The organism is Streptomyces sp. GB4-14, assembly GCF_022696125.1.
Taxonomy (GTDB): Bacteria; Actinomycetota; Actinomycetes; order Streptomycetales; family Streptomycetaceae; genus Streptomyces; species Streptomyces werraensis.
In genome coordinates this window covers 1886732-1942047 of record NZ_RZHO01000002.1, presented here as the reverse complement: position 1 = coordinate 1942047, position 55316 = coordinate 1886732, and the positions used below count along the sequence as shown (strand labels likewise).

Sequence of the window (55316 nt, the reverse complement as noted above, 5' to 3'; positions counted from 1 at the left end):
TCGTGAAGACGGGCGACCGGGTGGAGATCATCCCCGCCGAGCTGGGCGAACTGCCCGTGCTCCGCGACTACGAGGACGAGGAGGTGCTCGCCGAGCTGGCCTCCCGGTGCCGGCAGCGGGAGATCGAGGCCGGCCAGGTCGTCGCCTCCTTCGGCAGCCCGGCCGACGAGGTGTACCTGCTGGCGCACGGCCGCGTGGAGCGCGTCGGCACCGGCCCCTACGGGCAGGACGAGTCCCTCGGGGTGCTCGCCGACGGCGCGTACTTCGGCGAGCAGGCCCTCCAGGACGACGACGCCATCTGGGAGTACACGGCCCGCACCCTCACCGCGTGCACGGTCCTGGTGCTGCCCCGCGACGCGGTCGACCAGGTCGCCGAGCGGTCCGAGACCCTGCGCGAGCACCTGCGCCGGCGGGCCGACATCCCGCAGCAGCGCACCAACAAGTACGGCGAGAAGGAGATCGACCTCGCGGCCGGCCACAGCGGCGAGCCGGACATCCCGCACACCTTCGTCGACTACGAGGCCCGGCCCCGCGAGTACGAACTGAGCGTCGCCCAGACCGTGCTGCGCATCCACACACGCGTGGCCGACCTCTACAACCAGCCGATGAACCAGACGGAGCAGCAGCTGCGGCTGACCGTGGAGGCGCTGAAGGAGCGCCAGGAGCACGAGCTGATCAACAACCGCGACTTCGGCCTGCTCCACAACTGCGAGTACGACCAGCGGATCCAGCCGCACGACGGGGTGCCCGGCCCCGACGACATGGACGAGCTGCTCAGCAGGCGCCGCGGCACCCGGCTGCTGCTCGCCCACCCGCGAGCCATCGCCGCGTTCGGCCGCGAGCTCAACAAGCGGGGACTGGTCCCGGAGACCATCGATGTCGGCGGCAACCGCATCCCCACCTGGCGGGGCGTGCCCATCTACCCGTGCAACAAGATTCCGGTGACCGAGGCACGCACCACCTCCATCATCGCCCTGCGCACCGGCGAGGAGGACCAGGGCGTCATCGGCCTCCGCGCGGCCGGCATCCCCGACGAGATCGAGCCGAGCCTGTCGGTGCGGTTCATGGGCATCAACGAACAGGCCATCATCAAGTACCTGGTCACGGCCTACTACTCGGCAGCGGTGCTGGTCCCGGACGCGCTGGGCGTCCTGGAGAACGTCGAGATCGGCCGGTGGCGGTGACCGTCCGCGGGCTCCCGCCGCGCGTGCCGTGTCCCCGCACGCCCGGGCGGGTACACCTGAGGGGAACGTGCTCGACGGGTGCGGAAGCACCGTCCCTCCGTGCCTCCACCGAGTCGGTTCCAGGGGGAAGTCGATGACGGAGTCCATGGCCCGGCCGACCACGGGCCGCCCGGAGCAGCGCACGGCACGCACCGCGCCCGACAGCCGGTCCGGGCCGGAGCCGCACCCCGCGGACGGGCACGAGGCGGCCGCCCTGCTGGAGCGGACCCGCACCGCCGTCGACCCGGTGCTGCGCACGGCCCTCGGGTCCCTGCCCGCGCCGCTGCGCCGCGTCGCGCTCTACCACTTCGGCTGGCAGAACGCGGACGGCACCCCCGCCGCCGGCGGTTCGGGGAAGGCGCTCCGGCCCGCCCTGGTGCTCGCGGCGGCCTCCGCCCTGGGAGGCTCCTCGGCACGGACGGCGGCCGTGCGGGCGGCGGCCGCGGTGGAGCTGGTGCACAACTTCACGCTCGTCCACGACGACGTGATGGACCGGGACACCACCCGCCGCCACCGCCCCACGGTGTGGACGGTGTTCGGGGACGCCGACGCGATCCTCGTGGGGGACGCCCTCCAGGCGCTCGCCCTGCGGCTGCTCGCCGAGGACCCCCACCCGGCCGCCCCGGCCGCCGCCGCCCGGCTCGCCCAGTGCGTGGTCGAGCTGTGCGCCGGGCAGCACGCGGACACGGCCATGGAGCGCCGCCCACCCGACGAGGTCACCCTGGCGGAGACCCTCGCCATGGCGGAGGCGAAGACCGGGGCCCTGCTCGGCTGCGCCTGCGCCCTCGGTGCGCTGTACGCGGACGCGGGGGACGCGGAGGTGGCGGCGATGGACGCCTTCGGCCGGGAGGCCGGGCTGGCGTTCCAGCTCATCGACGACGTCATCGGCACCTGGGGCGACCCACGCCGCACCGGCAAACCGGCCGGGGCGGACCTCGCCGCCCGCAAGAAATCGCTGCCGGTCGTCGCCGCGCTCACCTCCGGCACCCCGGAGGCCGCGGACCTCGCCGCCGCGTACGCCGCCCCGCACCGCAAGGAGGAGGTGGAGGAGCTCACCCGTCTCGTGGAGCGGGCCGGCGGCCGCGACTGGGCGCAGGCCCAGGCGGCGGACCGGATGGCCCGCGCGATGCAGGAGGTGGCCCGCGCGGTGCCGGACCCGGAGGCGGCGGGAGGGCTGCTGGCGCTCGCCGAGTTCGTCACCCGGCGCACCACCTGACGGGACGGAGCCGGCCGTTCCCCGACCCCGGGGCCACGTGCCGCCGTGCGGACCCTGACCCGTACGGCTTCCGTGGCCTCGGACCGGCGGGTCCCGCACTTCCCCACGGTGTGCGGGGCCCGCCCCCTGTTTCCCCGGCCGACCCGGATAGTCTCAACCCCCGTACCGACAGCGACGGTTGAGGCGAAGGGGCGGACATGGGCGTGGCGATCCGGACGGCCGGCGAGGACGACCGGGAGCTGGTGGTCCGGCTGCTGGACGAGGCGTTCCAGGACGATCCGGTCAGCAGCTGGGTGTTCCCCGGCGCGGCGTACCGGCGTGCGACCCACCACCGGCTCATGGCCGCCTTCACCGACGCCACCCTCGCCGACGGCCGCGTCGACCTCGTCGAGGACGGCTCGGCGTGCGCCCTGTGGATGTCCGTCCCGGCGGAGGACCCCGGCCACGGCGGAGCGGCCGGGGGCGAGGACGAGTTCGCCGAACTGCGCCGCGCCGTCGACCCGGACAACGAGAGGGTGGAGATGATCGGCCGGCTCACCGCGGGCATCCACCCCCAGGGCCGCGCCCACGAGTACCTGTGGATGATCGGCGTGGCACCCGGCCGGCAGGGCGAGGGGCTCGGCACCGCGCTGATCGGCTCCGTCCTCGACCGCTGCGACCGCGAGGGCCGCGCCGCGTACCTGGAGGCGAGCAGCGAGCGCAGCGCCCGGCTGTACCGCCGCCTCGGTTTCGAGCTCACCGGCGAGCCCCTGCGCCTCCCCGACGGCCCGCTCATGCACCCGATGTGGCGGGAACCCCGCGCGGCCGGCGCGCGGGGCTGACCCGACGCCCCTCACCCCGCGGGGTGCCGCCGGCTTCTCGATCGCGCCGTTCACGCCGCGGTCCCACCGTGCCTTCGGCAACGGAACGCCGGTGCGGACGTACCGCAGGCAGCGCTGAACGGGCCGGCGCCCGGCGGGGGTTCAGTCAGCAGGGCGTTCCAGGAAGCGCACCATGTTCCCCGCCGGGTCGCGGAACGCGCAGTCCCGCATCCCGTACGGCTGGTCCACCGGCTCCTGGAGCACGTCGACGCCCGCGGCGCGCACCCGCTCGAAGAGGGCGTCGCAGTCGGTGGTGGTGAAGTTGACCCCGCGCAGCACGCCCTTGGCGAGCAGCTCGGCCATCGTCTGCTTGTCGGCGGGGGAGATGTCCGGGCTCGCGGCCGGCGGCTCCAGGACGATCTCGACGTCCTGCTCGGGGGAGGCGACGGTCACCCAGCGCATCCCCTCGTACCCCACGTCGTTGCGCACCTCGAAGCCCAGTACGTCGCAGTAGAAGGCCAGTGCCTTGTCGTGGTCGTCGACCGCGATGAAGCACTGGGCGAGCCGCACGTCCGTCGCCCTGTCCATACCGTTCCCGTTCCCGCCGTCCACGCCAGAGGCTCCGCTCCCGCTAGAAGTTCCCGCTCGGGTCGACCCGCCGCCGGACCCGGACCGGCCGGGCGTACGTCCGCACGACACACGGCGGGATGACCGCGCTCGCCTCGTGCGAACGGGCGCGATAGGCGCTCGGCGTCTCCCCGACCAGTTCGGTGAAGCGCGAACTGAACGACCCGAGCGAGGTGCAGCCGACCGCAAGGCACACCTCGGTCACCGAGAGGTCTCCCTTGCGCAGCAGCGCCTTGGCGCGCTCGATCCGCCGCGTCATCAGATACGCGTACGGCGTCTGCCCGTACGCGGCCCGGAAGCTGCGCTGGAAGTGGCCGGGCGACATCAGCGCCGTCCGCGCCAGCTCCGCGACGTCGAGCGGCTCGGCGTACTCCCGGTCCATCCGGTCCCGGGCCCGCCGCAGCCGGACCAGATCCTCCAGCTCCATACGCCCAGCATCCCACGGGCCCCGCGGGCGGCGCCGGGAAACACCGGAGGGGACCCGCCGCGTGAAGCGACGGGCCCCCTCCGGGAAGAGCTCCAGGACCTGCGATGGTGCACCGATCGCCGGCCGCGAGGAGCGGCGAGGCCGGGTCAGGCCTTCTTGGTCTCCCAGAAGATCTTGTCGATCTGGGCGATGTAGTCCAGCGCCTTCTGGCCGGTGGCCGGGTCGGTCGACGCCTTGGCGGCCGAGAGGGCCTTCAGGGTGTCGTTGACCAGCTGGTGCAGCTCCGGGTACTTCTCGAAGTGCGGCGGCTTGAAGTAGTCGCTCCACAGCACGGAGACGTGGTGCTTCGCCAGCTCGGCGCGCTGCTCCTTGATGACCGTGGCGCGGGCCTGGAAGTGCGGGTCGTCGTTGCCGGCCATCTTCTCCTGGACAGCCTTGACCGACTCCGCCTCGATGCGGGCCTGGGCCGGGTCGTACACACCGCAGGGCAGGTCGCAGTGGGCGCTGACCTTGACCCTGGGGGCAAACAGGCGGGAAAGCATGAAGCGTTTCCTTCCTCGTGATCGTCTTCTCACAGGGGACATTACTCCGTGACGGACGGGTTTTCGCGAGTGCCCCCGTGGGCTTAGGACAAAAGTCCGGGGTCAGACTGAGACTGGTGGAGGAAGAGCCGGGGAGGTGCCGGGAGATGCCGGAGCTGTCGCAGGACGCCGAGCGGGTGAGGGCGCCGCTGCCCTTCGGGGTGGCCGAGGTGACCGGGCCGTCGATGGTGCCCACGCTGCACCACGGTGACCGGCTCCTGGTCCACTACGGGACGCGGATCAAACGCGGCGACGTGATCGTGCTGCGCCATCCGTTCCAGCAGGACCTGCTGGTCGTCAAGCGGGCGGCCGAGCGGCGCGACGGCGGCTGGTGGGTGCTCGGGGACAACGCGTACGCGGGCGGCGACAGCACCGACTACGGCGTCGTCCCCGACGAGCTGGTGCTGGGCCGGGTGCGCTTCCGCTACCGGCCGCGCTCCGCGGCCCGGCGGTCGCCGCTGGCGCTGCTGGGCTGGCTGCTGACGTCGGCCCGTCCTGTGCTCTCCGACCGGTCCGCCTCCAGGCGCTTGCGGGCGCGGTAGGCGGCGACGTTCGCACGGGTGGCGCAGCGGTCCGAGCAGTAGCGCCGGGAGCGGTTGGTCGAGGTGTCCAGGTAGGCGTTGCGGCAGGGGGCCGCCTCGCACAGGCCTAGGCGGTCGACGCCGTACTCGGTGAGGTGGAAGGCCAGGCCCATCGCGGCGGTCGCGGCGTACCCGGCGGTCGCGTTGGACGGGTGGTCGGCCAGGTGCATGTGCCACAGCGGGCGGCCGTCGTCGTCGCGGAAGTCGTGGCCGGAGATCTGCGGGCTCACCGGGAACTCCAGCAGCAGGGAGTTCAGCAGGTCGACGGCGAGGGTCTCGTCGCCCTCGTCCGCCGCCTCGAAGACCGACCGCAGCCTGGCCCGGACCGAGCGGAACCGCGTCACGTCCGCCTCGGTGGCCCGCCGGGCGGCCGACCGGTTGCCGCCGAACAGGTCGCGCACCGCCTCGACCGAGGTGAGTGTGTCCGTGCCCCGGACCGGCTCCTCGGTGTTCACAAGACGTACGGCGTAATCCGAGTAATAGGCCAGTTCCACTTGTAGTCCTTACGCAGGGGCTCTATGGTCGTGCGTGCGGTCGGGTAACAGACGATCGTGCGTCCAGGGTATTACGGAGTGCACCGCGAGGGAGGGGCCATGACGGACTCGCAGACCACCACGGCCGGCACCGACTGGCAGGCCTGGCAGGAGAGCTGGGACCGGCAGCAGGAGTGGTACATGCCCGACCGGGAGGAACGCTTCCGGGTCATGCTCGACATGGTGGAGGCCCTCGTCGGCACTGCCCCGCGCGTCCTCGACCTGGCCTGCGGCACCGGCACCATCACCGCCCGGCTGCTCGACCGCTTCCCCGAAGCCACCAGCACCGGTGTCGACCTGGACCCGGCGCTGCTCGCCATCGCCGAGGGCACCTTCGCGGGCGACGAGCGGGTCACCTTCGTCACCGCCGACCTGAAGGACCCCGGCTGGGCCACGCAGCTCCCGCACGACTCCTACGACGCCGTGCTCACCGCGACGGCCCTGCACTGGCTGCACCGGGAACCCCTCGCGGACCTCTACGGGCACCTCGCGGGCCTGGTCCGCGACGGCGGCGTCTTCATGAACGCCGACCACATGATCGACGAGACCACCCCCCGGATCAACGCGGCCGAGCGCGCCCAGCGTCACGCCCGCATGGAGCGGGCCAAGGAGCAGGGCGCCCTCGACTGGGCCCAGTGGTGGCAGCTCGCCGCGAAGGACCCCGTCCTCGCCGGCCCCACCGCCCGCCGCTTCGAGATCTACGGCGAGCACGCCGACGGCGACACGCCGTCCCCTGCGTGGCACGCGCGCGTCCTGCGCGAGGCGGGCTTCACGGAGGCCCGCCCGGTGTGGTGCTCGCCGTCGGACACCCTGCTGCTGGCGCTGAAGTAGCGGGCCCGGAGCAGACGGAAGGGGCGGTACGGAGGAATCCGTACCGCCCCTTCGCCGTGCCGGCGCCGAGGTCAGAGGACCTTGGACAGGAACGACTTGGTGCGCTCGTGCTGCGGGTCGGTCAGCACGTCCCTGGGGTGGCCGGACTCGACCACCACACCGCCGTCCATGAACACCAGGCTGTCGCCCACCTCGCGGGCGAAGCCCATCTCGTGGGTGACGACGATCATCGTCATGCCCGACTCGGCCAGGTCGCGCATGACGTCGAGGACGTCACCGACCAGCTCCGGGTCGAGCGCCGAGGTCGGCTCGTCGAACAGCATCAGCTTGGGGTCCATGGCGAGCGCACGGGCGATCGCCACCCGCTGCTGCTGGCCGCCGGAGAGCTGGGAGGGGTAGTTCCCGGCCTTGTCGCCGAGGCCCACCCGGTCCAGCAGCTCCAGTGCCCGCTGCCGGGCCGCGGACCGGCTGACGCCCTTGACCTGGACCGGCGCCTCCATGACGTTCTCGACGGCCGTCATGTGCGGGAACAGGTTGAAGCGCTGGAAGACCATGCCGATGTCCCGGCGCTGCTGGGCGACCTCGCTGTCCTTCAGCTCGTAGAGCTTGTCGCCCTTCTGGCGGTAGCCCACCAGCTCGCCGTCGACGTAGAGCCGGCCGGCGTTGATCTTCTCCAGGTGGTTGATGCACCGCAGGAAGGTCGACTTGCCCGAGCCGGAGGGGCCGATGAGGCAGAACACCTCACCCTTCTTGACCTCCAGGTCGATGCCCTTGAGGACCTGCACACCGCCGAAGGACTTGTGGACGCCCTCGGCCTTCACCATGGCGGTCATACCGTGCTGCTCCTCTCGCGGCTGAAGGCCATCATGTTGGCCTTGATCTTCTGCCACGGGGTCGCGGGCAGGTTCCGGGACGAGCCGCGCGCGAAACGGCGCTCCAGGTAGTACTGGCCGACGCTGAACACGCTGGTGATGACCAGGTACCAGATGCACGCCACGAACAGCATCTCCATCACGGCGTACGACGTGGAGCCGATCGTGGAGGTGGCGCGCAGCAGTTCGTTGTAGGTCACCGCGTACACCAGCGACGAGGTCTTCAGCATGTTGAGGAACTCGTTGCCGGTCGGCGGCACGATCACCCGCATCGCCTGCGGGATCACGATGCGCCGCAGCGTCTTGCCGTGGCTCATGCCGAGCGCGTGCGCCGCCTCGGTCTGGCCGTCGTCGACGGACTGGAGGCCGGCACGGCAGATCTCCGCCATGTACGCCGCCTCGTTCAGGCCGAGACCCAGCAGGGCCGCCATGAACGGCGTCATGACGTCGACCATCTCGTCCTTGTACAGCGGGCCGAGGTTCAGCATCGGGAAGATCAGCGCCAGGTTGAACCACAGCAGCAGCTGCACATAGACCGGGGTGCCGCGGAAGAACCAGATGTACACCCAGGCGACCCAGCTGGTCACCGGGTTCTTCGACAGCCGCATCACGGCGAGGATCACGCCGAGGACCACGCCCATGACCATGGCCAGGACGCTGATCAGCAGGGTGCGGCCGGCGCCGGCCAGCACGGTGCTGTCGAAGACGTAGTCGCCGACGGCCTGCCACTGGATCTTCTCAGCGGTGGCGAAGGCGTTGATCAGCAGGCCCACCAGGGCCAGCACGACGACGGCGCTGACCCAGCGGCCGTAGTGACGGACCGGGATGGCCTTGATCACCGCGGGCGCCACGGGGGCGGGTCCGTCGTCCTTGGAGACGGTGGCCGCCGGTCGGGCGTCGTCCGTCCCCTTGTCGAGTTTGTCGGTCACTGTGACTGCCCTTCAGTCGTGCCCGGGACCGTCACTTGCCGCCGTTGACCACGGCCTTGTCGATGGCGCCGGTCTCGGCGCCCCACTTCGCGAGGATCTTCTGGTACGTACCGTCCTCGATGATGGCGTTGACGGCGGCCTCCAGGGCCTCCGTGAGCTGCTTGTTGTCCTTGTTGACGGCGATGCCGAACGGACCGGCGTCCACCTGCTCGCCGACGATCTCGAAGGCGTTGCCGTTGTCGGCCTTGCGGACCAGGTCGACCGCGACCGGGTAGTCGTTGACACCGGCCACCGCGCCGCCGGACTTCACACGGGTCTGGGCCTCGGTGTCGTTCTCGAACGACTGGATCTTGACGGCCTTCTTGCCGGCGGCCGTGCACTTCTTGGACTGGTCCTGCAGCGCCTTCTCGTAGGTGGTGCCGCGCTGCACGGCGGCCGGCTGGCCGCAGAGGTCCTCGATGGAGTTGATCCCCTTCGGGTTGCCCTTCTGGACGTACACGGCGGTGCCGGCCACGAAGTAGTCGACGAAGTCGACGCCCGGACCGAGCTTCTTGCCCTTGTCGTCCAGGCCCTCCTGACGCTGCTTGTTGTCCGTGATGGACGACATCGCGATGTCGTAGCGGCCCGAGTTCAGCGCGGTGATCAGACCGTCGAAGTTGCCGGAGGTGAATTCGACCTTGACACCCAGCTTCTCGCCCAGCGCGGCGGCGATGTCGGGGTCGACACCGACGATCTTGCCGCCCTCCTGGAACTCCATCGGGGCGTACTCGGCGTTGGTGCCCGCCTTCAGGACGCCGGCGTCCTGGATTTCCTTGGGCAGCTTGTCGAAGAGCGGGGCGGAGTTGGACTTGCCCGAGCCGGAGCCCGAGTCCGAGCCGCCGCCGCTCTCGGTCTGGTCACCGCAGCCGGTGAGAAGCAGTGCGCCTGCGACCGCGATCGCGCCGACCGCTGCAATCCGTGAGCGCGCGGCGGTGGTACGACGGGTGGTGCTTGCGGTCATGGTGGGTTCCTCCGGCGGATGGGTGGAGTTGCCGATGGGGCCGGCGACTGCCTGTCGGCATCGCCGCGGGGTCGACGGGAGCACACACCTTCGAGTGCCGCGACCTCGTGTGATTACCGCATCTTGCCATTCGGATTGGACCGTTCAGGGGGCTCACGATGTCAAAATCGGATAACGGCGGGTCCTCGAACCCGGCCACTTGGGTACAACGCGACCGCAGACTCTTCGGGAATCCATCATTCCGGCCGCAAGATCTTCACCGAGATGCCTGTTGCGCGGGCGACCCGCCGAGCCGGCGGGGTACTTGCGGGCTTGCTGGGACTTCGTCCAGGTCTTGTCCTGATATCGGACGATGCTTCATGGCGTCGGCATGTGACCTTCGCGTTATGGACTCGTCGCCGACCGCGTCCGTCCGGTAAGAAGGTTCTTTACACCCCTCATCCGGGGCTCAGGGCGCGTGTGCGGCGCGCCCGTCGTGTTCGGCCCGTACGCATCAACCCCTCCGGGCCTGGCGCGGTCCCGCCCACCCCTCACCAGGAGTGGCAACCCTCAAACAATGAACACTTAAGGGGTAAAACCAAGTGGCAGCGGAGATTGTCAATCCTCGCAGCGACAGCGAGAACCGGGACGCTTCCGAGCGGGACGGCGGGGCAGAGCCCCTGGAGTCCTTCGACCCGGCGTTCGCGCTGCACCGCGGCGGCAAGATGGCCGTGCAGGCCACCGTGCCGGTCCGTGACAAGGACGACCTGTCCCTGGCGTACACGCCCGGCGTCGCGAAGGTGTGCAGCGCGATCGCCGAGCAGCCGGAGCTGGTCCACGACTACACGTGGAAGTCCTCGGTCGTCGCCGTCGTGACCGACGGCACGGCCGTGCTGGGGCTCGGTGACATCGGCCCCGAGGCCTCCCTCCCGGTGATGGAGGGCAAGGCCATCCTCTTCAAGCAGTTCGGCGGCGTGGACGCGGTCCCCCTCGCCCTGGGCTGCACCGACGTCGACGAGATCGTCGAGACCGTGGTCCGGCTCGCCCCCTCCTTCGGCGGGGTGAACCTCGAGGACATCTCGGCGCCGCGGTGCTTCGAGATCGAGCGGCGGCTCCAGGAGCGCCTGGACATCCCGGTCTTCCACGACGACCAGCACGGCACTGCGGTCGTGACGCTGGCGGCGCTGCGGAACGCGGCGCGGCTCAGCGGGCGTCCCCTGGGCGAGCTGCGGGCGGTGATCTCCGGTGCGGGCGCGGCGGGTGTCGCGATCGCCAAGATGCTGGTCGAGGCCGGCATCGGGGACGTCGCGGTGGCCGACCGCAAGGGCGTGGTCTCGCGCGATCGCGAGGACCTCACGCCGATCAAGGCGGAGCTGGCGTCGTTCACCAACAAGGCCGGGATCTCCGGCACGCTGGAGTCCGCGCTGGCGGGCGCCGACGTCTTCATCGGCGTCTCCGGCGGCACGGTCCCCGAGCCCGCGGTGGCGTCGATGGCGGAGGGCGCGTTCGTCTTCGCCATGGCCAACCCGACCCCGGAGGTGCACCCGGAGGTCGCGCACAAGTACGCGGCCGTCGTGGCCACCGGCCGGTCGGACTTCCCGAACCAGATCAACAACGTGCTGGCGTTCCCCGGCATCTTCGCGGGCGCGCTGCAGGTGCGGGCCTCGCGGATCACCGAGGGCATGAAGCTGGCCGCCGCCGAGGCGCTGGCCGCCGTCGTCGGCGACGACCTCGCCGCTGACTACGTCATCCCGTCCCCGTTCGACGAGCGGGTCGCCCCCGCGGTGACGGCCGCCGTGGCCGCCGCCGCCCGGGCGGAGGGCGTCGCCCGGCGCTGAGCGCACAGGTGTGAGGGCCCCGTCCGCGCCGTGGACGGGGCTCACGCATGTCCGGGGCCGCACGGTCCTGTCCGAGGGCCCGCCCGGCCCGGCGCAAGAGGGCGTGTGTCACAGGGGGACACGGTTCCTTCGGCGGGGCGCGGAACCTATCGTCAAGGTCATGTTCGCTGTCTACGCCGCCCGAATCGACCGCGACCAGCCGCTCACGGGACTGGAGTCGGGAGAGCGACCCGCTCCCGAGTCCCGGCCGGGCTGGAGCACCGTCACGGTCAAGGCCGCCTCCCTCAACCACCACGACCTCTGGTCCCTGCGCGGCGTCGGCCTCGCGGAGGACAAGCTGCCGATGATCCTCGGCTGTGACGCAGCGGGGATCGACGAGGACGGCAACGAGGTCGTCCTCCACTCGGTGATCGGCCAGACCGGTCACGGCGTGGGGCCCCGGGAGCCCCGCTCCATCCTGACCGAGCGCTACCAGGGCACCTTCGCCGAGCAGGTCTCCGTGCCCACCTGGAACATCCTGCCCAAGCCGAAGGAGCTGTCCTTCGAGGAGGCGGCCTGTCTGCCCACGGCCTGGCTGACCGCCTACCGGATGCTGTTCACCAACGCCGGCGTGCGCCCGGGTGACTCGGTGCTGGTGCAGGGCGCCGGCGGCGGGGTCGCGACCGCCGCGATCGTCCTCGGCAAGGCGGCGGGGCTGCGGGTCTTCGCCACCAGCCGGGACGAGGCCAAGCGCAAGCGGGCGCTGGAACTGGGCGCCGTGGAGGCCGTGGAGCCCGGCGCGCGGCTGCCGCAGCGGGTCGACGCGGTGATCGAGACCGTGGGCGCGGCCACCTGGTCCCACTCGGTGAAGTCGCTGCGCCCCGGCGGCACACTGGTGATCTCCGGCGCCACCAGCGGCGACCGGCCCTCGCACGCCGAGCTGACCCGCATCTTCTTCCTGGAGCTGAAGGTCGTGGGCTCGACGATGGGCACCAAGGACGAGCTGGAGGACCTGCTGTCCTTCTGTGCGGCGACCGGGGTGCGCCCCGTCATCGACGAGGTGCTGCCCCTGGACCGGGCCCGTGAGGGCTTCGAGCGGATGGCGTCCGGCGAGCTGTTCGGGAAGATCGTGCTCACCAACCCCTGACGCGCGTCTCCCCGTCTCCGCGGCCGGTCCGGTGCTCCGGGCCGGCCGCAGTCCTGTCAACTGTGGTTGACAGCAGGGTCTTGTCAACGTAAGTTGACATCATGACTGAGGCAACGGATCTCGCCGAGCGGGCGGGCGACCGCGATCCGCGGGTCGGCCTGCGGGCCGTCGCCGCGCTGCGCAAGCTGCTCGAACAGCTGGAGGCCGTGCAGGTGCGCAACGCGCGCAACCACGGCTGGTCGTGGCAGGAGATCGCCACCGAGCTCGGGGTCAGCAGGCAGGCCGTGCACAAGAAGTACGGGAGGCATTGATGTTCGAGCGGTTCACCAAGGACGCCCGGGACGTGGTCAAGGAGGCCGTCGCCCACGGCGAACGGACGGGAGCGGCCCGCGTCGGCCCGGAGCATCTGCTCCTCGCCCTGCTCGACCGGGAGGGCAGCCGCGCCTCCTTCGCCCTGACCGCCCTCGGGCTCGACGACCGCCGCGAGCCCGTACGGGAGGCCTTGGAACGGGCCCGGCGGCGGGGCGGCCTCACCCAGGCCGAGACCGACGCCCTCGCCGGACTGGGCATTCACGTCCCGGAGATCGTCGCCCGGGTGGAGGAGACGCACGGCCCCGGCGCCCTGTCCGTGGAGCCGGCCCGCGGCCGGTGGCGGGGGCACCGCCCCTTCGACCGGTCGGCCAAGGAGGTCCTGACCGGCGCGCTGCGCGCCGCCATGGCCCGTGGCCACCGCCACATCGGCGACGAGCACCTGCTGCTCGCGCTCACCGCCCGCCCCGGCCTGCCCGCCGAGGTCCTCGCCGACCACGGGGTCACCCACGCGTCGGTCACCCGCGTGCTCTACGGTGACGGCCAGGCCAAGGCGGGCTGACAGGCCTCAGGCCTCCGCCGTCGGGGCTCCGGCGTCAGGCCTTCGACGCCGGAGTGCTCCCGCGTCAGGGCTTCGGCGCCCGCAGCAGCGCCCCTATGCGGGCGGCGGCCTCCGACAGATGCCGGCGGGCGTCACGCAACTGCTCCTCGGTGACCCCGTGGTCCCGCGCGGCGTCCCGGACGTCGTCCCGGAAGCGGTCCAGCAGCCGCTCCAGGTCGCGCGCCGGGTCGCCCGTGGACTCCGCGGCGCTCTCGTGGCCCCAGGAGGGCGCGTAGTCCGCCGGGAAGTCCTCGGGGGTCATGGAGTACGACGGCCGGTATTCCGGGCCCTTCGCGGAACCCGTACGGCCGAGTCCGAAGTCCATCCCGAACTCGCCCATCTCCTTGAGCAGTTCACCCAGGCCTTCGCGCAGTCCGGACGGCCAGTCGCCGCGGGCGATGTGCCCCTGCACCTGCTCCTGGACCTGCCGGGCGATGCGCTGCACCTGCTCCTGCGCCCGGTCCTGGGCCTCCTTGGCCTGGCGGCGGGCGCGCTGGGCCTCCTCGCGGGAGCGCCGGCTCTCGTCCTTGGCGCGCCGGGCCTGCTCCTTCCACTCCTGCTTGGCGCGGCGCATCTCCTCCTTGGCGGCGCGCCAGGCCTCCTTGTCGCCGAACATCGAGAAGTCGCCGAAACCGAAGTCGCCGAAGGGGGCGTCCTTGCCGCCGGACGCGGAGCCGCCACGCGGCCGGCCGGCCCGCCCGGCCGCGGCGCGCATCTCGCGGCGCAGGTCGCCCGCAGCGCCGCTGACGTCGGCCCGGATCTCGGCGGCCAGCTCGGCGACGGACTCGCGGATCTCCAGCTCCAGATCGGCCAGCTCGCCGCTGCGCTCGGCCAGTTCGGCGCGGCCGGCGTCGGTGATCGAGTAGACCTTGCGTCCGCCCTCGGTGGTGTGGGTGACCAGCCCTTCCGCCTCCAGCTTGGCCAGCCGGGGGTAGACCGTGCCCGCGGACGGTGCGTACAGCCCCTGGAAGCGCTCCTCGAGGAGGCGGATCACCTCGTAGCCGTGCCGGGGGGCCTCGTCGAGCAGCTTCAGCAGATAGAGGCGGAGGCGTCCGTGGGCGAAGACGGGGGGCATGTCAGAGCACCTTCTTGTCGGTCGTACCGGCATTGTCTCCCGGGCCGCCCCGCAGGTCGGGCTCGTCCTCACGGGGCGGGCGGCGCAGCAGGGCGATGGAGCCGGAGACGGTGGTGGCCCGCAGCTTGCCGCTGCCCGCGCCGAGGCGGCCGGTGAGCTTGTGGGCGCCCCACATCCCCTGCACCCGCAGGCTGTCGAAGGCGTTGGATATGGCGCCGCTCGCCGTGTTGGCCTCCACCTCGGCGTCCGCCGGGTCGGGCAGCCGGACGGCGATCTCGCCCGAGACGCTGGTCAGCCGGACGTCGGCGGGGCCCTCGGGGTCGAGGTCCACGATCATCGAGCCGCTGACCGTGTCCGCCCGGACGGAGGCGCCGGAGCCTTCGACGACCGTGAGGTCGCCGGAGACCGAGGCGAAGTGGAGGTCGCCGGTCACGGACTGGGCCTCCACGCTGCCGGAGACGGTGTCCGCGCGGACGGGGCCCGACAGGGCGACGAGGGTGGTGTCGCCCGCGACGCCCTTCACCGCGGCGGGGCCCCGGATGCCGGAGACGACCGCGCCGGCGCCGACGACGCCGACCTCCACGCGGGTCTGTGCGGGGACGGCGAGGGAGACCACCGCGCTGCGGCGCCAGCCCTTGCGGTCGAGCCACTTGAGGAAGCCCTTCCAGGGGAGGTCGTCGTAGGCGACGGTCAGGACGCCGTCCGTGTGGGTCACGAGGAGGGGCGGGCCCTCCACGTCCGAGACCTGGAGGTGGGCGTTCGGTTCGTCCGTGCCCACGACGTTCACCGTGCCGTTGACGATGCGGACGTTGAGGCGGGTCAGGGGGGCGTCGAAGGTGAGGTTCGTTTCGTCCTGGACGGACCACTCGGGCATGGACGGCCTCCTGATCGCGGGATGCCCCCTGGTGTGGGCGCGAGTTGCGTCATATCGTGTATTACTCGATTCACGATATATCGCGGCAGGTAAAAGTCAAGGCACGCGTTCGGGTGAACGGTGCCTTGGGTTCGCGATATGGGGAGGTGTGTGGTGCTGGGCCGGGGGTCCAGCGGCACGACTGTCCGCGACTGCGGTGGACCTACTCGTCGTCCTCGTCGTCCAGGCGGGCCAGCCAGGTCGCCAGGCGTTCCACCGGGACCTCGAAGTCGGGGTTGAGGTCGACGAAGGTGCGGAGCTGTTCCGCGAGCCACTCGAAGGTGATCTCCTCCTCGCCGCGCCGCTTCTCCAGTTCCTCGATGCCACGGTCCGTGAAGTACATGAGGTCAAGGATATGTGCCGGAAAACGGGGCGGGCCGCACCCCCGGGAAGGGAGTGCGGCCCGCTCACGTACCGCGTACCGGTGCCGGTCAGGCCTCGAAGACCTCGCGCACCAGCTGCTCCTGCTCGGCCTGGTGGCGCTTGGCGGAGCCGACCGCCGGGGACGAGCTGTGCGGCCGCGAGATGCGGCGCAGACGCTCGTCGTGCGGCAGGTCGGCGCCGACCGCCAGGTCCAGGTGGTCGATCAGGTTGAGCGCGATGAACGGCCAGGCACCCTGGTTCGCCGGCTCCTCCTGCGCCCACAGGTACTTCTCGGCGTTCGGGTACTTCTTGATCTCCGCCTGGAGCTCGGCACCCGGCAGCGGGTACAGGCGCTCGATGCGGATGATCGCCGTGTCGTCCGCGCCGCGCTTCTTCCGCTCGGCGACCAGGTCGTAGTAGACCTTGCCGGCGCAGAAGACGACCTTCTTCACGGCGGCCGGGTCGACCGTGTCGCCGATGACCGGACGGAACTGGCCCGTCGTGAACTCGTCCGCCTTCGACGCGGCGGCCTTGAGCCGCAGCATCGACTTCGGGGTGAAGACCACCAGCGGCTTGTGGTGCGGGTTGTGCACCTGCCACCGCAGGAGGTGGAAGTAGTTCGACGGCGAGGTCGGCATGGCGACCGTCATGTTGTTCTGGGCGCAGAGCTGCAGGAAGCGCTCCGGGCGGGCCGAGGAGTGGTCCGGGCCCTGGCCCTCGTAGCCGTGCGGCAGGAGCAGGACCACACCGGAGGTCTGGTTCCACTTCTGCTCGGCCGACGAGATGAACTCGTCCACGACCGTCTGCGCGCCGTTGACGAAGTCGCCGAACTGCGCCTCCCAGAGCACGAGCGCGTCCGGGCGGGCCAGCGAGTAGCCGTACTCGAAGCCCATGGCCGCGTACTCGGACAGCAGGGAGTTGTAGACGTTCAGCCGCGCCTGGTCCTCGGAGAGGTACTGCAGCGGCGTGTACTCCTCGCCCGTCTCACGGTCGATGATGACCGCGTGACGCTGGCCGAAGGTGCCGCGCTGCGAGTCCTGGCCGGCGAGCCGGACCGGGACGCCCTCCAGGAGCAGCGAGCCGAAGGCGAGGGTCTCGCCCATGCCCCAGTCGATCGTGCCGTCCTCGACCATCGACGCCCGGCGCTGCAGCTGCGGCAGCAGACGCGGGTGAACGGTGATGTGGTCGGGGATGTTCACCTGCGACTCGGCGATCCGCTTCACGACCTCCGAGCTCACCGCGGTGTTCACGGCGACAGGGAACTCGGCCTGCGGGTCGGACGGGGCGGCCGCGGCCGGCTGCGAGGTGGCCTCGCGGACCTCCGTGAAGACCTTCTCCAGCTGGCCCTGGTAGTCCTGCAGCGCCTGCTCGGCCTCTTCCAGGGTGATGTCGCCGCGACCGATGAGGGACTCGGTGTACAGCTTGCGCACCGAGCGCTTCTTGTCGATCAGGTCGTACATCAGCGGCTGGGTGAAGGCCGGGTTGTCCGACTCGTTGTGACCGCGGCGGCGGTAGCAGATGAGGTCGATCACCACGTCCTTGTTGAACGCCTGGCGGAACTCGAAGGCCAGGCGCGCGACGCGCACGACAGCCTCCGGGTCGTCGCCGTTCACGTGGAAGATCGGGGCCTCGATCATGCGGGCCACGTCCGTCGCGTACATGGACGAGCGCGAGGACTCGGGGGCCGCGGTGAAGCCGACCTGGTTGTTGATGACGACGTGCACGGTGCCGCCGGTGCGGTAGCCGCGCAGCTGCGACATGTTCAGGGTCTCGGCCACCACGCCCTGGCCCGCGAAGGCCGCGTCGCCGTGGATCGCCACCGGCAGGACGGTGAAGTCCGTGCCGCCCTTGTTGATGATGTCCTGCTTGGCGCGGGCGACGCCCTCCAGGACCGGGTCGACCGCCTCCAGGTGCGAGGGGTTGGCGACCAGCGAGACCTTGATCTGCTCGCCGTCCAGGCCGGTGAAGGTGCCCTCGGCGCCCAGGTGGTACTTCACGTCGCCGGAGCCGTGCATCGACTTCGGGTCGAGGTTGCCCTCGAACTCGCGGAAGATCTGCGCGTACGACTTGCCGACGATGTTGGCGAGGACGTTGAGGCGGCCGCGGTGGGCCATGCCGATGACGACCTCGTCCAGGCGGGACTCGGCGGCCGAGTCCAGCACCGCGTCGAGCAGCGGGATGACGGACTCGCCGCCCTCCAGCGAGAAGCGCTTCTGGCCGACGTACTTGGTCTGCAGGAAGGTCTCGAAGGCCTCCGCCGCGTTCAGCCGGCGCAGGATGCGCAGCTGCTCCTCGCGCTCCGGCTTGGTGTGGCCGCGCTCCACGCGGTCCTGGATCCACTTGCGCTGCTTGGGGTCCTGGATGTGCATGAACTCGATGCCGGTGGTGCGGCAGTACGAGTCGCGGAGCACGCCGAGGATGTCGCGCAGCTTCATCATCGACTTGCCGGCGAAGCCGCCGACGGCGAACTCGCGCTCCAGGTCCCACAGGGTGAGACCGTGCTCGACGATGTCCAGGTCGGGGTGCTTGCGGACCTTGTACTCGAGCGGGTCGGTGTCGGCCATGACGTGGCCGCGGACCCGGTAGGAGTGGATCAGGTCGAAGACCCGGGCGGCCTTGGTGACGTCGTCGTCGTGGCTGGCGTCGATGTCCTTGAGCCAGCGGACCGGCTCGTAGGGGATGCGCAGGGCCTCGAAGATCTCGTCGTAGAAGTTGTTCTCGCCGAGCAGGAGGTTCGCGACCTGGCGCAGGAACTCGCCGGAGGCGGCGCCCTGGATCACCCGGTGGTCGTAGGTCGACGTGAGCGTCATGACCTTCGAGATGCCGAGCTTGTTCAGGGTGTCCTGGGAGGTGCCCTGGAACTCCGCCGGGTAGTCCATGGAGCCGACGCCCATGATCACGGACTGGCCGGGCATGAGGCGCGGCACGGAGTGGACCGTGCCGAGGCCGCCGGGGTTGGTCAGGGAGACCGTGACCCCGGTGAAGTCGTCCATCGTCAGCTTGTTGTCGCGGGCGCGACGGACGATGTCCTCGTAGGCCTGCCAGAACTCGAAGAAGTTGAGCGTCTCGGCCTTCTTGATCGCCGCGACGACGAGCTGGCGGTCGCCGTTGGGCTTGACCAGGTCGATGGCGAGACCGAGGTTGATGTGCTCCGGCTTCACCAGGGTGGGCTTGCCGTCCACCTTGGCGTACGAGTAGTTCATCGACGGCATGGCCTTGATGGCCTGGACCATGGCGTAGCCGATGAGGTGCGTGAAGGAGATCTTCCCGCCCCGCGCGCGCTTCAGGTGGTTGTTGATGACGATGCGGTTGTCGAACAGCAGCTTCACCGGGACCGCGCGCACGGACGTGGCCGTGGGCAGCTCCAGCGAGGCGTCCATGTTCTTGGCCACCGCGGCGGACGGACCGCGCAGGGTGACCTGCTCGGGACCGCCCTTGGCCTCGTCCGCGGGCTCGGCCTTCTTGGCCGGCGCAGGCTTGGCGGCGGGTGCGGCCTGCTTCGCCGGCTGGGCCGGGGCCTTCGCCGGGGCCGGGGCCTTGGCCGCCGGGGCGGGTGCGGCGGGCTGCGCCGGCGCCTGGGCCTTCGCGGGCGCGGCCGGCTGGGACGGAGCGGTGGGGGTCACCGCGGCCCCCGCGGCCGCGTCACCCGCCGGAGCCGAGGTCGCGGGAGCGCCCGGCTTGTAGTCGGCGAAGAAGTCCCACCAGGCTCGGTCCACCGAGTTCGGGTCCTGGAGGTACTGCTGGTAGATCTCGTCGACGAGCCATTCGTTGGCACCGAAGGCCGCAGCGGGGTTCTTGCCCGCTTGGTCGGTGTCGGTCGAGATGCTCGAGTTACTGGGGGACTGTGGCGACACGGCGTCAACCGCCCTCTTCCGCTTCGCAAGATGATGGACAGCGGAAATAAAGGCTACGCCTCCCCGCGCGAGAAGGTCAGGCCGGGCCCGTGCAACGTCGTGCACATCACATCTCAGCGGGTGTTTCGGCGCTGGAATTGGCGGGAAACAAGCGAGGTTCCGCTTCTTCCGACGGTATCAGGCATCACTTGATCAGGGCCCGTCGCGTCCCGCGCGCGGCCCTGCGCCTGATCACACGTGTCCGCCAGGGCGAACGCAGATGGATCTTGAGGCTCCGGTTCGAACTTTACGTCAACTTGGCAGAGAAGAGGGCCCCGGAAGAGTGATCAGAATCCGGCAACCGCGCTCGGATTCCGCCACCCCGATCCGTCCGCCGTGCAGATCCACGGCCCAGCGGGCGATCGCGAGGCCCAGTCCCGTGCCGCCGTCGCTGCCGGGGCCGTGCGGCCGGTTGACGCTGCCGCGGTTGAACCGTTCGAAGACCCGGTGCCACTCCGTGCGCGGGATGCCCGGACCCTCGTCCAGCACCTCCAGCTCCAGCGACTCCGGCTCGGAACCCTCCCGGGCCCGCACGGTCACCCTGCCGTGCGGCGGGCTGTGCTTGACCGCGTTGTCGATCAGGTTGGCGACCACCTGGTGGATCCGCTCCGGGTCGGCGTGCGCCACCAGCTCGGGCGGCGAGACGTCCAGATGCAGATGGACGTCCGTACGGGTGTGGCTGCCGGAGCCGGAAGCCATGTTCGCGCGGGCGGAGGCCACCATGTTGGCCTCCTTCAGCACGCCCGAAAGGTACGGCCACACCTCGAAACGGCGCTTCTTCAGCGGGATCACGCCGTTGTCCAGGCGCGAGAGGTCCAGCAGCGTCTCCACCAGGCGGCCGAGCCGCTCGGTCTGCTTCAGGGCCGTGCGCATCGTCTCGGGGTCGGCCCGGGTGACCCCGTCGACGATGTTCTCCAGCACGGCGCGCAGTCCCGCGATAGGGGTGCGCAGCTCGTGCGAGACGTTGGCGACCAGCTCCTTGCGCTGGCTGTCCTGCGCCTCCAGCTCGTCGGCCATGACGTTGATCGTCTGGGCCAGGTCGCCCAGCTCGTCACGGCGGCTCTCGCGCACCCGGCGGGTGTAGTCGCCGTGCGAGATGGACCGCGCGACGGCGTTCATGTCGTCCAGCGGGGCGGTGAGGGAGTGCGCCACGAACTGGGTGATCAGCAGCGTGGCGATCATCGAGAAGACCGTGATGAAGCGCAGCTCGGTCTTCGTGTGCACGGCGATCACCGACAGTCCGGTGGTGATCAGGACCGAGACGACGACCAGCGCGCCCAGCTTGGTCTTGATCGAGAACGGCCGCACACCGCCCCAGGGCTGCCTGCTCCCCTGTCCGCGTCCCGCCGGACCCCCGCTCATGGCGTCGGCGTCTCCAGGGCGTAGCCCACGCCGTGCACCGTGCGGATGCGCTCGGCGCCGATCTTCCGGCGCAGCGCCTTGATGTGGCTGTCGACGGTCCGGGTGCCGGAGGCGTCGGCCCAGTCCCACACCTCGGCCAGCAGCTGCTCACGGGAGAGCACCGCGCGCGGGGTGTTGGCCAGGCAGACCAGCAGGTCGAACTCGGTGGGCGTCAGGTGGACGTCCTCGCTGCGCACCCGCACCCGGCGCTGGGCGTGGTCGATCTCCAGTTCGCCCAGGCGCAGGATGCCGCTGCGCGGGGTGGTGGCCGCGAGGGCGGCGCGCTCCATGCGGCGCAGCAGCACGTGCACGCGCGCGGCCAGTTCGCGCATGGAGAACGGCTTGGTCATGTAGTCGTCGGCGCCGACGCCGAGACCCACCAGCATGTCGGTCTCGTCGTCGCGCGCGGTGAGCATCAGCACCGGCACCGGCCGCTGGGCCTGCACCCGCCGGCAGACCTCCAGGCCGTCGAAGCCCGGCAGCATGATGTCGAGGATCAGCAGGTCGGGCTGCCAGGCCTCCGCCGTGTCCACCGCGGACGGGCCGTCGCCCGCCGTTTGCACCAGGAATCCCTCGGCGCGCAGGCGGGTCGCGATGGCGTCCACGATCGTCGCGTCGTCCTCGACCACCAGGACCCTGCGCTGCGCGCCGGGGGTGGTCGTCGCCGTGCCGTTGTGGGAGGTCTGTGTCTGCTCCATCGCCCGCCCCTGAGGTGTGCTTATCCGGAATCCGTGGGGTGATCCGTCGTCTGCGCATCACTGCGATTGACGCTTGAATGATCCGCGTCAGGGCAGCAGCGTACGGGGATCCACCTCGGGTTTGCTATCCAGGGCGGACGCCGATGTGCACGACGTCCGGAACGCCCCGGGCAACGGGGATCTCTTCGGTACGCACCTGACGGAACCCGGCATTCCGCAAGGTTCCCTCGAATTCCGGTGAAGGCTTCGCGGACCATACCGCGAGGACCCCGCGCGGCTTCAACACCCTTGCGCACGCGGCCAGTCCGTCCGGAGAGTAGAGCCCCTCGTTGCCCTCGTCCACGGTCCAGCCGGGCCCGTTGTCGATGTCGAGACACAGTGCGTCGAATGTGTCGGACGTCTCATTGACGTAAGCGATCAGGTCCTGCTCGACGATCTCCGTCCGCGGGTCGGCGAGCGCCGCGCCGGAGAGCTCGGCCAGCGGACCCGAGCGGTGCCACCCGATGACCGCGGGCTCCCGCTCCACGACCGTGATCCGGCCCCAGCGCTCCTGTCCGGCCGCGTGCGCCAGGGAGAAGCCGACGCCCAGCCCGCCGATCAGCACCGACGGGTCCCTGGCCTCCGGGTCCAGGGCCGCCAGGGCCGCGTCCACGAGCAGCCGCTCGGAACGCCCGTCGGAGGTGTCCATCAGGAAGCAGCCGTTGGCGATGATCTGCAGCAGACCGCCGTGCCTGCGCAGCACGACCTCGCCGTACGGGCCCTCGCGACGGTCCAGGACTTCGGGAGCTTCGGGAATGTCGTAGGGGGTGGACATGCGTTCATCCTGGCAGGTCCCCGGTGGCGGGGACCCGGGCCCGCGGAGCCCGGTCCGGTGATCGCTGAGAGCGAACGCGGCCCTGGGAACATTCGGCCGCTCCCCTGCATTGAGTCGACATAGCTCAACTTGACTGCCGAAGGGGAGATCATGGCTGCTGAGTCCACACCGCTCGCCCTGCCCGTGCTGCCGCTCGACGACGAGGTCGTGCTGCCCGGAATGGTGGTTCCGCTGGACCTGAGCGATTCCGAGGTGCGCGCGGCGGTGGAGGCCGCCCAGGCCGCCGCCCGCGACGAACCGGGCAAGCCGAAGGTGCTCCTCGTGCCGCGCGTCGACGGCACCTACGCCGGGACCGGCGTGCTGGGCACCGTCGAGCAGGTCGGCCGGCTGGCCGACGGCGACCCGGGCGCCCTGATCCGCGGCCGGGGCCGGGTGCGCATCGGCGCCGGCACCACCGGGCCGGGCGCGGCGCTGTGGGTGGAGGGCACCCGCATCGACGAGAGCGTGCCCGAGCCGCTGCCCGGCCATGTGACCGAACTGGTGAAGGAGTACAAGGCACTCGCCACCGCCTGGCTGCGCAAGCGCAGCGCCTGGCAGGTCGTGGACCGCGTCCAGGCCATCGACGACGTCTCCGCCCTCGCCGACAACTCCGGCTACTCGCCGTTCCTCACCACCGACCAGAAGGTCGCCCTGCTGGAGACCACCGACCCGGTGGCCCGGCTCAAGCTCGCCACCCAGCAACTGCGCGACCACCTCGCCGAGCAGGACGTCGCCGAGACCATCGCCAAGGACGTCCAGGAAGGCGTCGACAAGCAGCAGCGGGAGTTCCTGCTCCGCCGCCAGCTGGAGGCGGTCCGCAAGGAACTGCGCGAGCTGAACGGCGACCAGGAGGGCGAGGAGTCCGACGACTACCGCGCCCGCGTCGAGGCCGCCGACCTGCCGGAGAAGGTGCGCGAGGCCGCCCTCAAGGAGGTCGACAAGCTGGAGCGCTCCTCCGACCAGTCGCCGGAGGGATCCTGGATCCGCACCTGGCTGGACACGGTCCTGGAGATGCCGTGGAACGAGCGCACCGAGGACTCCTACGACATCCGCGGCGCCCAGCAGGTGCTGGACGCCGAGCACGCGGGCCTGCAGGACGTGAAGGAGCGCATCACCGAGTACCTGGCCGTGCGCAAGCGGCGCAGCGACCGGGGCCTGGGCGTCGTCGGCGGGCGGCGCGGCGGCGCGGTGCTGGCCCTGGTGGGTCCGCCCGGCGTCGGCAAGACCTCGCTCGGCGAGTCCGTCGCGCACGCCATGGGCCGCAAGTTCGTCCGGGTCGCCCTCGGCGGCGTCCGCGACGAGGCGGAGATCCGCGGCCACCGCCGCACCTACGTCGGCGCGCTGCCCGGCCGGATCGTCCGGGCGATCAAGGAGGCCGGCTCGATGAACCCGGTCGTCCTGCTCGACGAGATCGACAAGGTCGGCTCCGACTTCCGCGGCGACCCGGCCGCGGCCCTGCTGGAGGTCCTGGACCCGGCGCAGAACCACACCTTCCGCGACCACTACCTGGAGGTCGAGCTCGACCTGTCCGACGTGGTGTTCCTCGCCACCGCCAACGTCCTGGAGGCCATCCCGGAGGCCCTGCTCGACCGCATGGAGCTGGTCCGCCTCGACGGCTACACCGAGGACGAGAAGATCGTCATCGCCCGCGACCACCTGCTCCCGCGCCAGCTGGAGCGCGCCGGTCTGCAGCCGGACGAGGTGACGATCGAGGAGGGCGCGCTGCGCAAGCTCGCCGGCGAGTACACGCGTGAGGCGGGCGTGCGCAACCTGGAGCGGTCCGTCGCGCGGCTGCTGCGCAAGGTCGCGGCCCAGCACGAACTGGGGGAGCGGGAGCTGCCGTTCACCGTGTCCGAGGGCGACCTGCGGGGCCTGATCGGCCGGCCGCACCACGTGCCGGAGTCGGCCCAGGAGCCCGCCGAGCGGCGTACCGCGGTGCCCGGCGTCGCCACCGGACTCGCCGTGACCGGCGCAGGCGGTGACGTCCTCTATGTCGAGGCTTCCCTGGCCGACCCGGAGACGGGCGCGGCGGGACTGACCCTGACCGGCCAGCTGGGCGACGTGATGAAGGAGTCGGCGCAGATCGCGCTGAGCTTCCTGCGCAGCCACGGCGCCGAGCTGGAGCTCCCGGTCGGCGACCTGAAGGACCGGGGTGTGCACATCCACTTCCCGGCGGGCGCGGTCCCCAAGGACGGCCCGAGCGCGGGCATCACGATGACCACGGCCCTGGCCTCGCTGCTCTCCGGACGCCTGGTCCGCACGGACGTGGCGATGACCGGCGAGGTGTCGCTGACCGGTCGGGTGCTGCCGATCGGCGGGGTGAAGCAGAAGCTGCTCGCCGCGCACCGGGCGGGCATCACCACCGTGATCATCCCCAAGCGCAACGAGCCCGACCTGGACGACGTCCCGGCTCAGGTGCTGGAGAAGCTCGACGTGCACGCCGTCACCGACGTCCGCCAGGTCCTGGAGCTGGCGCTGTCCCCGGCGACGAACGGGGCCGCGCCCGAGGTTCCGGTGGCCGCGTGACGGGGGCCGCCGGATGAGGGGAGGCCCGGGCTCCGTGAGGGAGGCCCGGGCCTTTCCCGTGCCGCCGCCCCGGGTCAGCTCCCGGCGGCGAAGGTCCGCACCCCGTCGAGGGTGCCGTTGAAGCGGTCGTGGTCTCCGACGGTCGGACCGGTCGAGGTGTACTGCCACATCGTGTACGTGTTCCAGCCGGCGGGCAGTTCGCCGACGGTGGAGGCGTACCGGGCGATCCACAGCGGGGTGGTGGAGGCGAAGCCGGCGTAGTTGCCGGTGCACTGCTTCCACCAGCTGGTCGCGGTGTAGATGACGGCGTCGCGGCCGGTGCGGGCGCGGTAGCGGTCGAGGAAGTCCCGGATCCAGCTCACCATCGAGCTCGCCGACTTGCCGTAGCAGTCGTCGCCGTACGGGTTCCACTCGATGTCCAGGACACCCGGCAGAGTGCGTCCGTCGGCGGACCAGGCGCCGCCGCGGTCCACGAAGTAGTCCGCCTGGGCGGCGCCGCCCGTGGTGTCGGGAGTGGCGAAGTGGTAGGCGCCGCGGACCATGCCGACGTCGTAGGAGCCGTTGTACTGCTGGGCGTGGTACGGGTTGGTGTAGTACGTGCCCTCCGTCGCCTTGGCGTAGGCCCAGCGCACCCCGCTGTTCCACAGGGTGGTCCAGGCGACGTCGCCCTGGTGGCTGGAGACGTCCACGCCCTCCGTCTGGGTGGAGCGGGAGGTGGGCAGGCCGGCCTGGCCGTCGTGGGCGAGGACGCCCATGCCCATGTGGGCGGAGCCGCGCGGCGGGACGGAGGGGGAGGCGCCGTCGGCGACGGCGGAAGTCTGCGGGAGGGCGAGCAGCGCGAGCAGGACGGCGCCGGCGGTGCCGAGCGCGCGTATGCGGACGAGTCGGGATCTGTGCACAGGCATGACGCATCTCCGAACGGTCATGGGACGAACCCGGAATGTGACCCACATCGCATGTAGTGGGCATGCCACGTAATGGCCTGGTAGAGAAACTGCGGGCGCCGACCGCGGCGGCGGGCGGGTTCGCCGCGCACTGCCGTTGGTCTACGCCTGCGAAATACTTATGGAGCTGGGGCGACGCCGCCACTCGGCCAGAACTTTCAGAACGGGAAACCGAGGCAGGGGCCAACGTGCACGAAGACGGAAACGGCGGCGAGGAGCACGCCGGCTCGCCGGAGCCCGCGTCCGGCGTGGAACTACCCGCGTTCCTGGCGCTGGAACGGGAGTTGACGGTCCTGCTGCGGCGCGCCCGGGCCAGCCAGGGGGAGATGGCGCGCGAGGTCCACCCCGACCTCGAGCCGTCCGCGTACGGGCTGCTGGTCCGTCTGGAGGAGTGCGGGCGGCAGCGGGCCACCGAGCTCGCCTCCTACATCGGCGTCGGCAAGGCGACCATGTCCCGCCAGCTGCGCGCCCTGGAGGAGCTCGGACTCGTGGGCCGCGAGCCCGACCCCGCCGACGGGCGCGCCTGGCTCGTCACCCTCACGGACGAGGGCCGCCGCCGCGTGAGCCGCGTCCGCGAGGCCCGCCGCGCCCGCTACGCCGGCCGCCTCGCCGACTGGGACCCGGCGGAGGTCGACGAACTGGCGCGGCTGCTGCGCCGGCTGAACCGGGGGATGGAGAAGTAAGGGGCCCCGCGCGGCGGGCGCATCCACACGGGGCTCGGGGCTGCCTACCGCTCCCGGCACGGTTCACTCTCCCGCCACGGTGCCGGCAACCCCCTCAGGGGCGCGGGGAACTGCGCGACCAGCCCTCACCGGGCCGCGGGTCTGGCACTGCCACCGGCCGCGCGGTTCACTCTGCCGCCACGGTGCCGGCAACCCCCTCAGGGGCGGGAACTGCGCGACCAGCCCTCACCGGGCCGCGGGGAACTGCGCGACCAGCCCCCGCCGGGCCGCAGGCGAAGCGGCGGTGTCCGTCCCGGCAGGTCCGCCGTCAGGGTGATGAGCCGCCGGCCCCGTCAAAGGTGAGGCGCCGTCACCCGTCGGCCATGCGGGTGATGTCCTCAGGCGGGCGGCAGCTCGACGTGGACGACCGTCGCATCGTCATGCCTCTTGCCCCCGAGCGGACGTTCCCGCTCCAGCGCCCGGACGCGCCGCACCAGCCCCCGCGCCCCCTCCTCGCGGATCACGGCGACGCAGTCCGCCCAGTCGCCCTCCCCGAACCGGTCCACCCAGCGCGTCGCACCGTCCGTCAGCGCCGTCAGGGCGCGCACCCGCTCCCGGGGCAAGGAGACGGTCACGGCGCGTGACGACACGGACGGATCGGCCGCGGCGGTGAAGAAGCCGCCTTCCTTGTTGCGCAGCGTCGTGTCCACGACCGTGTGGCTGGACAGGGCCGAACGGGGCAACCGGTCCAGCCGGTCGTCCCGGACCGCCGTGACCGTGCCGTCCGGCGACTCGACCAGCAGGACCGAGTCCGACAGCACCAGACACTCCACCGAGGCGGGTGACCAGCGCGCCAGCACGACCGTCGCCTGAGGCGTTCGGGGGTGAGAAAGGTCACAGGTCGAGGCATGGCTCCCGGCCGTGCGCGCGATGCCCCGGGACAGCAGCCCGGCGGGCGGAACATCCGGGAGGGAAACGGTCAGTTCGGTCAGCGCGCCGCCCAGCCGGGCGGTGAACCAGGGCACCGAATGCAGACAGCCGCCCCCGTCCGACGGCGGCGTCACACCGTCCAGGACCACGAGCGCGCCGCCCTGTCCGGAGGCCGGGAGCGCGACGCTCGCGAAGTCCTCGTTGGGACGTACTGGATCACCAGGCTCCGAAACGAGTTCCGTGCGCATCCGGCCAGTCTGCACGAGCTTTCCACAACGACCGCCGGAGCCCGGCAATCGACGCCCGCTCTTCACAGGCGCGCAGGTCAAGCGCCTGATTTGGGAGGGAATGAAGGCCTCCGGGAAGGCGTGGCGGCGAATATTGCCACCGCCCGCCGCAGACGTCCAACCGGCGTACCACGCAGGTCCGCTGCGGCGCACAACGGAACTTGCCCCTCAACTCACCTCCGATGTTCACTCCTTCGAGTGGCGGGTCAGGTGATGCGCATCCACTGTCCACGGGCACTGGGAGGGTCGGGGAGCGTTGGGGGCGCCTCACGGTCCGAGCGCGGCCAGCGGCTCGGGGAGAGCGCCCGCGCCCATTGACGGAGCGTCACCCGGGCCCACGGGTACACGAGTCAGGAATGCGAGCACCGGTGCAGAAGACGCGGCCTCGTCGCAAGGACAAGCAGGCGGCCCTCACGGGGGACGCGCAGCAGACGCCCACCGTCGGCAAGGGCCGCCCCACCCACGTACGCAACCGTCTCGTCGTCGCCGTCGCCGTGGTGGCCGCGGCGATCGCCGGGGCGGGGGCGCCGTCCGTGCTGGCGGCGTCCCAGCAGCTGCACGACTCCCAGGAACTGGTGACGCTCGCCGAGCGGACGCAGGACGCGCTCGTCCTAGCCCACTCCCTGGCCGACGAGCGTGACGAGGTCGTCCCCTACATCGCGGCGGGCCGCCCCAAGTCCAAGGCGCCCTCCGAGGAGCACAGCGCCCGGGTCGACCGGCAGGTCGAGGAACTGCGCGCCGACGAGGACACCTCGCAGGCGCTGCGCGACGAGCTCGACGCCGTCGCCGCCGTGCGCCGCGCCGCCCTCACCGGCAAGTCCGGCCCGCTGGAGGCCCACCAGGCGTACTCCGACGCCATCTCCCAGCTGCACAGGCTCGCCGCGCGGCTGGCCGACGCCACCCCGCCCCGCGCCGGCACCGGCGCCCACGCGCTCACCGAGCTGGACACCGCCGTCCAGCAGGCCGCCGCCACCCGCGGACTGCTGCTCGCCGCGCTGAACGTGCCGAGCTCCACCGAGACCGTGATCGACCCGGTCACCGGACTGCCCGTCACCGCCGACGGCGCCTCCGAGGAGGACGAGGAGCGGCGCGACGCGCTGTCCGCCGCCGCGCTCCAGGCCCGCGTCCGCTCCGACGCGGCCCTCGCCGACTTCCGCGACGCCGCCCCGAAGGCCGCCCGCGCCTCCTACGACTCCACGGTCACCGGCCCCGAGGTCGACACCGCCGACAAGTACCTCGAGAAGCTCACCGACAAGCCGACGCTCTCCGACGGCGAGACCGAGACCAGCACCAAGAAGCTCGCGGCGGCGCTCACCGCGCGGATCGACATGATGCGCGGCGTCGAGGCCTCGCTGTTCGACCAGCGCACCAAGGATCTCGCCGAGCTCCGCGACGAGGACGTCACCGAGCTGGAGATCCGGATCGCGGTCCTCGGCGCCCTGCTGCTGCTCGCGGTCGGCGTCGCCACCGCGATGGCCCGCACCCTCACCCGGCCCCTGTCGGTGCTGCGCCGCGGCTCCGCCCGGCTCGCCGAGGCGGAGGACCCGGCCGCGGAGGAGCCCGTCACCTTCACCGGCCGCAACGACGAGTTCGCCCAGGTCGTCCGCTCCGTCAACGCCCTGCACGCGCATGCCGCCGGGCTCGCCCAGCGGATCGCCACGCTGGAGGCCGACCGCAAGCACCTCGTGGGGCAGCGGCAGAAGATGGCCGACGCCCGCGAGGAGCTGCGCGGCGAACTCGCCGAGGCCACCGCCCACATGGAGCGGATGCGGCACAGCATCGGCTCCACCTTCGTCAACCTCGCCCTGCGCACCCTCGGCCTGGTCGAGCGGCAGCTCGGTGTCATCGAGGGCCTCGAGGAGCGGGAGGACGACCCGGACCGCCTGGCCACGCTGTTCAAGCTCGACCACTTCGCCACGGTCATGCGCCGGCACAGCGAGAACCTGCTGGTCCTCGCCGGCACCGAGCACGGCCGGCACACGGCCGGTCCGGTCCCGCTGGTCGACGTCGTACGCGCCGCGGTCAGCGAGATCGAACGGTACGAGCGGGTGCGGATCGCGGCGTTGCCGCCGCACGCGCACATCGCCGGGTTCGCCGCGGACGACCTGTCCCACCTGCTCGCCGAACTCATGGAGAACGCCACCGCGTTCTCCCCGCCCGACATGCCCGTCGAGGTCTCCGCCTGGCTGCTGGAGAACGGTGAGGTGATGCTCTCCGTCCAGGACGAGGGCATCGGCATGGCCGAGGACCGGCTGGAGCGGCTCAACACGCGGCTCTCCGAGTTCGACCCGGAGGCGGGGTACGACGCGGAAGCCGAGTCCGGCGACGGTCTCGGCCTCGGCCTGTACGTCGTCGCCCGGCTCGCCCACCGGCACGGGGTGCGGGTGCAGCTGCGCAAGCAGAAGCAGGGCGGGATCGCCGCGGTGGTCGTCCTGCCGGACCCTCTTCTGGCGCCGGCCGCGCCGACGGCCGTCCCCGCGTCCGTCCCGGGCGCCGCCCACACGGTGACCCTGCCGGGCGCCGACGCGGAGGCCAACTCCAACGTCCTGCGCGGGCGCAGCAAGTCGGGGGACCTCCTGGTCGACCTGGCGGAACGCTCCATCGAGGCCCGGGCGGCAGCGGAGGCGTCGACGCCTGAGGCGCCTGCGGCCCCGCGGGCGCAGAGCGCGAACGACACCCCGGCGGCTCCGGACGCCGGCCACGCCACCGCCCACTCCGCCGAACGCACGGACGCTGCCGCGTCGGCCTCGCACGGGGTTGCTCCCGCCGCCTCGGAGCCGGCTCCGGATGATGCCGCGCCTGTCGCTCCGGCGCAGCCGCAGGCGGGCGCGCCCGCGCAAGCGGACGCGGCGCCTGCGGCGGACCCCGCGGGGGCCTCGGGCTCCGCCCTCGCCGCGGACCGGGCGGACGCCGCCGTGGCGACCGGCTCGGGCGAGGCTGCTCCGGCGGCCGGTGCCGACGCGGAGCCGGCTCCGGGCGTGGCCGCACCTTTCGCTCCGGAGGAGTCGCAGCCGCAGGCCGACGCCCCGGCGCGGTCGGATGTGACGCCTGCCGGGGACCGGGGGGACGCTGCCGCGGCGGCTCACCCGGACGAGGCCGCTCCGGCCGCCGGCGCCGCCTCGCGGACCGAACCGGGCCAGGGCGCCCCCGCAGCTCCCGAGACGCCCGGTGCCGACGCGCCCGCGGGCGCCGGAGCCCGTGGCGCCGACGAGGCCCGGTCGCACACTGTGCCCCCGGCCCGTTCGAGCGAGCCGGACGCCCCCGCCGAGCGGCCCGCCGAGACCACCATGGAGCTGTTCATCCCGGCACAGCCGGATGGCCGTGCCCCGGCGGCCGAAGGGCACGGCGCCGGTTCCGACGCGCCCGCCGACGAGGGCGTACGCCCGGGTGCCGGGCACGCGCCGGCGTCCCCGTCCGCACCCGAGCCCGAAGCGGTGCCGGCGCCTGGGGGCCCCGCCCCCGACACCTCCGTCGGAGACGCCGCCGGCAGGCCCGAGCACACGCGGGTCGCCGACGGGTCCGTCGACGAGGAGCCCGTCACCGCCAAGGGACTGCCCAAGCGGACGCCGAAGATCACCGCGCCGGTCGCTCCCCCGCGGCCGCGGTCCGGTTCGGTGGACGCCGAGGCCCTGCGCAGGCGGCTCGGCGGCTTCCGCCGGGGCGCGGACGCCGGGCGGCGGGACGTCGAGGCGGAGCTTGCCGCCGAGCGGTCCCGCGGTGACGTCACAACCGAAGAAGCCACGGGGGGCACTGTCGAGGAGGCAAGCAGTTGACCGCGCCCAGTACCTTCGGACTGAGCAGTGAGGCCCGCAACCTGCACTGGCTGCTGACGAACCTCGTCGAGGAGGTGCCCGGCATCCTGTCCGTCGCCGTGGTCTCCTCCGACGGCCTGCTGCTCCTCTCCTCCGACGAGACGCTCGCCCGCGCCCGCAGCGGCCCGGGCTCGCAGGGGCGGGGCCCGCGCGGCTCCTCCGCCGACCTGGCCACCGTCGTGTCCGGGATCGGCAGCCTCACCGTCGGCGCCTCGAAGCTGATGGACTACGGACCCGTCAAGCACACCATGGTCGCCATGGACGAGGGCAGTCTCTTCGTGATGTCCATCAGCGACGGCTCGCTGCTCGGCGTGCACGGCTCGGCGGACTGCGACATGAGCGTCGTGGCGTACCACATGGCCCTGTTCGTCGGCCGCGCCGGCCACGTCCTGACCCCCGAACTCCGCAGCGAGCTCCGCCGGAACCTGGAGACCTCGAAAGACGCGGAGCACGAGTCCGCCGGGAGCCCTCGATGACCAGCGCCCCGAAGCATCACCTCCCCGTCCGCGGCGGGGACCGTAAACCCGCCCGGGTGCGCCCCTATTCGCTCACCGGGGGCCGCACCCGCTTCGGCCACGTGCTGCTGGTCGAGACGTTCGTCGGCGCGACGGCCGGCACGGCCGCGCTGGAGGCCGCCGAGGACCGCAAGGAACTCACCTCCGGCGGTCTCGCCCGGGTCATGCCGGAGGTGCGCGCCATCGTCGAACTGTGCCGCCGCATGCGGACGGTGGCCGAGATCGCCGCGCTGCTGCACATGCCGCTCGGCGTGGTCCGCGTCCTGCTGAGCGACCTCGCGGACCAGGGAAAGATCCGTGTCTACGGAACGGGCACCGGCCACGGCACGGGCCGCCCGGACCGCGCGCTGCTGGAAAGGGTGCTGAGTGGACTCCGCCGTCTCTGACGCCGCACCCGGCGTCACTCCGCTCGTCCAGGAGGACGAGCCCCTGCTGCCCTGGCAGACGGACCCCACCCGGGCCCCGATCGCCACGAAGATAGTCGTGGCCGGCGGCTTCGGCGTCGGCAAGACCACTCTCGTCGGCTCCGTCTCCGAGATCACGCCTCTGCAGACCGAGGCGCTGATGACCGAGGCGAGCGAGGGCACCGACGACCTCACCGCCACGCCGGGCAAGTCGACCACCACCGTGGCCATGGACTTCGGGCGCATCACGCTCGACGACGACCTGGTGCTGTACCTGTTCGGCACGCCCGGCCAGCAGCGGTTCTGGTTCATGTGGGACGACCTGGTGCGCGGCGCGATAGGCGCCGTGGTGCTGGCCGACACCCGCAGGCTGAAGGACTGCTGGCCCGCGCTGGACTACTTCGAGAGCTGCGGAATGCCGTACGTCGTGGCCGTGAACCACTTCGACGGCACCGAGCGGTACGAACCGGAGGACGTGCGGGAGGCCCTCACGATCCCCGCGCACATACCTGTCATGATCATGGATGCGCGCCGCCGGATCTCGGTCATCGAGACCCTCTTGTCCCTCGTGGGCCACGCGCTCGACGAAACCCCCGAGTAGCCCCTTTAGGAGCGTCCCCCGTATGCGGAAGATACTCGTCGTCGGGGCCGGCCAGTCCGGTCTCCAGCTCGCCCTGGGACTCCAGTCGCACGGGTACGAGGTCACCCTCATGTCCAACCGGACCGCGGACGAGATCCGCACCGGACGGGTCATGTCCACGCAGTGCATGTTCCACACCGCCCTGCAGCACGAGCGTGACCTCCAGCTGAACTTCTGGGAGTCCCAGGCGCCGAAGATCCAGGGTCTCGGCGTCTCGGTCGCCGCCCCCGGCTCCTTCGACCCGGGCCCCTCGCAGCGGGCGATCGACTGGCTGGGCCGCCTCGACGGGTACGCGCAGTCGGTGGACCAGCGGGTCAAGATGGCCGGCTGGATGGAGACCTTCGCGCAGCGCGGCGGGCAGCTCGTCATCCACGGCGCGGCCGTCGGCGATCTCGACTACCTGTCCCGCACCTACGACCTGGTGCTCATCGCCGCGGGCAAGGGCGAGCTGGTGCAGATGTTCTCCCGCGACCCCGAGCGCTCCCCGTACTCCACCCCGCAGCGCGCCCTCGCCGTCGCCTACGTGCACGGTCTCGGCCCGCGCCCGGAGCACCCGGACACCGAGGCGGTCCGCTGCAACCTGGTCCCCGGCGTCGGCGAGATGTTCATCATGCCGACGTACACGACCTCCGGCCGCGCCGACATCCTGTTCTGGGAGGGCGTCCCCGGCGGCCCGCTCGACGCGTTCGCGGGCATCAAGGACCCGGCCGAGCACCTCTCCCTGACCCTGGAACTGATGGAGAAGTTCCTGCCCTGGGAGTACGCGCGCGCCACCAAGGTCGAACTGACCGACGCCGGCGGCACCCTGGCCGGCCGCTACGCCCCGACCGTCCGCAACCCCATCGGCCGGCTGCCCTCCGGCGGCCTGGTGCTGGGCGTCGCCGACGTCGTCGTCGCCAACGACCCGATCACCGGCCAGGGCTCCAACTCCGCGTCCAAGTGCGCCGCCGCCTACCTCGCCTCGATCCTCGAGCACGGCGACAAGCCGTTCGACGAGGAGTGGATGCAGGGGACCTTCGACCGCTACTGGGACACCGCCCGTCACGTCACCAAGTGGACGAACGCCATGCTGGCCCCGCCGCCGGAGCACGTCCTGAACCTGATCGGCGCCGCCGGCCAGCTCCAGCCCGTCGCCGACCGCTTCGCCAACGGCTTCAACGACCCGGCCGACTTCGAGAACTTCTTCTACGAGCCGGAGAAGACGAACGCCTACCTGGCCGAGGTCTCCGGCGCGGCCGGCGCGTAGCCGGCGCCGTACCCCTCGTCGGACCCGTCCGTCGCCCCCTCGGGGAGCTCCGGCGGCACATAGTGCTCCAGGGGCTCCCCGCCGGGGTCGGGCCGCACCGCGCCCAGCACCGGATTGGCCGCGATCGGCGACACCTTGATCCGCGCGCCGGGCCGCGGCGCCTGCACCACCATCCCGTCGCCCAGGTAGAGGGCGACGTGCGTGGCGTCGTGGAAGTACACGACGAGGTCGCCCGGCCGCAGGTCCCTCAGGTCGATCCGCTCCAGCCGCGCCCACTGCTCCTGGCTGGTCCGCGGCACCTCCGCGCCCGCCGCGCGCCACGCCTCGGAGGTGAGCCCCGAGCAGTCGTACGCCTTCGGGCCCTCCGCACCCCACTCGTACGGCTTGCCGAGCTGCTCCACCGCATACCGCACCGCCCGCTCGCCGGCGGCGGACGGGGCGTTCGCGCCGCTCAGCGCGCCGGAGGCCACCAGCTCCCGCTGCGCCTCGTCCACCCGGCCGCGCTCCAGCTCGGCCAGCTCCGCGAGCTGGTCCGCGGTGAGCGACGCCAGCAACTCCTCGACGTCCCGCAGCCGTTCCACCACATGATCGCGCTCCTTCTTCCGCCGCTCGGTGAGCGCGAGCCGCGCGTCCAGCGCCTGGCGCGCCCGCCGCGCCAGCTCGTCCGCCTGCTTCGCGTCCCCGGCCAGCCGGCCCACCGTGTGCGCCCGCTCCCGCGCGAGCTGCCCGATCACATGCCCCTGCTCCAGCGCCCGCTGCGGGTCACGCGCCAGCAGCAGCCGGACGTAGGGGGAGAGGCCGCTCAGCGACTGGTACTGCTGCCGGGCGAGCCGCCCGGCGGCGCCCTTGCTGTCGTGCAGGGAGAGCCGGGTGCGGGCCAGCGCCTTCTCCAGCCGCTCCGTCTCGGCGCGCTGCTTCTCCAGCGCCTCCTCGGTGGCGTTGTAGCGCTCGGTGGCCTTCTCGGCCTCCCGGTACAGGGTCTGAAGATCCGTCAGCAGCTCGGGGACGGGGCGGCCGCCGGACGCGGCGGCGCCGCCTCCCGGCTCCGGGACGGCCGCCGCGGGCAGGGGCGCCAGCACGGTCCCGGCCGCCAGCGCCGCCGTACACACCAGACGCAGAAGCATTCCTGACACGCCATCACCTCCGACGCGGGGCGGCTCGTCCGCTCCGCACCGCGAGCATCAGGGGGGTGTGCGCGGTCCGCTCGCCGAGTGTGCGCGGTTCGGCGCAACGGGGTCACCCGTCGGCGTCGTCCGTCTTGCCCTGCGGCGTGGCGTCCGGACGCGGCGCGGGCCTCGACCACGGCCACCGCCGCTCGCTCCCGGCCCGCCCGGTGGGGTCGTAGAGGTATTTCCAGCGGGCGGTCAGGCCGGTGAGCGTGCTGTTTCCGCGCGGCACCCTCCGGTACACCAGCACGGTGGGCGGCCCGCCGTCCGGGGCCGGGACGGGGATCCGGTACGTCTTGGGCGGGTGCCCGGTGATGCCGAGCAGCACGGGCAGGACGCGCCCGTCCATCGGGCCGCCCTCGAAGGGGGTGTCTTCGCTCTTCACCCCACCAGTCTCGGCCATCGGCCGGGAGGCCCGGCCCGGGTCACAGGTCCGCGGCCAGCGCCTGCACCAGGGTGTCGGTCTGCGCGTCCCGCCGCGCGGTCACCGTCAGCACCGCCACGAACTGCTCCACGAGCCAGTCCCGCAGCTCCTCGAGCGGCGGCTGCTTGTCCTCGTCGAGCCAGATCAGGGAGGCGGCCTCCACGGCGGTGATCCACATCCGGATGGTCATCCACAGCCGGGGCCCGGGCTCCTCCACGCCGAGATGGCGCAGGATGTGCTCGGCCGCGGCCCGCCGCACCCCGTCCACGATCGCGGTCGTACGGGAGGTCTCCACCACGCTGCCGCCCTGGAGCAGGGCGCTGAAACCGGTGTCGTGGCGGCCGACGAAGACGAGGTAGCGCTCCACGGCCCGGGTCAGCCGGGGGAGCAGCGGGCCCTCCTCCGGTTCGTCGAAGCAGTCGCGCAGCTCGTCGGCGGCGGACTTCAGGGCCGCCTCGTAGAGCTGCTGCTTGCCGCCGGGGAAGTACCGGTAGACCAGGGGCCGCGACACACCGGCCGCCTCCGCCACGTCGTCCAGCGACACCTCCTCCGGCGCCCGGTGGGCGAAGAGGGACAGCGCGGCCTCCAGCAGCTGGCTGCGCCGCTCCTCGACGCTGAGGCGCCGGTAGGCGGGGGTGGGGGCCTGCGAGGTCATGCCCGCAGCGTAACCGGCCGTGGCCGGCGCACGCGGGGCGCGGTCGCCGGCCACGGCCGGATTCCCGCCGGCCCTGACCGGCGGAGCGCCTGATCAGGCCAGCAGGCCCGAGGAGCGCCAGAGCCGGCGGCCGACGCCCCGCAGCACGCCGATGTCGTCGAGGAAGTCCGTGAGCTTCTTCGCGCCCTGCTGCATCACCTCGCGCCGGTGCGCGCTCGCCCGTACCTGGGCGACGGCCTCGCGCCGGTCCAGGCCGACGTTCGTGTAGACCTCCGGGTTCACGAACGCCACCGAGAACACCCGGGCGAACTCGCCCGACGAGACCCGGGTGAACTCCTGCGACCAGCGCGGCGCGGTCATCATCTGCCGCCGCAGTTCCTCACGCGCGTACCGCACGTGCCGCGCCTCCTCGATCACGTGGATGCGCGTGACGCCCCGGATCAGCGGCTGCACCCGCTCGTCGGGGAAGGTCAGCCGCTGCATCCAGTCCAGCACCTCCTCGCCGAGGAGGGTCGCGGTGAACGAGCCGGGAGTGGTGGAGACCGTCTTGAACAGGCGGCCCAGGTTCTGATGGACACGGCTCACCGGGTACCAGGGCGTGCCGCTGTGCGCGATCACCCGGGCGAACATCTTCGAGTGGCGGCACTCGTCCTCGATCTCGGTGAGGGCGTACCGCACGTGCGCGCTGGTCGCGGACTTGTCGTAGATGTGGCGGACCAGCAGCTGCATCAGGATCAGCTCGAACCAGATGCCGAGGGAGGCGAGCGCGGCGGCCTCGTGGCGGGAGAGCAGCAGGCGCTGCTCCTCGCTCATCCGCCGCCACAGCGGGGTGCCGTACAGCGACACCAGCTCCGGCGGCCAGAACCACTTGCCCTCCTCGAAGGGCGCCTCCCAGTCGAGCTCCGTGTCCGGGTCGAAGGAGTGCTTCGCGGAGGACTCCAGCAGCCGCAGGGCCACCGCCTCCCGGTCCTTGAGCTGCCCGAGGGCGTCCCGCAGGCCGTCGAGCGCGTCGGTCTCCGACAGGGTCGTCATGACGGTTCCACCTCGGGGCGTCTCGGGTTACCGGCAGGTCACCTTTATGAGACTGCCTGTCAGCAAGCCCGTCAATCCCTTGCGCAGGACTTGTCGCCGGCCGGTCCGCTCCCCGCGTCCGCGCGGTCACGGCGGGCGGGAAGGAGGTGCGCAGCGCGAAGGCGTACGGGGTCGGGCCGTGGCCGCGCAGGTGCAGCAGCCAGCACTCGGCCTCCGCCACCGAGGGACGGTGGCCCGCGGGCACCCACCACAGCGTGGTCATGGCCTCCGCGACCCGCTCGAACCTCCCCCACTGCCCTGAAGGCGTGGGCGGACCCGCACCCGCCGCCGGCTGAGCATCTCCCGGTGCCGCCCCTGGTACATGAACGCCGTCAGCGCGTCCGTGTCCCGCCACACCGACATGTTGACGATCAGCCACGGGTCGTCGAAGACGGAAATGGCCGTGGCGTCGCCGTCGTCGCTCTATAGCCGCCACACGAAACCGTCGGCGGCGTCCGCGTCGGCGTTGACCGGGTCGAGGTTGTCGACGAAGTCCTGGGCACGACGGTACGGGAGTTCGGCCCGTGCTCTCACCCGGGCCGCAGCACCGCCTCCATCACCGCCCGCGCCACCGGGGCGGCCGTGCCACCGCCGCTGATCTCCCGCCGGTTGCCCTCGCCGTCCTCCACCACCACGGCCACCGCCACCTTCGGCTCCATCTCGTCCTCGCGCTGCGCCCAGGAGATGAACCAGGCGTAGGGCATCCCCGAGTTGCCCAGCCCGTGCTGGGCGGTGCCGGTCTTCCCGCCGACCACGGCACCCTCGATCGCCGCCTTGCCGCCGGTGCCGTCCTCCACCACCCCGCGCATCAGCTCCCGCAGCTGGCTCGCCGTCGCCGGGAGCATGGCCCGCCGCACCGCGCCCGACCCCGCCGCCGACACCGTGCCGCCGCTCGCCCGCGTGGTCCGCTCCACCAGGTACGGCTCGCGCACCTGCCCGCCGCTCGCCACGGCCGCCGCGACCATCGCCATCTGCAGCGGCGTGGCCCGCGTGTTGTACTGCCCGATCGACGACAGCGCCAGCTGCGCCGCGTCCACCGTGGTGTCGAAGGTGCTGGGCGCCACCGGGAACGGGATGCGCAGGTCCGCGTCGTTGAAGCCGAAGCTCTCCGCCGTCCGCCGCAGCCTCGACACCCCCGTGCCGACCCCGAGCTGGGCGAACACCGTGTTGCAGGACCGCACGAACGCGTCCCGCAGCGTGGCGTTGCGGCACTTGTCCGTCCCGTTGACCAGCCGGGTCGTCGTGCCCGGCAGCAGATACGGGTCGGGGGAGCGGGTCGGCTCGTCGACGCCCTTCACCACGCCCGCGTCCAGCGCGGCCGCCGCGGTGACCACCTTGAACGTCGACCCCGGGGGATAGGTGCGCTGCACCGCCCGGTTCAGCATCGGCCTGTCCGGGTCGGCGTTCAGCCGCGCCCACGCCTCCCGCGCCGTCCTGCCGTTCCCCGACAGCGGCTCCGGGTCGTAACTCGGCACCGACACCAGCGCCAGGATCCGCCCGGTCGACGGCTCCACCGCCGCCACCGCGCCCTTCCGTCCCCGCAGGCCCTCGTACGCGGCTCGCTGCGCCCGCGGATCGATCGTGGTCAGCACGTCTCCGCCCGCGCTGCTGGAGCGGGTGAACTCGTTCCACAGCGGCAGCGGCTGCAGAACCGGGGCGGCACCCGACAGCACCGCGTCCTCCGTGGCCTCCAGCAGCGTCGTGCCGTACTCCTGCGAGGCGAAGCCCGTCACCGGCGCGTACAACGGCCCGTCGCTGTAGGTCCGTTCGTACCGCAGGTGCTCCCCGGTGTCCCGGGACCCGGTGACCGGGCGGCCGTCGACCCAGATGTCGCCGCGCGGCTGCTGGTACCGCACGATCGAGGCTCGGCGGTTGGCCGGATTCGCCTCGTAGTCCTCCGCGTGCAGCACCTGCACCCGGGCCGCGTTGACCAGCAGCGCGACCAGCAGCAGCGCGCAGAACAGCGCCGCGTGCCGGATGTGCCGGGTCACCGGAGCGCACCGGGGGCGGCCTGCCGCCGCGCGCTGTCGCTGAGCCGGACCAGCAGCGCCACGATCGCCCAGTTGGTCACCACCGAGGAACCGCCCTGCGCCAGGAACGGCATGGCCATCCCGGTCAGCGGGATCAGCCCGGTCACCCCGCCCGCGATCACGAACACCTGGAGCGCCACCAGCGAGGCGAGCCCCACGGCGAGCAGCCGCCCGAACGGGTCGCGCAGCGCCAGCCCGGCCCGGTAGCCGCGCTCCACCAGCAGCCCGTACAGCAGGATGATCGCGGACAGCCCGGCCAGGCCCAGTTCCTCGCCGGCCGTCGCCAGGATGAAGTCGGACTTCACGGCGAAGCCGATCAGCACCGAGTGCCCGAGCCCCAGTCCCGAGCCCAGGATGCCGCCCTCGGCGAAGGCGAACAGCGACTGGGCGATCTGGTTGGGGCCCTCACCGGCCTCGATGGAGGCGAACGGGTGCAGCCAGGTCTCGATCCGGTGGTGCACGTGCGGCTCCAGCCGCCCCACCGCCACCGCCCCCAGCGACGCCAGCAGCAGCCCCAGCGCGATCCAGCCGGTGCGGCCGGTGGCGACGTACAGCAGGACCACGAACAGGCCGAAGAACAGCAGCGAGGTGCCGAGGTCCCGCTCCAGGACCAGCACGCCCACGCTGACCAGCCACACGGCCACGATCGGGCCGAGCACCCGCCCGGTGGGCAGCTGCATCCCCCAGACGCGGCGGCCCGCGTACGTCAGCGCGCCGCGGTTCGCGGCCAGGTATGCGGCGAAGAACACCGCCAGCAGCACCTTCGCGAACTCGCCCGGCTGGATGGAGAAGCCCGCCACCCGGATCCAGATGCGGGCGCCGTTCACCGCCGGGAAGAGGATCGGCACGGTCAGCAGCACCAGCGCCACGGTCACGCACAGGTAGGTGTAGCGCTGGAGCACCCGGTGGTCGCGCAGCACCAGGATCACCGCGATGAACAGCGCCACCCCCAGCGTCGACCAGACCAGCTGGGCGGGCGCGGCCCGGTCGCCGGGCGTCTCCAGGTCCAGCCGGTAGATCAGCACCAGGCCCACCCCGTTGAGCAGCACCCCGATCGGCAGCGGCAGCGGGTCGGCCAGCGGGGCCCGCCAGCGCACCGCCAGATGGGCGAGCACGGCGAGCACACCGAGCCCGGCGCCGTAACCGGCGGCGCCGGGCGGGACGGTGCCGTTCCTGGCGAGGCCGACGGCGCAGTAGCCGTACACCGACAATCCGACGGCCAGGACGATGAGGGCGAGTTCCACGCCGCGGCGCCCGGTGAGACGGACGGTGGGCGCGGGCGGGTCCGCCGTCGCCAGGGTGATACCGGCCTTGCTCATGTCCGGAACTTACCCACGTGTGACGCTTCGAGTGGTGCGCTCATCAGCACCAGCGTGGCGCGGGACCGATGGTGTCGATGTACCGGGCCGGGCCCCAGGCCCAGGTGCCGTCGGTGAGCAGGTACCAGAGCGGGTTGCCGTCCACCTTGTCGCCCGGCACCTTGCAGAAGATCGAGACGACGTCGCCCTTGTGGGCGTACCGGATGACCTGCGAGCCGCGCTGCGGGGCGCTGCGCAGGGCCAGCTTCTGGGCCGTCACCACGCCGCGGTACTGGCCCTGGTCGCCGTGGTTCCCGCCGGCCTGGTTGCCGCCGCCGCTCTGGTTCCCGCCGCTCTGGTTGCCGGACTGGTTACCCCAGTCGCCGCCGTTGCCGCCCTGGTCGCCTCCGCCTTGCTGGGCGTTGCCGCCGGCCTGCTGGTAGGAGCCGGTGTTGTCGCCGTTGCTGTGGCCGCTCTGGTTACTCTGGTTGTTCTGGCCGCTCTGGTTGTTCTGATGGCCCTGGCCCGGGTCGTCGGCGGCGAGGGCGGGGGCGACGGCGGTCGCGACCGCCAGGGCGCCGGCGGCGAGAGCTATGGGCAGGCGGCGGGTCAGCGGGGGACGCGGGCGCCGTAGGGACATGGCAGTACCTCCATGGGGGGAGACAACAGGTCGAAGGTGACTTGTCGCCACATTAGGAGCGCCCTTCGGCGCCCGCCCGCCCTGCTGCGCCATCGGAGAGGACGCTCCGCCTACCGGGTCACACGCCTCGGCGCGGCAGGCGGCCCCCCGTCACTCCGTCAGTTCCTCCAGCATCCGCGCCGTGGCGAGCCCCGCCCGCAGGTAGTCGACGAACAGGCCGTTGTGCAGCGCCCAGGAGGAACGGCGGGACCGGATCAGCCGGATCGCCTCCTCGGCCGAACGGCCCCTGCGGATCAGCGTGTGCGCGACCACCAGGCCCGAGCGGTTGTAGCCGTGGAAGCAGCGGACCAGGACCGTACGGCCCGCGTCCAGGGCGTCGCACGCCGCCTCGGCCAGCCGGATCACGCCCGCGAGCTGGGTGCCGTCGAGCGGGCCGTCCGGGACGGGCCACACCTGGTGCTCGACCCCGGGATCGGGTCCGTGCCCCGGCAGCCGCAGCAGCGTCTGCACCAGGTCGAACTGCCGGTGCACCACCACCGGCTCCACCCGGCCCGAGGGCCGCGCGACCTCGTGCCCGCCCATCCACAGGCCCGGCTCGATCTCGTCCCAGGGGCTGTCCGGAGCCGGTACGTCGGGTTGACTCTCGCGGGTACGCAACGGCGCCTCCCACTCCTCATCGCCCAACTCCTGTCCACGGTATCCGGCTTCTTGCCTCCGCATCACCCCGCCTGTTCCCATGGGAGGCGGGGTGATGGCGCATGGACGGACCGCGCGTCGTGCCGGCCCGCCGGCACGGCAGGGACTGGCTCCACGTACGCCTCCCGGACGGCAGGAACATCGCCTGGTACGACCGTGAGGCGGCCCGTGTGCACCTGCTCGACGCCGAGCACGAGGAGGAGGTGCTCGCCGCCCTGGGCCCGTATCTCACCGGCCCGGTCGCCGTCGGCCCGCCCCCCGTCCCCACCCCCGCCGACCTCGCGCGGCTCTCCCTCCACCCCGACGACGACCTCGCCCCGAACCGTCCCGGCGAGGCCCTGCTCGCCGACCTGGACCGCGCCCCCGGACCGGCCCGCCGCCTGCGCCCGGACCCGCGCCGCGCGGAACTGGACGCGCAGCGGACGGTGGGCGACGCCCTCGACGCCATGGACGGCGCCGGCTGGCACGCCCTGCACTCCCTGCCGCTCCCCGGCGGCCACCGCATCCACCACCTGCTGATCGGCCCCGGCGGCCTGTACGCCCTGCATGTCCGGTCCGCCCACCGGCAGCGGGTGACCGTCGCGGAGCCCCAGGTGCGCATCGGCCGGCGCCCGCCCGAGCCCGTGCTGCGCCGGGTGCGCGCCGACGCCGACCGGGCCGCCCACGCCCTCACCGCCGAGGTGCGCCCGGTGCTGGTCCTGGCCGGCGCCCGCCGTCTGACGGTCGCCGCCGTGCCGCGTGGGGTGCGGATCCTGACGGACGCGGACGTGCCGGGGCTGGCCCGGGGCGGAGGTGTGCTGAAGCCCGCCGACGTCGAGACGCTGTACGCGGCGGCGCGGGACCGCAGGACGTGGGCGGGGCTGTGAGGACGCGGGGCTGACGGCCGCGGAGGGTCGGGTGGCGGTCCCGTGGGGGCCGGGTGGCGGTCCCGCGGGAAGTCGGGTGGCGGTGCCGTGGGGGGCCGGGTGGCGGTCCCGCGGAGGGTCGGGCGGCCGTCAGGGCAGCGTGCCCGCCTCGTCCGGGTCCAGCAGCGGCGCCAGCAGGTCGCCGAAATCCTGCAGCCGTGGGGGGATGTCGGGCGCTTGCAGCGCCATCCCGCCCGGCGACCGGCATTCCTCGACCTCCTGCCAGGTCACCGGCGCCGACACGAGCGGCTCGGCGCGCGCCCTCAGGGTGTAGGGGGCGGCCGTGGTCTTGCGCGCCGCGTTCTGGCTCCAGTCCACGAAGACCTTCCCCGGCCGCAGGCTGCGCTTCATCTGGTGCAGCACCAGCCGGGGCATCGCCTTCTCCGCCTCCACGGCCAGCGCCTTCGCATACTCGGACACCTGTTCGGAAGAGGAGCCGTGGACCGCCGTCAGCAGATGCAGCCCCTTCGACCCGGATGTCTTCGCGTACGCCTCGAACCCGTCCGCGGCCAGCCGCTCCCGTAGCCACAGCGCCACCTCGCAGCAGTGCACGACCGTCGCGGGCGGCCCCGGGTCCAGGTCGAACACGATGCGGTCCGCCTGCTCCGGGTCGGTGATCCGCCACTGGTGGGTGTGGAACTCCGCGACCAGGTTCGCCGCCCACATCAGGCTCGGCAGATCCTCCACCAGCACCATCCGTGCGGGCCCCTCCGACCTCGGCACCTCGGCGGTGGTGACCCAGTCGGGCGTACCGGGCGGCACGTTCTTGGTGAAGAACACCTGCCCGTCGGGCCCGTCCGGATAGCGCAGGAACGACACCGGCCGCTCCCGCAGATGCGGCAGCAGCACGTCGGCCACGGTCGCGTAGTAGTGCAGGACCTCCGCCTTGGTGAAGCCGGTGGCGGGATACAGCACCTTCTCCAGATTGCTGAGCGGGAGCCGTCGCCCCTCCACCTCCGTGATGGGAGCCATACGATGAGAATCTCACGCAAACCATGACAAAGGCCCCGATATCGATCGGCAGACGACCGGAGAGGTGCTGCACGTGAGGTCCATCTGGAACGGCGCGATCTCGTTCGGGCTGGTCAGCATCCCGATCAAGCTGGTGAACGCCACCGAGAACCATTCGATCTCCTTCCGTCAGATCCACACCGAGGACGGCGGCCGGATCCGCTACCGGAAGTTCTGCGAGCTGGAGGACCGCGAGGTCAGCAGCCAGGAGATCGGCAAGGGCTACGAGGACGCGGACGGCACGATCATCCCGATCACCGACGAGGATCTGGCCGGGCTGCCGATCCCGACCGCCAAGACGATCGAGATCGTCGCCTTCGTGCCCGAGGACCGCATCGACCCGCTCCAGATGGACGCCGCCTACTACCTCCAGGCGGGCGGGGCCCCCGCGGCGAAGCCGTACACCCTGCTGCGGGAGGCGCTGAAGCGGAGCAAGAAGGTCGCGATCACGAAGTACGCCCTGCGCGGGCGGGAGCGGCTCGGCATGCTGCGCGTGGTCGGCGACGCGATCGCCATGCACGGCCTGCTGTGGCCCGACGAGGTCCGCGCCCCCGAGGGCGTCGCGCCGGACACCGACGTCACCGTGCGGGACAAGGAGCTGGACCTCGCGGACGCGCTGATGGACACGCTCGGTGAGGTCGACCTGGAGGACCTGCACGACGAGTACCGCGAGGCGGTGGAGGAGGTCGTCGCCGCGAAGGCCTCCGGCGAGACCCCGCCGGAGGCGCCTGCCCCGGAGGCCGGCGGCGGCAAGGTCCTGGACCTGATGGCGGCCCTGGAGAACAGCGTCCGGGCGGCCCGCGAGTCCCGGGGCGAGGACGCGGAGGTCAAGCAGCTCCCGCAACGCAAGACGAGCCGCTCGTCGCCGAAGGACACGGGGGGCAAGAAGTCGACGTCGACGGCGAAGAAGAAGACGACGTCCTCGCCGAGGAAGTCGACGTCGAAGACGTCGAAAACGAGCCAGACGGAGAAGAAGGCGACGGCGAAGAAGACGCCGGCGAAGAAGTCCCCGGCGAAGAAGACTGCGTCCCGCAAGCGCTCGGCTTGACCTGCCTGGGTCGTGGGGGCGGGCGTCGCGCCTGCGGTGGGGTGGTGGTGCGGGGCCGCGGTGGGGGCGGTCGTCCTCGGTCTGGCGCGATGAGGGCGCTTACATCGGGAAGGACGAGGACGCGCCAGCCGCTGCGGGCGCCCACCCCCACCCCGTCCCCTCCCCGCCGAGCGCGGCTACACCCTCCGCACCCCGCGGGCATGCGTGACCCTCCGCACCCCGCGGGCATGCGTGACCCTCCGCGCCCCGCGGGCATGCGTGGCCCTCCGCACCCCGCGGGCATTCGTGCCGCCTGGGGCGGCACGGGTGGGCGCGGCGGCACCTCGCTGGCGCCGAGGTGCGCCGACATCCCCCGGCCCGCACCAACGCCGGTGCCTGTTGTCGTCGCCGACTGCGGGCAGCACCTCGTTGGCGCCGAGGCGCAACACTTCCCGATGCCTGGGCAACGCGCGTTACGCCACCCGCCGCAACGCCAGCACCGCGTTGTGCCCACCGAAGCCGAACGAGTTGCTGAGAACCAGATCGCCCGTCTCCGGCAGCGGACGCGGGGCGTCACGGACGACGTCCAGGTCGATCCCGTCGTCCACCTCCCCACACCCCACCGTCGGCGGCACCGTCCGATGGTGCAGCGTCAGCACCGCGGCCACCGCCTCGACCCCGCCCGCGGCCCCCTGCAGATGCCCCAGGTGCCCCTTCAGCGCGGTCACCGGAACGTCCTGTCCGCCCAGCACCCGCCGCAGCGCCCGCGCCTCAGCGAGGTCCCCCTCCACCGTGGCGGTGGCGTGGGCGTTCACGTGGACGACGTCGGCCACCTCGCCGCCCGCGTCCCGTACGGCCCTCCGCAGCGCGAGCGCGATGCCGTCGCCGGACGGGTCCGGGGCCGCGACGTGGTGGGCGTCAGCGGACAGCCCCCATCCCGCCGCCTCGCAGTAGATCCGCGCCCCCCGCGCCCGGGCGTGCTCCTCGGACTCCAGCACCAGCACCCCCGCGCCCTCACCGTTGACGAACCCGTCCCGGTCCTTGGCGAAGGGACGCGACGGCGACCCCGCCGACGGATCACCCTCCGCCAGCGCCCGCATCGCCGCGAACGACGCCATGATCGCGGGAGTGATCACCGCCTCCGCGCCGCCGGCCAGCGCGACGTCCACCCGCCCGTACCGGATCCGGTCGACGGCCTGCCCGATCGCCTCGGTGCCGGAGGCGCAGGCGCTGGTCACGGTGCGCGCCTCACCGGTGATGTGCAGGTCGAGGGAGACCTGTGAGGCCGCCTGCGACGGCACGGTCATCGGGGTGGTGAGCGGGGACACACCTCGCGGCCCGCGGTCCCGCAGCTTCCGGTCACCGCCGACCAGCACCGACGCGTCCCCGAGGATCGCGCCGAGGCTGACTCCGACCCGCTCCGGGTCCAGCCCGCTCTCGCGCGTGCCGCCCTCGGCGTACCCGGCGTCGGCCCACGCCTCGCGCGCGGCCAGCACCGCGAACTGCGCGGCCCGGTTCATCCGGCGCGCCGCCTGCCGGGGCAGCAGCGAGGCCGGGTCCACGGGCACCGTGCCCGCGGTCCGCACCGGCAGCCCGTCGAACTCCGGGTCCGTCAACTCCCGTATCCCGTGCCGCCCTTCGAGCAGCCCGCCCCACAGCTCGCCGGCGCCCACGCCCAGCGGGGTGACCGCGCCGAGCCCGGTGACCACCACGCGCCGGGGCCCGGCCGCCCGCGCCTGACGCACAGGGCGCGGCTCGTGCCGTACGACCGTGCCCTCGCGGCCGGCGTCGGCGGCCCAGCGGCGCACCTCCGCGTCGGTCGTTGCCCGGACGTCGGCGGACTCCGCGGTGTCCCGGTGCCAGGCGCCCCAGCGGCGTACGTACGTCACCTCGGCGGCCAGCGGGTCCACCGCCCGCAGAACGGTCAGCCGGTCGCCGTCGCGGAACTCCACGCCCGCCAGGGACTCCGGCTCCACCAGCGGCACCGCGGCCGCGTCGACCCGCCGCCCGGCGACGGTCACCGTCTGCTCGCGCCGCAGGTCCTCCTCGTGGTCCACCCCGCCGAGCGGCGGCCGCAACGTGACCCGGATCACCTCGGGGGAGACGGGCAGCGTGTGCGTGACGACGTGCCAGCGGCGCTCGGCCGCGTCCTCGGGGGTCAGGGCGAACAGGTCGCCGGGGACCACCTCCGCGGCGGTCACCTCGTAGGGCCGTATGGGTACTTCAGGCATTTCGGGGGAGTGGGTCATGGCCGGGCATGCTCTCTTTGGTCCGAACTGTCGTACTGCGGGCGGTTCCGAGTGTTCTGTACGACTCGCGAACGGGCCACGATCCACTTCCCGAGGTGTCCGATTCGTCCTGGTCTACCAGGTGGGTGACACGGAACACATTCGCCAAGACGCCGACGGATGGGCAGAGTTACCGGGACGTAGTGGCACTGTGGAAAACGTCACGAAGCCCATGTGCGCGGCCGAGGCCGCCCCCGCGGAACGAGGCGCGCGTCACGTTCCGCGCGGCCGCCCCATCGGGCTCCGTCCCCACCGGCACGGCGGTCCGACTGATCCCCGAGGCCGGTTCCGGCGTCTTCCCACGGGGGCGCGTTCCGAAGTACGCGACCTGCCGGGCCGGCCCGCGGGACGGCGGCGGGCGGGCCGCGCAGGCGACCAGAGACTGCGGTGGAGGGCATGGACGAGGACGAGTTCGACGCTTTCTACGCGGCCGCCTTCCCCCGTCTGACCGGCCAGCTCTTCGCCTTCACCGGGGACCTGGGCGAGGCCCAGGACGTGGTGCAGGAGGCGTTCGTGCGCGCCTGGGACCGGCGCCACCGGCTGATGGCCGACGAGGCGCCGGAGGCCTGGGTGCGCACCGTCGCCATGCGCCTCGCCGTCAGCCGCTGGCGCCGTGCGAAGCGCTGGCTGGAACTGGTGCGGCACTCCCCGCCGCCCGAGGCGACGCCCGGACCGGGCCCCGACCGCACCGCCCTGGTCGCCGCCCTGCGTCAACTCCCGGAATCTCAGCGGATGGCGGTCGTGCTGCACCATCTGTGCGACCTCAGTGTCGAGCAGGTAGCCTCCGAGACCGGCGCGCCGGTCGGCACCGTCAAGGCCCGCCTGTCCCGGGGGCGGGCGGCACTGGCCCGGCATCTGGCGGTGGACGAGGCCGAGGAGCCGGCCTGGGAGGAGGGCGGCCGTGTCGGATGAACTAACCGGTGCCCTACGCGAGTTGGCGGCGCTTCACGAGGCACCGCCGCCCCTGCCCGCCGCCGAGCTCCGGGACCGCGCCCGGCGCCGCTCACGCCGCCGCAGGGCCGGCCTCGCGCTCGGCACCGCGGCCACGGCCGCCTGCGCGGTCACCGTGGTGACCCTCGCCCTGCACACCGACCACCCCGCCGGGAAACGACACCGCCCCGGCGCCACCCCGGCCACCTCGCCCGTCCCCGCCCGGCCCCCCACCGCCTCCGCCTCGGCCCGTGCGCCCCGCCCCTCCGGCCGGCTCGACGTGGACCTGCGCACCCTCACCCTCGCCGACCGCGTGCTGCGGGTCGACCTGCGCGCCGCCGGCCGCTTCCCGCCCGGCACCCGGCTCACCGTCGTCGCCCGGATCTCCGGCGCGGTGCTGCCGTTGAAGAGCAGGACCGAGGTCCGCGAGGTGAAGGTGCCGTACCTGGTGGAACTGCGCGCCCCCGGCGGCGCACCCGTCTACGCGGGCGCCCTCTCCTTCGACGCCAAGGTGCTGCGCGCCCTCTCGGGCACCACGGGCTGGGTGGGCCTCAGCGCGCGGGACGCCCAATGGCTGCACGACCGGCTGCGCGACGGCGACCAGATCGAACTCACGGGCAGCCGCTGAGAGTTCAGCTGACCAGCCCGCGCCGGTACGCGTAGACGACCGCCTGCACCCGGTCCCGCAGATGCAGCTTGGACAGGATGCGGGACACGAACGTCTTCACCGTCTCCTGGCTGATCACCAGCGCCGCCGCGATCTCGCTGTTGGACAGCCCGTCCGCGATGAGCCGCAGCACCTCCAGCTCGCGCGGCGTCAGCGGGACCTCCCGGGCGCCGTCGTCCTCGGACGGCCGGATCCGGGAGGCGTACCGGCCCACGAGCTGCCGGGTCACCTCCGGGTCGAGCAGCGCCGCCCCCGAGGCCACCGTCCGGATGCCGTGCAGCAGCCGGTCCGGCGGCGCGTCCTTCAGCAGGAACCCGCTCGCCCCCGCGCGCAGCGCCTCGTACACGTACTCGTCCAGGTTGAACGTCGTCACCACGAGCACCTTCACCGGGTCCGGCACCCCGGAGCCGGCCAGCAGCCGGGTCGCCTCGATGCCGTCCAGCACCGGCATCCGCACGTCCATCACCACGACGTCCGGCCGCTTCTCTTCGGCGAGTTCGACGGCGGTGCGCCCGTCCGCGCACTCGCCGACGACCTCCATGTCGGGCTGGGCGTCGATGATCGTGACCAGCCCGGTGCGCACCAGCATCTGGTCGTCGCAGACCACCACCCGTACCGGCCGCGCCGGCGCACCGCTCACAGCCGGCTCCCGGTGGGTATCCGCGCCCGTACGGCGAACCCCCCGCCGGCACGCGGCCCCGCCTCGAACTCGCCGCCGAGGACGTCCACCCGCTCCTGGAGACCGGCCAGCCCCCGCCCGCCGCCGCCCGGCGAGGTGACGGGCCGCGTCCCGGGACCGTCCGTGCCGACCTCCACCGTGATGTCCCTCCCGCTGTGCTGCACCAGAACCGAAGTGGCCCGCCCGTGAGCGTACTTGAGGGCGTTGGTGAGGGCCTCCTGCACCACCCGGTACGCCACCAGGTCCGCGCTCCCGGTCGACGCCGCCGGGGCGCCCTTCTCGGTGAACTCCACCGGCTGCCCCGCCCGGCGCGTCTGCTCCACCAGCGTCAGCAGGCGGCCCACCGGCGGGGTCCGGGAGCCCTCGCCGTGGTCCGGGTTCAGCAGGTCGAGCAGGTGCCGCAGGTCGGCGACGGCACGCCGGCCCGTGTCGGTGACGGCGGTCAGCGCCTCGTCGAGCCGCTCGGGCGCGGCGGTCAGATACCGTGCCGCCTCCGCCTGCACCACCATCGCCGTCACATGGTGGGTCACCACGTCGTGCAACTCCCGCGCGATCCGCGCCCGTTCGGCCGCCCGCGTCTGCTCCGCCACCTGAGCGCGCCGCTCCGCCTCGGCGACCCTGGTCGAGCGCAGCCACGCCCCGCCGCCCCACAGCAGACACATCGCCACGTAGAACGACGCGAGCTCGGCCGGCGGCTCGTCCGTCCCGCGCCGCACCAGCTCGGCCACGAACAGCACGTACGCCAGGGAGCCCACGGCGACGGTGGTGCGCCGATACCGCTCCAGATGGGCGCCGGTGCTCAGCAGCGCGAGCGGCAGCGCCGCACTCGCGACGGTGTGGTAACCGCGCAGCTGGTCCAGCATGAAACCGGCAGCCACCAGGGCCAGGCAGACGGCCGGCCACTGCCGCCGCAGCGCGAGCGGCAGGGCCTGAAGCCCAACAGCCACGACGGCCGCGGTGTCGTACGGGCGCTCCGCGACCGCGCCGATGTCGGTGCCGCTGCCGCGCAGGCTCGGAACGAACGCCAGGAAGCACAGCAGCACGGCGAACGGCAGGTCCCGGGCCGTGACGTGCAGTCGGCCCCAGACCTGCCGCAGCCCGTGCGGACGGGTCACCGGGCGAGCGCGGCCGCGTCGGCCCGCTTCGAGCGGCGGGGCGTCATCTGGCCGCGCCGACGGGCCAGCCACAGCAGACCGACGGTCACCAGCGCCCAGAACACCAGCGTGTACAGGCTGGCCTCGGGCCCGAACTCCCCGCCGCTGATCAGGGTCGGCCCGGAGGTGGAGGCGTCCAGCAGGCCCTGCTGGGTGTCGTTGCCGGAGACCTCGGTGCTGAAGATGCCGGACGCGGCGAAGTTCCACCCGAAGTGCAGGCCGATCGGCAGCCACAGGCTGCGGGTCGCGACATACGCGGCGCCCAGCATGGGACCCGCCGACAGCGCGATGACGGTGGCGCCCCACAGGCTGGCGTCCGGGTTCAGCAGATGCCACGCGCCGAACAGCACACTGGTCGGGATCAGCGCCCCCCACGTACCGAACCGCTCCTCCATGGTCCTGAACAATACGCCGCGGAACAGGAGTTCCTCCGTGACGGAGGCGCCGGCCATGAACCCGGCCAGCCCCACCGCGCCGGTGTACGAACCCCAGCCGTCCACCTCGTAGTGCCCGACGAAAGCGATGTTCGCGACGACGGCCGCGAACACCAGCGTCCCGAGCAGCACGCCCCGGGCGACCGCGCCGACCGCGCCCTGCCGGGACACCTCCGTGACCGGACGCTTCTCCGTCCGCCCCACCACCCAGGCGTAGACGTACACGGACAGCGCCGCCGCCACCAGCCCCAGGCCGAGCGTGGCCCACGGATTGTCCTCGGCGGTGGCCACACTCTGTCCCGCGACCAGGGACACCACCACCACGGCCAGCAACTGCCAGACCACACGCACGACTTGCTCCTCGACAGGGGGGAAGGCGACGGTGGGACGACCGCCGCTCCGACGGCCCCGACGCTACGGATCGGCGTCGCGGGAAGCGTCACCAGCGAGTGGACACCCTTGCGTAGCTCCCACGGGGGACAGCACGTGAGCTGTCCCCCGCGAGGACGGGACGTCTCGCGGGGTCCCCCTCATGGCGGCGGGGAGCTTCAGGACGACAACTGTTGATCACCCCAACGGGCCCCACCGGACGTGGACGCGGACGCGGGAATGCACCCACCCGAACGGACCCCGGCAGGGCAGGATGACCCCATGGCGGACACTCCCATCGCGAACACGCACCAGTACGAGGCCTGGAACGGCTACGAGGGCCGGCACTGGGCCGACCACCAGGCCCGCTACGACGCCCTGAACGACCCCGTGAACGGCCCGCTGTTGGACGCGGCGGCCCTCAGGGCCACGGACACGGTCCTGGACATCGGCTGCGGCAACGGCAGCGTGACGCGACTGGCGGCCCGCCGCGCACAGCACGCGGTCGGCATCGACCTGTCGGCGCCGATGCTGGAACGCGCGCGAGTGACAGCCGAGGCGGAAGGCCTCCCCAATGTCACCCACGTCCAGGGGGACGCCCAGGTGCACGCTTTCGAACCGGCGAGCTTCGACGTGGCGGTGAGCCGCTTCGGGGTGATGTTCTTCGCGGACCCGGTGGCGGCGTTCACGAACATCGCCGGCGCGCTGCGGCCGAGGGGCCGCCTGGCCTTCGTCTGCCCCCAGTCCTTCGACCGCCAGGACCAGGCGAGGGTATTCGCGGCGGTGGCGCAGCATGCGCCGCTGCCGGACCTGACGGCGGCGTCGGCGGGGGGCCCGGCATCCTTCGCGGACCCGGCCCGGACGAGGGCGGTCCTGTCGGCGGCGGGCTTCGAGGAGATTGAGGTGACCCCTCTGGACACGGAACAGGGGTGGGGGAGGGACCCGTCGGACGCGTCGGAGTTCCTCTTCGGGTGGGGGCCTATGCGGCACTGGCTGCGGGACGTGCCGGAGGAGGCGGTGGGGCGGGCGCGGGAGGCGGCGACGGAGGCGTTCGGGGCGTACGTGACGGGGGAGGGGGTGCGGCTGAAGATGAGCTGCTGGCTGGTGACGGCGACCCGTGCCTGACGAAGGGGGCGACCTCGCCTCGGAGTGGGCGGACCGGTCCAACAACGTATGCGGCGTCCTGCACGGCTGCCAGGACGCGGGCCCGATGGCGGAGCGCTTCGAACGGCTCGGCTGGAGATCCAGGTCCTCGTCCTGGTACGGCTACGAGGTGGGCACCACGTGGTGCGAGGTCGCACTCGAGCCCATTGACGAACAGGACGTACTCATGAACGGAGTCGTCGCCCCGTCGCGCTTCGACGACCTGGCCGCCCTCCTCACCCGCTTCGGCGCGTCGTACGCGCTGGAGCTGTACGACGAGAACGACAACCTGCTCCAAGAATCACATCGCTGACCGTGCGGAGCGGAAGAATAATTGACAAACGGTGGCTCCTTGTTCGCGATCTCTGCAATTTTCCTTGACGATATGGCATAGATTGAAAACGCTGAGCTTGTGGGCAAAATAGGTTGGAGAATAGGCTACTTGCGGGCGATCGGTTCGATCAAAGGAGCCGCCCATGAGTCACAACAGTCACAGGGCTTGGCGTGCGACGGGAGTCATTACGGCCGTCGCCACGACAGCCGCGATCGGCTTCGTCGCTCCGGCTCAGGCTCAGCCCACCGCTCAACTCGGGGCATACGTTACTGACGGCTGGGGTGGTGGGACGATCACCAGCAGCCCCGCCGGGATCAACTGCCACGTGTCGGCCTGGGATCCGTACAGCGGAGACAACCCGCCGAACACCACCGGTCCGTGCACGGCGAGTTTCACGGTGGGGACAACAGTCCACTTCACCGCGACAGCTGACGCCGGTTCTTCCATCAATTTCCCGCCCGACCCGAATCCCGTGACCATACGGGATGGCTACAACTACACCTGGGTCATGTTCTGCCCGAACGATGGTCTCTGTTCTGCCGGTTGAGGGCCCGGTACGCCGGAAAACCCGAACGGCGGTGGGCCGCGATTACTCGTGCTTTCTCCCATCATGATCTGTGGGTCGATACGGAGAGTGCATCGTCGGGCGGTAGGAGCTTGCCAACCGCAAGATAGAGGAGTTGTTGCGCGAGTACGAGTGATCAAACAAGTAGGCCGTAAGCTCTCCAGCCCGCTCGGGCCGGAGGGCTTACGCCGTCTCTCGGCCGTGTGCCGTTGGTCGTTGGTTGCTCTCTGCACCTGCCGCGTCGTGTTCCGTCCCGCTGGTGGTCGACTGCATCAAGGGATTCGTCCGGTTGGCGCTCTACGCCGGGAGCGCCGGGCTGGCGACCCTCACGGTATGGGGGCCTTAGACGAGAAGCCGCGGCGGTTGGATGGTGGGCAGTCCCGGTGTCCGCACTGTGGGCTGTTAGGGGATTGGGTGGCGACCCTTGAGCATGACTGGGTGCTGCTGGAACCGGACATGCGTCCGCTGGCTCACACCGTGCCGGCGGACCGCCGATGGATCGAGCTGTCCGATGGGCGGGTGACGGTCTACGGGGTGTGTCCGCCGGATCCATTCCAGCGGTGCCGTATCGCGCACGATCTCGCTTGCCCGGCGCAGACTCTGCCCGATCTGTGGCCGTGGCTGACGAGCCTGCGGATCGAGAACGCGCGGCGGGTCGAGCGGGGGGACGATCCGGAGCCGCCTCCGTCTTCGGAGCCCTGGCCGGATGCTGGCTGAGGCCGGAGACGGAAACTGGGGCCCTGACCAGGGCGGATACTCCACGATCCTGTCTACGAGTAATTCACAGACCATGTCCTAGGGGTGCTCAGGTCTGCACCTGGTTGCACATACGCGAAGACCCCGCTCTCAGCGTTTCCGCTGGTGACGGGGTCTTTGGGCACCTAATCCAAGGTGCCCCCGGCAGGATTCGAACCTGCGCACACGGCTCCGGAGGGCGCTTGACCATCAGGTAACGTTGCTGGTCAGGCACCTACTGACGGCACGATGGCTGAGGCCGGTCCACAAATAGTCCACTCACCGTGGCTGGTCCTGATCTACGATCAGCCGCGTGAGTGATCCGGAGAAGGCACAGCTGACCGAAGCGGAGATCCGCACCCGCTACATCACGCCCGCCCTGAGTGCTGCCGGCTGGCCACTCACCTCACTGCGTGAGGAGTACTACTACTTCACTGCCGGACGCATCCAGGTGGTTGGT

Annotated in this window: 54 protein-coding genes and 1 pseudogene (2 of these 55 running past the window's edge); 25 read left to right on the top strand and 30 right to left on the bottom strand. The window is 72.2% G+C overall.

Going from position 1 to position 55316, the window contains the following annotated elements:
• The 3 genes from ELQ39_RS09855 to ELQ39_RS09845 all read left to right on the top strand — a co-directional run.
• A protein-coding gene (locus ELQ39_RS09855; RefSeq protein ID WP_225640678.1) for a family 2B encapsulin nanocompartment shell protein crosses the window boundary here: on the top strand, positions 1-1184 show its 3' portion. It extends 223 nt beyond the left edge of the window; only the last 1184 of its 1407 coding nucleotides appear in the window; the start codon falls outside the window, past its left edge; it ends in the stop codon at positions 1182-1184.
• 133 nt (positions 1185-1317) lie between these two features.
• Entirely contained in the window at positions 1318-2439 is a 1122-nt protein-coding gene (locus ELQ39_RS09850) for a family 2 encapsulin nanocompartment cargo protein polyprenyl transferase (protein WP_242591677.1), read from the top strand.
• A 197-nt stretch (positions 2440-2636) separates the two neighbouring features.
• A complete protein-coding gene (locus ELQ39_RS09845) occupies positions 2637-3260 on the top strand; it encodes a GNAT family N-acetyltransferase (RefSeq protein WP_242591676.1) in 624 nt (207 codons plus the stop codon).
• Positions 3261-3401: 141 nt separating this feature from the next.
• Here the strand turns inward: ELQ39_RS09845 and ELQ39_RS09840 are convergent, their stop codons facing one another.
• The 3 genes from ELQ39_RS09840 to sodN form a co-directional block, all read right to left on the bottom strand.
• Positions 3402-3827, bottom strand: coding sequence for a VOC family protein (locus tag ELQ39_RS09840; RefSeq protein WP_242591675.1), 426 nt, complete (start codon positions 3825-3827; stop codon positions 3402-3404).
• Between the two features lie 43 nt (positions 3828-3870).
• Positions 3871-4293: a helix-turn-helix domain-containing protein gene (locus ELQ39_RS09835; protein WP_190002556.1), complete on the bottom strand. Its 423-nt coding sequence runs from the start codon at positions 4291-4293 to the stop codon at positions 3871-3873.
• Between the two features lie 146 nt (positions 4294-4439).
• On the bottom strand, positions 4440-4835 hold the full coding sequence (gene sodN, locus ELQ39_RS09830; protein ID WP_006136256.1) for a superoxide dismutase, Ni: 396 nt from the start codon (positions 4833-4835) through the stop codon (positions 4440-4442).
• Positions 4836-4981: 146 nt separating this feature from the next.
• Between sodN and sodX the strand changes: the two genes are divergently transcribed.
• The gene (gene sodX / locus ELQ39_RS09825) at positions 4982-5416 is read left to right on the top strand and encodes a nickel-type superoxide dismutase maturation protease (RefSeq protein WP_190002557.1); all 435 of its coding nucleotides are present in this window, start codon (positions 4982-4984) and stop codon (positions 5414-5416) included.
• On the opposite strand, the gene ELQ39_RS09820 is transcribed toward sodX, so the two are convergent.
• Entirely contained in the window at positions 5299-5949 is a 651-nt protein-coding gene (locus ELQ39_RS09820) for a CGNR zinc finger domain-containing protein (protein ID WP_190002558.1), read from the bottom strand. The two genes, sodX and ELQ39_RS09820, sit on opposite strands and share 118 nt — an antisense overlap.
• 99 nt (positions 5950-6048) lie before the next feature.
• Here ELQ39_RS09820 and ELQ39_RS09815 point away from each other — a divergent pair, with 99 nt between their 5' ends.
• The gene (locus tag ELQ39_RS09815; RefSeq protein WP_190002559.1) at positions 6049-6819 is read left to right on the top strand and encodes a class I SAM-dependent methyltransferase; all 771 of its coding nucleotides are present in this window, start codon (positions 6049-6051) and stop codon (positions 6817-6819) included.
• A gap of 71 nt (positions 6820-6890) precedes the next feature.
• Here ELQ39_RS09815 and ELQ39_RS09810 read toward each other — a convergent pair whose 3' ends face one another.
• From ELQ39_RS09810 to ELQ39_RS09800, 3 genes are read right to left on the bottom strand one after another with little or no spacing between them, the layout of a single operon-like run.
• The gene (locus ELQ39_RS09810) at positions 6891-7652 is read right to left on the bottom strand and encodes an amino acid ABC transporter ATP-binding protein (RefSeq protein WP_277994660.1); all 762 of its coding nucleotides are present in this window, start codon (positions 7650-7652) and stop codon (positions 6891-6893) included.
• On the bottom strand, positions 7649-8620 hold the full coding sequence (locus ELQ39_RS09805) for an amino acid ABC transporter permease (protein ID WP_190002560.1): 972 nt from the start codon (positions 8618-8620) through the stop codon (positions 7649-7651). The genes ELQ39_RS09810 and ELQ39_RS09805 overlap by 4 nt, the downstream gene beginning before the upstream one ends.
• Positions 8621-8651: 31 nt before the next feature.
• Positions 8652-9620: an ABC transporter substrate-binding protein gene (locus ELQ39_RS09800; protein ID WP_190002561.1), complete on the bottom strand. Its 969-nt coding sequence runs from the start codon at positions 9618-9620 to the stop codon at positions 8652-8654.
• 581 nt (positions 9621-10201) lie between these two features.
• On the opposite strand from ELQ39_RS09800, the gene ELQ39_RS09795 reads away from it, so the two are divergent.
• From ELQ39_RS09795 to ELQ39_RS09780, 4 genes are all read left to right on the top strand, one after another.
• A complete protein-coding gene (locus ELQ39_RS09795; protein WP_242591674.1) occupies positions 10202-11437 on the top strand; it encodes an NAD(P)-dependent malic enzyme in 1236 nt (411 codons plus the stop codon).
• A gap of 160 nt (positions 11438-11597) precedes the next feature.
• Positions 11598-12563 (top strand): zinc-binding dehydrogenase, encoded by a 966-nt coding sequence (locus ELQ39_RS09790; RefSeq protein WP_114874782.1) that lies wholly within the window; start codon positions 11598-11600, stop codon positions 12561-12563.
• A 101-nt stretch (positions 12564-12664) separates the two neighbouring features.
• Positions 12665-12874: an HTH domain-containing protein gene (locus ELQ39_RS09785; RefSeq protein ID WP_028959309.1), complete on the top strand. Its 210-nt coding sequence runs from the start codon at positions 12665-12667 to the stop codon at positions 12872-12874.
• A complete protein-coding gene (locus ELQ39_RS09780; protein WP_242591673.1) occupies positions 12874-13434 on the top strand; it encodes a Clp protease N-terminal domain-containing protein in 561 nt (186 codons plus the stop codon). Before ELQ39_RS09785 ends, ELQ39_RS09780 begins: the two co-directional genes overlap by 1 nt.
• Before the next feature lie 64 nt (positions 13435-13498).
• Here the strand turns inward: ELQ39_RS09780 and ELQ39_RS09775 are convergent, their stop codons facing one another.
• The 7 genes from ELQ39_RS09775 to ELQ39_RS09745 all read right to left on the bottom strand — a co-directional run bounded on the left by ELQ39_RS09775 (position 13499) and on the right by ELQ39_RS09745 (position 22630).
• Positions 13499-14548 carry a helix-turn-helix transcriptional regulator gene (locus tag ELQ39_RS09775; RefSeq protein ID WP_242591672.1) on the bottom strand — a complete coding sequence of 350 codons (1050 nt, stop codon included), beginning with the start codon at positions 14546-14548 and terminating at the stop codon, positions 13499-13501.
• Between the two features lies 1 nt (position 14549).
• On the bottom strand, positions 14550-15422 hold the full coding sequence (locus ELQ39_RS09770) for a DUF4097 family beta strand repeat-containing protein (protein ID WP_225640669.1): 873 nt from the start codon (positions 15420-15422) through the stop codon (positions 14550-14552).
• Between the two features lie 202 nt (positions 15423-15624).
• A complete protein-coding gene (locus ELQ39_RS09765; protein WP_028420339.1) occupies positions 15625-15804 on the bottom strand; it encodes a DUF6104 family protein in 180 nt (59 codons plus the stop codon).
• A gap of 88 nt (positions 15805-15892) precedes the next feature.
• On the bottom strand, positions 15893-19678 hold the full coding sequence (locus tag ELQ39_RS09760; RefSeq protein WP_242591671.1) for a multifunctional oxoglutarate decarboxylase/oxoglutarate dehydrogenase thiamine pyrophosphate-binding subunit/dihydrolipoyllysine-residue succinyltransferase subunit: 3786 nt from the start codon (positions 19676-19678) through the stop codon (positions 15893-15895).
• 291 nt (positions 19679-19969) lie between these two features.
• The gene (locus ELQ39_RS09755) at positions 19970-21079 is read right to left on the bottom strand and encodes a sensor histidine kinase (protein WP_242591670.1); all 1110 of its coding nucleotides are present in this window, start codon (positions 21077-21079) and stop codon (positions 19970-19972) included.
• The gene (locus ELQ39_RS09750) at positions 21076-21816 is read right to left on the bottom strand and encodes a response regulator transcription factor (protein WP_028959305.1); all 741 of its coding nucleotides are present in this window, start codon (positions 21814-21816) and stop codon (positions 21076-21078) included. Before ELQ39_RS09750 ends, ELQ39_RS09755 begins: the two co-directional genes overlap by 4 nt.
• A 124-nt stretch (positions 21817-21940) precedes the next feature.
• Positions 21941-22630 carry a spermidine synthase gene (locus tag ELQ39_RS09745; protein WP_242591669.1) on the bottom strand — a complete coding sequence of 230 codons (690 nt, stop codon included), beginning with the start codon at positions 22628-22630 and terminating at the stop codon, positions 21941-21943.
• A gap of 150 nt (positions 22631-22780) precedes the next feature.
• Here ELQ39_RS09745 and lon point away from each other — a divergent pair, with 150 nt between their 5' ends.
• Positions 22781-25195, top strand: coding sequence for an endopeptidase La (lon, locus tag ELQ39_RS09740; protein WP_242591668.1), 2415 nt, complete (start codon positions 22781-22783; stop codon positions 25193-25195).
• Positions 25196-25269: 74 nt separating this feature from the next.
• Here the strand turns inward: lon and ELQ39_RS09735 are convergent, their stop codons facing one another.
• Positions 25270-26100: a lysozyme gene (locus ELQ39_RS09735; protein ID WP_242591667.1), complete on the bottom strand. Its 831-nt coding sequence runs from the start codon at positions 26098-26100 to the stop codon at positions 25270-25272.
• 227 nt (positions 26101-26327) lie between these two features.
• Between ELQ39_RS09735 and ELQ39_RS09730 the strand changes: the two genes are divergently transcribed.
• Positions 26328-26822 carry a MarR family winged helix-turn-helix transcriptional regulator gene (locus ELQ39_RS09730; protein WP_242591666.1) on the top strand — a complete coding sequence of 165 codons (495 nt, stop codon included), beginning with the start codon at positions 26328-26330 and terminating at the stop codon, positions 26820-26822.
• Between the two features lie 377 nt (positions 26823-27199).
• Here the strand turns inward: ELQ39_RS09730 and ELQ39_RS09725 are convergent, their stop codons facing one another.
• Positions 27200-27979, bottom strand: a complete 780-nt coding sequence (locus ELQ39_RS09725) for a hypothetical protein (RefSeq protein WP_242591665.1) — start codon at positions 27977-27979, stop codon at positions 27200-27202.
• Between the two features lie 407 nt (positions 27980-28386).
• Here ELQ39_RS09725 and ELQ39_RS09720 point away from each other — a divergent pair, with 407 nt between their 5' ends.
• From ELQ39_RS09720 to ELQ39_RS09700, 5 genes are read left to right on the top strand one after another with little or no spacing between them, the layout of a single operon-like run.
• Positions 28387-31791, top strand: coding sequence for a sensor histidine kinase (locus ELQ39_RS09720; protein ID WP_242591664.1), 3405 nt, complete (start codon positions 28387-28389; stop codon positions 31789-31791).
• On the top strand, positions 31788-32306 hold the full coding sequence (locus ELQ39_RS09715) for a roadblock/LC7 domain-containing protein (RefSeq protein ID WP_190002575.1): 519 nt from the start codon (positions 31788-31790) through the stop codon (positions 32304-32306). The genes ELQ39_RS09720 and ELQ39_RS09715 overlap by 4 nt, the downstream gene beginning before the upstream one ends.
• A complete protein-coding gene (locus tag ELQ39_RS09710) occupies positions 32303-32731 on the top strand; it encodes a DUF742 domain-containing protein (RefSeq protein ID WP_190002576.1) in 429 nt (142 codons plus the stop codon). The genes ELQ39_RS09715 and ELQ39_RS09710 overlap by 4 nt, the downstream gene beginning before the upstream one ends.
• A complete protein-coding gene (locus tag ELQ39_RS09705) occupies positions 32712-33350 on the top strand; it encodes a GTP-binding protein (RefSeq protein WP_190002577.1) in 639 nt (212 codons plus the stop codon). Before ELQ39_RS09710 ends, ELQ39_RS09705 begins: the two co-directional genes overlap by 20 nt.
• Positions 33351-33372: 22 nt before the next feature.
• Positions 33373-34635: a styrene monooxygenase/indole monooxygenase family protein gene (locus tag ELQ39_RS09700; RefSeq protein ID WP_190002578.1), complete on the top strand. Its 1263-nt coding sequence runs from the start codon at positions 33373-33375 to the stop codon at positions 34633-34635.
• Here the strand turns inward: ELQ39_RS09700 and ELQ39_RS09695 are convergent.
• From ELQ39_RS09695 to ELQ39_RS09655, 9 genes and pseudogenes are all read right to left on the bottom strand, one after another.
• A complete protein-coding gene (locus ELQ39_RS09695; protein ID WP_242591663.1) occupies positions 34599-35768 on the bottom strand; it encodes a C40 family peptidase in 1170 nt (389 codons plus the stop codon). The genes ELQ39_RS09700 and ELQ39_RS09695 overlap by 37 nt on opposite strands.
• Positions 35769-35871: 103 nt before the next feature.
• Positions 35872-36186, bottom strand: a complete 315-nt coding sequence (locus ELQ39_RS09690; RefSeq protein WP_242591662.1) for a hypothetical protein — start codon at positions 36184-36186, stop codon at positions 35872-35874.
• A 40-nt stretch (positions 36187-36226) separates the two neighbouring features.
• Positions 36227-36880, bottom strand: coding sequence for a TetR/AcrR family transcriptional regulator (locus ELQ39_RS09685; RefSeq protein ID WP_225640662.1), 654 nt, complete (start codon positions 36878-36880; stop codon positions 36227-36229).
• A gap of 93 nt (positions 36881-36973) precedes the next feature.
• A complete protein-coding gene (locus ELQ39_RS09680) occupies positions 36974-37912 on the bottom strand; it encodes an AurF N-oxygenase family protein (RefSeq protein WP_190002582.1) in 939 nt (312 codons plus the stop codon).
• A gap of 133 nt (positions 37913-38045) precedes the next feature.
• Positions 38046-38485, bottom strand: a pseudogene (locus ELQ39_RS09675) (DUF3291 domain-containing protein); the annotation flags it as partial.
• A complete protein-coding gene (locus ELQ39_RS09670; RefSeq protein ID WP_242591661.1) occupies positions 38482-39942 on the bottom strand; it encodes a penicillin-binding transpeptidase domain-containing protein in 1461 nt (486 codons plus the stop codon). The pseudogene ELQ39_RS09675 and the gene ELQ39_RS09670, both read right to left, overlap by 4 nt.
• Complete coding sequence (locus tag ELQ39_RS09665) at positions 39939-41300, bottom strand: FtsW/RodA/SpoVE family cell cycle protein (RefSeq protein WP_242591660.1); 1362 nt, start codon at positions 41298-41300, stop codon at positions 39939-39941. Before ELQ39_RS09665 ends, ELQ39_RS09670 begins: the two co-directional genes overlap by 4 nt.
• Positions 41301-41343: 43 nt before the next feature.
• Entirely contained in the window at positions 41344-41919 is a 576-nt protein-coding gene (locus ELQ39_RS09660) for an SH3 domain-containing protein (RefSeq protein ID WP_242591659.1), read from the bottom strand.
• 150 nt (positions 41920-42069) lie between these two features.
• Entirely contained in the window at positions 42070-42576 is a 507-nt protein-coding gene (locus tag ELQ39_RS09655; RefSeq protein ID WP_225626395.1) for a protein-tyrosine phosphatase family protein, read from the bottom strand.
• Between the two features lie 101 nt (positions 42577-42677).
• Between ELQ39_RS09655 and ELQ39_RS09650 the strand changes: the two genes are divergently transcribed.
• Positions 42678-43481, top strand: a complete 804-nt coding sequence (locus tag ELQ39_RS09650) for an NERD domain-containing protein (protein ID WP_242591658.1) — start codon at positions 42678-42680, stop codon at positions 43479-43481.
• A gap of 129 nt (positions 43482-43610) precedes the next feature.
• On the opposite strand, the gene ligD is transcribed toward ELQ39_RS09650, so the two are convergent.
• The gene (gene ligD, locus ELQ39_RS09645) at positions 43611-44492 is read right to left on the bottom strand and encodes a non-homologous end-joining DNA ligase (protein ID WP_242591657.1); all 882 of its coding nucleotides are present in this window, start codon (positions 44490-44492) and stop codon (positions 43611-43613) included.
• A 73-nt stretch (positions 44493-44565) separates the two neighbouring features.
• Between ligD and ku the strand changes: the two genes are divergently transcribed.
• Positions 44566-45579: a non-homologous end joining protein Ku gene (ku, locus tag ELQ39_RS09640; RefSeq protein WP_443334333.1), complete on the top strand. Its 1014-nt coding sequence runs from the start codon at positions 44566-44568 to the stop codon at positions 45577-45579.
• A gap of 452 nt (positions 45580-46031) precedes the next feature.
• On the opposite strand, the gene ELQ39_RS09635 is transcribed toward ku, so the two are convergent.
• Positions 46032-47789 carry a beta-ketoacyl-[acyl-carrier-protein] synthase family protein gene (locus ELQ39_RS09635; protein WP_242591656.1) on the bottom strand — a complete coding sequence of 586 codons (1758 nt, stop codon included), beginning with the start codon at positions 47787-47789 and terminating at the stop codon, positions 46032-46034.
• Between the two features lie 453 nt (positions 47790-48242).
• Between ELQ39_RS09635 and ELQ39_RS09630 the strand changes: the two genes are divergently transcribed.
• Together ELQ39_RS09630 and ELQ39_RS09625 are read left to right on the top strand one after the other, a co-directional pair.
• A complete protein-coding gene (locus ELQ39_RS09630; RefSeq protein WP_190002591.1) occupies positions 48243-48758 on the top strand; it encodes a SigE family RNA polymerase sigma factor in 516 nt (171 codons plus the stop codon).
• Entirely contained in the window at positions 48748-49404 is a 657-nt protein-coding gene (locus ELQ39_RS09625; RefSeq protein WP_242591655.1) for a hypothetical protein, read from the top strand. Before ELQ39_RS09630 ends, ELQ39_RS09625 begins: the two co-directional genes overlap by 11 nt.
• Before the next feature lie 4 nt (positions 49405-49408).
• Here the strand turns inward: ELQ39_RS09625 and ELQ39_RS09620 are convergent, their stop codons facing one another.
• Genes ELQ39_RS09620 through ELQ39_RS09610 form a run of 3 tightly spaced genes read right to left on the bottom strand, consistent with a single transcriptional unit; the run spans position 49409 to position 52061 of the window.
• Complete coding sequence (locus ELQ39_RS09620) at positions 49409-50083, bottom strand: response regulator transcription factor (protein ID WP_337662998.1); 675 nt, start codon at positions 50081-50083, stop codon at positions 49409-49411.
• Entirely contained in the window at positions 50080-51237 is a 1158-nt protein-coding gene (locus ELQ39_RS09615; RefSeq protein WP_242591654.1) for a sensor histidine kinase, read from the bottom strand. The genes ELQ39_RS09620 and ELQ39_RS09615 overlap by 4 nt, the downstream gene beginning before the upstream one ends.
• Positions 51234-52061 (bottom strand): CPBP family intramembrane glutamic endopeptidase, encoded by an 828-nt coding sequence (locus ELQ39_RS09610; RefSeq protein WP_242591653.1) that lies wholly within the window; start codon positions 52059-52061, stop codon positions 51234-51236. The genes ELQ39_RS09615 and ELQ39_RS09610 overlap by 4 nt, the downstream gene beginning before the upstream one ends.
• Positions 52062-52361: 300 nt before the next feature.
• Here ELQ39_RS09610 and ELQ39_RS09605 point away from each other — a divergent pair, with 300 nt between their 5' ends.
• From ELQ39_RS09605 to hsdR, 5 genes are all read left to right on the top strand, one after another.
• On the top strand, positions 52362-53204 hold the full coding sequence (locus tag ELQ39_RS09605) for a class I SAM-dependent methyltransferase (RefSeq protein WP_242591652.1): 843 nt from the start codon (positions 52362-52364) through the stop codon (positions 53202-53204).
• Positions 53197-53535 (top strand): hypothetical protein, encoded by a 339-nt coding sequence (locus ELQ39_RS09600; RefSeq protein ID WP_242591651.1) that lies wholly within the window; start codon positions 53197-53199, stop codon positions 53533-53535. Before ELQ39_RS09605 ends, ELQ39_RS09600 begins: the two co-directional genes overlap by 8 nt.
• Before the next feature lie 163 nt (positions 53536-53698).
• The gene (locus tag ELQ39_RS09595) at positions 53699-54103 is read left to right on the top strand and encodes a hypothetical protein (RefSeq protein WP_242591650.1); all 405 of its coding nucleotides are present in this window, start codon (positions 53699-53701) and stop codon (positions 54101-54103) included.
• Positions 54104-54166: 63 nt separating this feature from the next.
• Positions 54167-54838, top strand: a complete 672-nt coding sequence (locus tag ELQ39_RS32535; RefSeq protein WP_337663038.1) for a DUF6083 domain-containing protein — start codon at positions 54167-54169, stop codon at positions 54836-54838.
• A gap of 331 nt (positions 54839-55169) precedes the next feature.
• Positions 55170-55316, top strand: the 5' end (the start) of a protein-coding gene (gene hsdR / locus ELQ39_RS09585; RefSeq protein ID WP_242591649.1) for an EcoAI/FtnUII family type I restriction enzme subunit R. Its footprint extends 2304 nt past the window's final position; 147 of the gene's 2451 nt are visible here — the first part of the coding sequence; its start codon is at positions 55170-55172; its stop codon lies off the right edge, out of view.

Bases quoted from the DNA above. Each gene is read 5' to 3' on its own strand.
- ELQ39_RS09850 (WP_242591677.1), top strand. From the start codon at position 1,318: ATGACGGAGTCCATGGCCCGGCCGACCACGGGCCGCCCGGAGCAGCGC.
- ELQ39_RS09845 (WP_242591676.1), top strand. From the start codon at position 2,637: ATGGGCGTGGCGATCCGGACGGCCGGCGAGGACGACCGGGAGCTGGTG.
- ELQ39_RS09840 (WP_242591675.1), bottom strand. From the start codon at position 3,827: ATGGACAGGGCGACGGACGTGCGGCTCGCCCAGTGCTTCATCGCGGTC.
- ELQ39_RS09835 (WP_190002556.1), bottom strand. From the start codon at position 4,293: ATGGAGCTGGAGGATCTGGTCCGGCTGCGGCGGGCCCGGGACCGGATG.
- sodN (WP_006136256.1), bottom strand. From the start codon at position 4,835: ATGCTTTCCCGCCTGTTTGCCCCCAGGGTCAAGGTCAGCGCCCACTGC.
- sodX (WP_190002557.1), top strand. From the start codon at position 4,982: ATGCCGGAGCTGTCGCAGGACGCCGAGCGGGTGAGGGCGCCGCTGCCC.
- ELQ39_RS09815 (WP_190002559.1), top strand. From the start codon at position 6,049: ATGACGGACTCGCAGACCACCACGGCCGGCACCGACTGGCAGGCCTGG.
- ELQ39_RS09810 (WP_277994660.1), bottom strand. From the start codon at position 7,652: ATGACCGCCATGGTGAAGGCCGAGGGCGTCCACAAGTCCTTCGGCGGT.
- ELQ39_RS09800 (WP_190002561.1), bottom strand. From the start codon at position 9,620: ATGACCGCAAGCACCACCCGTCGTACCACCGCCGCGCGCTCACGGATT.
- ELQ39_RS09790 (WP_114874782.1), top strand. From the start codon at position 11,598: ATGTTCGCTGTCTACGCCGCCCGAATCGACCGCGACCAGCCGCTCACG.
- ELQ39_RS09785 (WP_028959309.1), top strand. From the start codon at position 12,665: ATGACTGAGGCAACGGATCTCGCCGAGCGGGCGGGCGACCGCGATCCG.
- ELQ39_RS09780 (WP_242591673.1), top strand. From the start codon at position 12,874: ATGTTCGAGCGGTTCACCAAGGACGCCCGGGACGTGGTCAAGGAGGCC.
- ELQ39_RS09775 (WP_242591672.1), bottom strand. From the start codon at position 14,548: ATGCCCCCCGTCTTCGCCCACGGACGCCTCCGCCTCTATCTGCTGAAG.
- ELQ39_RS09770 (WP_225640669.1), bottom strand. From the start codon at position 15,422: ATGCCCGAGTGGTCCGTCCAGGACGAAACGAACCTCACCTTCGACGCC.
- ELQ39_RS09765 (WP_028420339.1), bottom strand. From the start codon at position 15,804: ATGTACTTCACGGACCGTGGCATCGAGGAACTGGAGAAGCGGCGCGGC.
- ELQ39_RS09755 (WP_242591670.1), bottom strand. From the start codon at position 21,079: ATGAGCGGGGGTCCGGCGGGACGCGGACAGGGGAGCAGGCAGCCCTGG.
- ELQ39_RS09750 (WP_028959305.1), bottom strand. From the start codon at position 21,816: ATGGAGCAGACACAGACCTCCCACAACGGCACGGCGACGACCACCCCC.
- ELQ39_RS09745 (WP_242591669.1), bottom strand. From the start codon at position 22,630: ATGTCCACCCCCTACGACATTCCCGAAGCTCCCGAAGTCCTGGACCGT.
- lon (WP_242591668.1), top strand. From the start codon at position 22,781: ATGGCTGCTGAGTCCACACCGCTCGCCCTGCCCGTGCTGCCGCTCGAC.
- ELQ39_RS09735 (WP_242591667.1), bottom strand. From the start codon at position 26,100: ATGCCTGTGCACAGATCCCGACTCGTCCGCATACGCGCGCTCGGCACC.
- ELQ39_RS09725 (WP_242591665.1), bottom strand. From the start codon at position 27,979: ATGCGCACGGAACTCGTTTCGGAGCCTGGTGATCCAGTACGTCCCAAC.
- ELQ39_RS09710 (WP_190002576.1), top strand. From the start codon at position 32,303: ATGACCAGCGCCCCGAAGCATCACCTCCCCGTCCGCGGCGGGGACCGT.
- ELQ39_RS09700 (WP_190002578.1), top strand. From the start codon at position 33,373: ATGCGGAAGATACTCGTCGTCGGGGCCGGCCAGTCCGGTCTCCAGCTC.
- ELQ39_RS09685 (WP_225640662.1), bottom strand. From the start codon at position 36,880: ATGACCTCGCAGGCCCCCACCCCCGCCTACCGGCGCCTCAGCGTCGAG.
- ELQ39_RS09680 (WP_190002582.1), bottom strand. From the start codon at position 37,912: ATGACGACCCTGTCGGAGACCGACGCGCTCGACGGCCTGCGGGACGCC.
- ELQ39_RS09665 (WP_242591660.1), bottom strand. From the start codon at position 41,300: ATGAGCAAGGCCGGTATCACCCTGGCGACGGCGGACCCGCCCGCGCCC.
- ELQ39_RS09660 (WP_242591659.1), bottom strand. From the start codon at position 41,919: ATGTCCCTACGGCGCCCGCGTCCCCCGCTGACCCGCCGCCTGCCCATA.
- ELQ39_RS09650 (WP_242591658.1), top strand. From the start codon at position 42,678: ATGGACGGACCGCGCGTCGTGCCGGCCCGCCGGCACGGCAGGGACTGG.
- ligD (WP_242591657.1), bottom strand. From the start codon at position 44,492: ATGGCTCCCATCACGGAGGTGGAGGGGCGACGGCTCCCGCTCAGCAAT.
- ELQ39_RS09635 (WP_242591656.1), bottom strand. From the start codon at position 47,789: ATGCCTGAAGTACCCATACGGCCCTACGAGGTGACCGCCGCGGAGGTG.
- ELQ39_RS09630 (WP_190002591.1), top strand. From the start codon at position 48,243: ATGGACGAGGACGAGTTCGACGCTTTCTACGCGGCCGCCTTCCCCCGT.
- ELQ39_RS09605 (WP_242591652.1), top strand. From the start codon at position 52,362: ATGGCGGACACTCCCATCGCGAACACGCACCAGTACGAGGCCTGGAAC.
- ELQ39_RS09595 (WP_242591650.1), top strand. From the start codon at position 53,699: ATGAGTCACAACAGTCACAGGGCTTGGCGTGCGACGGGAGTCATTACG.
- ELQ39_RS32535 (WP_337663038.1), top strand. From the start codon at position 54,167: ATGATCTGTGGGTCGATACGGAGAGTGCATCGTCGGGCGGTAGGAGCT.